The organism is Methylobacterium sp. D54C (genome assembly GCF_053345595.1).
Genome location: NZ_JBKFAK010000006.1, coordinates 55,741 through 110,939 on the forward strand (window position 1 = coordinate 55,741; position 55,199 = coordinate 110,939).

Consider the following 55,199-nt stretch of genomic DNA (forward strand, 5'->3'; position numbering starts at 1 on the left):
CCACGATCAGGAAGTTCGGTCCCATCCGCGTCGAGCGCGTCCGGCACTTCATCCTCGACGTGCTGGCGCGCTGGCTCCCGGGCGCGCGGGAGATGCACACACCCGAGGCCACGCGGGCGCGGCGGCTCGGCCGGCTGCGCGGGCTGCCGGCCGGATGCCTGCCCCTCGCGGCGGGTCAGATCGCGGCGCTCCGCTTCGCGGACGCATCCTGTGCGGACATCGCCACGTGTTCGCGTCTCGGGCTCCTCCGGACAGGCGCCGTGACATCCGGTGACGTGGACCACGTCGTCGCCGCACTCACCCGCCTCGCTCGCGCGTCCGATCCGGTTCCTCCGCGTCCCCTGGAGGAGGCCGGGGCGGCACCGTCATGCGACGCCGCGAGCGCGGCGGCCCGTCGCGCCGCCCTGCTGGCGGAGCAGGATCGCGAATGGGACGAGGCCGCACCGACCGCGCGCCGGCCTCAAAGCTGACGACCCGTCCGGATCCGGAATCGATCTCTCGTGGCGAGACCCAGCGGGGCCGCGCCCTGCCGCGGTTCGATCCGACGCGACGCTGGTCGTGTCCTCGAGGCAGTTCCGCGCATCCTCGAAGACGTCGCGATCGGCCCCTCGGATCGGAGTCGTCACCGGCAACCCTTGCGCCGCCGCATCTGCACACCATCTCTAGACCATCCAACCGGATGGCTTATGGATGGTTGACATGGCCGACAAGGTGCACGATCTGCGACCCAGGTTGCCGGACAGCGAGAAGATCACGCTCAACCTCGGTTTCGTCGACCTCGGCCACATCGACCTGATGGTGCGCGACGGCTTCTACGCCAACCGTGCCGATTTCATCCGCACCGCCGTGCGCAATCAGATCGAGCGCCAGGGCGAGGCCGTCAGGCAATCCGTCAGCCGGAAGCAGCTCAGCCTGGGCCTGTCGCACTACACGAAGCAGGCGCTCGAGGCGGCGCGCGACGCGGGCGCGCCGCTGCACATCCAGGTGCTCGGGCTGGCCAGCATCGCCCTCGACGTCACGCCCGAACTGGCGCGCGCCGCCATCGCCTCGGTCGAGGTGCTCGGCGCCTTCCAGGCCAGTCCCGCGGTCAAGGCGGCGCTCGCCGACCGGACGGCCTGACGGCGCCACCTCTCCCCGCCGACGCGGCCGGACCCCGCCGCGCCCGCTTCCCGCTCAGCCAGGACCCGTCCGATGGATCACGCCACGAAGACCGCCTTCACGCGCTTCGCGTTCCCGAAGGTCGACCCGGCCCGTGCCGCCCGCGCCGCGGAGGCGATGGCCAGGCTTCAGGAGCGCCAGGCCGCAGCCTTCAGGCTGTGGTCGGGGGCGGCCCGGAGCGCCGCCGAGACGGGTGCGCCGAGCGCGGACGCGGCCGACATCCTCGACATGGTCGCGCCCTCCGCTCCCGGCGAAGCCTGGGTCGCGCCGGAGACGGCCGGAGGACGTCCGGGCCGCCATCCCCACGCCGGATCCGCGGGCGACATCGCCGGCACCGTGATGCGCACCGTCCAGGAGGCGCTGGCGAAGGCCGGCATCGGCACGGATCGCGACGGGCCGGACGGCGCGACGCCGGCCGCGCCTCGGCTTCCGGAGGGGGCACGCTTCGAGGTCCGCACGTTCACCGGCGCGGCCGGGACCCGGACCTACAAGGTCTACGTACCGAGCGGCTACACCGGCCAGGCCCTGCCCGTCGTGGTGATGCTGCACGGCTGCACGCAGAACCCGGACGACTTCGCCGCAGGCACGCGGATGAACGCGGTCGCGGAGGCGCGCGGCGTCCTGGTGGTCTATCCGGAGCAGCCGCGCTCGGCCAACATGCAGTGGTGCTGGAACTGGTACGAGCCCGGCGACCAGCAGCGGGAGGGCGGCGAGCCCGCCCTGATCGCCGGCATCGTCCGGCAGGTGATCGCGGAGTTCTCGGCCGATGACAGGCGGGTCTACGCGGCGGGCCTGTCGGCGGGCGGGGCGGCCGCCGCGATCCTGGCGATGACCTACCCCGACCTGTTCGCGGCGATCGGCGTCCATTCCGGCCTGGCCTGTGGTTCGGCGCGGGACGTGCCCTCGGCCTTCGCGGCCATGAAGGGGGACGGCGCGCGCACGACGGGACAACGCCACGCCGTGCCGCTGATCGTGTTCCACGGCGACCGCGACCGCACGGTGCACGCGGCCAACGGCGATCGCGTGGCCGCGCAGGGGCCGTCGGACCCGGAGCTCCGCACAGCGGTGACCCGGGGCCGGACACCGGACGGGGTGGACTACACCCGCACCGTCCGTTCGGACGCGTCCGGCCGCGCCATGGTGGAGCAGTGGGTCCTGCACGGAGCCGGGCACGCGTGGTCGGGCGGCAGCCCGGCCGGCTCGTTCACCGACCCGCGCGGCCCGGACGCGAGCCGGGAGATGATCCGCTTCTTCCTGGAGCACGCGCGCGCGGCCGGTGCCCGATCCTGAGCGCTGACGGCCCGTCGACCCTGCCGGATCGCGCGCCCGGTCGCGGCCCTGTCCTCCGTCGCGGCGGGCTGGTCGGGACGAGGCCCTCGGCTTGTCCGTTCAGCCCGCGAGCCCGCACGGGTCACCAGGAGCGTCGACACGGGCGGATCGCCATGCGCGCGTCCCGTCATCCGGCCTGCCCGCACCCCGTCGATCAAGGGGGAGGGATCCGCGGACCCGGATGCACCAGGGTCGCGACGTTCTCGGACACCTGCCACACGGGCCAGGTGCCCTCGCGGATGAACATGGCGAAGGCCTCGGTCACGTCTGGCCGGTCGAAGGCGCCCATGCCCTCCGGTGCCCGCCCGACGATGCAGGCCGCTCCCGCCGTATCGGCCGCGGGGGGGCGATCGTCCAACGAGAACATCACGCCCGATCGATCGGGCCTGAGCGCGTCCGGCAGGGCGTCGATCTTGCGCCAGAGGCAGTCCCATCGGGCGCACGCCCCCGGCCGTTCGCTGTAGATCCCGCAGCCGGTTCCGGTGTTGTGCCGGCACAGGATCCCGGCCGGCTTGCCGAGGGCGGGCATCGCCAGAACGCGACAGCACATCGTGCAGGACCCGCAGGACCGGCCGGCGGCTTCGCGCTCGGCGGGTCGCGAGGCGCTCTGGCTCGGGCCGCTGCGGGATGGTGTTTCGCGTGCGATCGGTCTGTCCTCGGGAGGCGTGCCACGGCGTGGATGCGGTCGGCGAAGAGGCGAGGGGGATGCTGCACTCCCTTCGGCCGCTGTGCCGGCCACGGAGCCTGACGTCCCACGATACGGCCGCGAGAGCTGCCGGTCACGACTCCCGTTCCCGGTGGCGGCCTCGCCGGCGTCCCCGTGCCGATGCGGCGACGTGGACACCTGGCCGCGGGGCGTCCGGGCTCTCTCTACACGCGCACGCAATCCACGGTTCGCGCGCCGGCTCTGGGAGCCGGCGCGCCGTCAGATCCGGAAGCGCGCTACGATGACCCAGGATCTGCCGGACTTTCCCCCGGAGGCGTTCGCCAAGCACGACCGCGATCCCGATCCCGCCTTCTACGCGCAACCGCGCTTCGTGACCCATATCGATGCCGCCGCGGTCGCGGCGGTCACCGACCTCTACAGGGCGATCGTGCCGGCGGGCGGCGAAGTCCTCGACCTGATGTCGAGCTGGGTCAGCCACCTGCCGGACGAGGTCGCGTATGCCAGCGTCACCGGTCACGGCCTGAACGCCGCCGAACTCGCCGCCAACCCGCGCCTGACCCGGCATTTCGTGCAGGACCTCAACGCCGAGCCGCGCCTGCCGCTCGACACGGCCTGCGTCGACGCCGCGCTGATCTGCGTCTCGGTCCAGTATCTCCAGCGCCCCGTCTCCGTCCTGTCCGAGGTCGCGCGCGTGCTGCGCCCCGGTGCCCCGGCGGTGATCAGCTTCTCGAACCGCTGCTTCCCGACCAAGGCCGTGGCCATCTGGAGTGCCCTCGACGGTGGGGGACATGCCCAGCTCGTCGGCCTGTACCTCCAGCGCGCCGGCTTCGTCCGCGTCGAGCGGCGCGTCCTCAAGCCCGCGGGAGGTCCCGGCGACCCCGTGACGGCGGTGGTCGGCTGGACGGCCGCGGCCTGATCGGTCCGGATTCGGCCGTCACCGGGACCGCGCCCGGTCTCTCAGGCCGGCCCGCGCGCCGGGAACCAGTTGCCGTGGAAGCCCGGGGGGATCCGGTGCCCGAGGCGGATCCGGGCGAGGGGAGGGGCGTCGAACGCCCGCGCGTCGAGGACGGTGAAGTCGGTCACGTCGCCGGCGGTGTCGATCACGAGCCCGACGAGCCAGCCCTCGTCCTCATCGGCCCCGGTCCGCGCCGGCACGAAGACGAACTCCCCCGGGACGTGACCGGGACCGAAGTCGTGCACGTGGCGCGCGCCCGTCTCGAGGTCGTGCTTGTAGAGCTGCGTCGCGCCGGCGAGCTGCGTGTTGCCGTCGGCCGGCACGCTGACCGTGTAGACGTAGCGGTGGCGCTGCCCGAGGCGCCGCTCATCGATGCGGGGGAATTCCTGCGCCGCCGCGTCGATCACGCGCCGCTCGACCCGACCCGTCGACGGGTCGATGATCCAGCGCTCGAGCCGGCCCGGCGTATCGAGCCCGCCGGCGGCCGAGGCGAACACCGTCCCGTAGGCGACGACATCGAGGATCACCCGCCCGTCCGCGTCGTCGTAGGCGTTGGCGGTGTGGAACACGAAGCAGGGCTCGACGGCGCACCAGACGATGTCGGCGCCGTCGCCCTGACGCGGGAGGAGGCCGACACGGGCCCCGTGGCCGGGGTTCCAGCGGAACGGGAAGCGGTACCCGGCGAGCAGGGCCCGGAACGAGAACGTGACCGGCAGGTCCAGCACGATCACGAAGCGCGCCGTGATCGCGCAATCGTGGATGCAGGGGCCGTGCGCGACCGCGACCGGCACATCGCGCACGACCCGCCCGCTCGGGGCGAGGACGACGTGGCGCACGCTGTCCCAGACGCGGCCGTCATACGCGACGGCGTGCGTCTCGCCGGTCAGCGGGTCGCGGTGCGGGTGCCCGCTGAAGGAGCCGGCCAGCGTCCCGTCGAACGGGTTGTAGCGCTGCGCCTCCAGGGTGGGCGAGAGTTCGACCGGGAAGCTGCCGGCCTCCACCACCGCGAAGATCCGGTCGCCGATCGCGACGACGTTGGTGTTGACGGTGTCGTTGCCGCCCCGCCGCGGCCCAGGCGCCGCGGGCCGCTCGAGCGCCGCGGCGGCCGTGCGCGAGCCGATCCAGCGGTTGCGATACCACAGCGCCCTGCCGCCCTCGAGCGCGAGACCGTGCACCATGCCGTCGCCGAGGAACCAGTCGTGGCCCCGCGTCGCCGCGCGGACGGGGTTCGCCCCCATCTTGAGATAGAGGCCGTCGAGGCCGGGCGGGATCGTCCCGGTGACCGGCAGGTTCTCCAGCGTCAGCTCCGCGCGCATCGGCGCGTGGACACCGACGACGAAGGGATTCGCCGCCCTGGGCAGCCGCAGCCGGTTGCAGGCCGCCACCAGGCCGACGCCGAACTCGGCGGTCGCGCGGAAGGCCGACTGGACTCGATTCGGCATCGGCAGCGCTTCCAGGATGGGGCGGCGGGCAGGAGCGACATCGACGCGAGGCCGTCCGGGTCCTCTCGCCATGGGAGGCCGCCGCACGCGCTTCACGGCGCAGTATAGCCGAAAGCGGTGAGGCGGCGTGCCGCCGTATGCCGCTGCGACCGGAGGCGGCGCGCGTGACGCATGCGGGTGGTCTCGCGACGGTCCGCCTCCGCGCGGTGATCCAGGGTCGCGGACGTTGCCGCCGCGCCCGCTCCCGACCCGAGGCCGGCTCTCGCGACGTCCGCTCCGCGTCGTTCCGACCTGCCGGCCCGCGGGATCGGGCCGGTGGCCGTGCCTCGCCGCGACCCGCGATGAATCGGCATCGTCCGAGGGGCCGGGCTCGCGGCGCGCTGGATCGAACAGCGGCCGGGTGACGTTCCTCATGGCCTACATCGCCCAGACAGGAGGAACGCTCATGCGAATTCGCTATCTGCTGCCGCTCGTCGGCTTGCTCGCGCTCACGGCCTGCAAGGACGAGAAGAAGGCCGAGACCCCCCCGCCGCCTCCGCCTCCCGCCGGCACGGCGCCGGCGAACCCTGCGCCTCCGGCCACGACGACGAACCCGGCTCCCGCCAACAAGCCGTAGCCGAGGCGCCTCGAAGGTGGCGGGCCCTGTGACGCATCCGGGCTCACAGGGCCCGCCCGTCGCGGCCGGGGCCGCTGCCGGTCTGGCCGCGAAGCGCGCACCCGAAGCGATCTCCGCGACGGGGACGGGGTAGTTCCGTTCCGCACCGCGATCCGGCGCAGCGTCGGCACCGCCTGCCCGCGCTCGTCTTCCGACCGCGCCGCATGTCCGGCTCCCTCGGTCGAAGCTGGTCCTCTCGGTCGCACCGGCCAGGACGGGTCCAAGTCGGCCGGGTCCAGGTCGGCCGGGTCGAGCAGGCCGATCGGGGCAGGGCGGCGGGTCCGGTCAGAGCGAGGCGAGGGCGACGCCGCCCAGGGCCGTGAGCGCGACGACGATCCACGGCGCCACCCGACCGACCGTCAGCAGCACGAACGCCAGCACGGCCACGGCGAAATCGCGCGGGTTGCCGACTGCGCTGCTCCAGACGGGATCGTAGAGCGCGGAACCGAGGATTCCGACCACCGCCGCGTTGGTCCCGCGCATCGCGGCCTGGGCCAGCGGACGCGTCCGGAACGCGTCCCAGTAGGGCAGCGTGCCGTAGACCAGGAGCACGCCCGGCAGGAAGATCGCGACCAACGCGATGGCCGCGCCGACCACGCCGTGGGGCGACGGCCCCGCGACCGCGCCGAGGTAGGCCGCGAACGTGAACAGCGGGCCGGGCACGGCCTGGGCGGCGCCGTACCCGGCGAGGAAGGTGCCGGGGCCGACCCAGCCCGGCGCGACCACCTCGGCCTGCAGCAGCGGCAGCACCACGTGGCCGCCGCCGAACACCAGGGAGCCGGAGCGGTAGAAGGCGTCGAACAGCGCCAGGCCCTGGGATGGCAGGCCGGCGAGGAGCAGATGGGGCACGACGAGGAGCAGGGCGAAGGCGACCAGCGCCGCGGCGCCGGCCCGCCGGGACACCGGGACCGCGAGGTGCCCCGCCTGCGCCTGCGGTGCCGCCCGGCAGAGGACGAGCCCGGCGAGGGCACCGAGGGCGATGGCGCCGAGCTGCCCGACCGAGCCCGCGACGAACACCGTGAGGAACAGGGCCGCCACCGCGATGCCGGCGCGCGGCCGGTCCGGTGCCAGGGAGCGGGCCATCCCCCAGACCGCCTGCGCGACGACCGCCACGGCGACGAGCTTGAGACCGTGGATCACGCCGTCGGCGACCGGACCCGACAGGGCCGCGGCGCCGTAGGCGAAGGCCAGGAGCAGCAGGGCCGAGGGCAGCGTGAACCCCGCCCAGGCGGCGAGCCCGCCCAGGAGGCCGCCGCCGCGGAGCACGCCGAGCGAGAACCCGACCTGGCTGGAGGCGGGCCCGGGCAGGAACTGGCACAGCGCCACCAGGTCGGCATAGCCGCGCTCGTCCAGCCATCGGCGCCGGGTGACCAGCTCGTCGCGGAAGTAGCCCAGGTGCGCGATGGGGCCGCCGAACGCGGTCAATCCGAGCTTGAGGAAGGCGCGGAAGACCTCTCCCACGGAACCGGGCGCGCGTGCGGACGCGGACTCGGGCCGCCCGGGCTCAGCGGACGATGAGGCGTCGGTCATGGGCGGCCTGGGTCCGGGCGTGTCGCGAAGGGGCGGGCGTGGCTGGCGTCCAACGACCGGCACCGGGCACCTCGGGGTCGAGCAGCGTCCGGATGCCGTCCGGGAAGAACACCGCCGAGCCTAATACCAAGCTTACCACCCGGCCTACCAGCAGGCGCACCAGGATGACCCAACCGGTTTCCGCGGTTCGCAGGCGGGCGTGCCGGGAGCGCGTCCGTCACGTCCTCGCGAACAGGCGGAGCGGCCCTGGGGCGCTCGCGGGACTGATCCGCTCCGCTCGAGGCCGGCGAGGCCGGGCGCGGGACGACCGGCGCGGGATACCATCCCGGCCGGGCGGGATGGCACCGGACGAGTCTCGGCCTTCGATGGGCGCGAAGCTGGGCAGATCTCGGGCCTTGACCTTCCAACGGTGGGAAGCCCCATCTCGTCCGGACGCCGTCGGGAGGAGAGCCACATGGTCCGCTTCGAGGTCGGGAAGACGGGGCGCGGCGGCTGCGCCGGGTCCGTGACCCGCGCCGTGCAGGCCGTCGCGCCCGGCGCCGGGATCGAGGTCGACATAGAGGTCGACCTGGCGACGAAGCGCGTCACCGCGGCCGGCTTCCCGGCCGAGCCCCTGCTCGCGGCAGCCCGAGGTGGCGCCGCAGCGACCGGAATCGCACGTCGGCGTCCACGTCCCGGCCGCGGACATGGTCCCGCCGCCAGAACCGGTGTAATCCCGTACCCATGAGCCCGGACCGGCAGATCCTGCGCCTGATGGCGGCGATGATCCTCGCGATCGTCGCCTACGTCGCGCCGTCCGCCGCCCAGGCCCACGAGGGCCATGCCCACCACGGCCACCGCGCGGCCGCGGCGCAGCCGAGGGCGGTCGCCCCGGTCGCCGCGACCGCGTCCGTACCGGTGACGCCCGCCGCCCGGTCGGCGGCGCCGGCATGGTCCAAGGTCGCCCGCGCCACCGTCGCGGCGGCGCGCGTCGAGCCGGCCGAGGACGGGTGCTGTCGTCCGGGCCGCGAGACCCGCTGCTGCGGGACGATGGCCTGCTGCGCCACCGGCGTCCTCGGGGGGCCCCCTGGCCTGTCGCCGGACCTGTTCGGCGCCGTCACGCTGGTCCCGGGCGACGTCGCCGGCCGCACCGGCCTCGGCCCCGAGGCCCTGCCCGAGCCCCCACGAACCCGCGCGTGAGATGAGGCGCGCCCGAGGCGCGCGACGCCCGAGGTGCGCCCGCCCGTGGCCGCGCCCGGCATCCCCATCGCGAGGATACCGTTTCCATGTCGACCCGTCTTGCCGCCGCCCTCGGCGCGGTGGCGCTGCTCGCCGCCGTCCTGGCGGGGCCCGCCCGCGCCCACGAGGGCCACGATCACGGCGCCGCCCCGCCCCCCGTCTCGAAGACCATCGCCCCGCGCGGCGAGGCCTTCTCCGACGCCTTCGAGCTGGTCGCCATCCCGCGCGACGGCGCCCTGACCCTGTTCCTCGACCGCTTCCGGACGAACGAGCCGGTGACCGGCGCGACGATCGAGGTCGAGACCCCCGAGGGCCCGAGGACCGCCACCGTCACGCCCGGGGGCGGCTACACGCTGCCGGCCCCGTGGCTGTCGAGGCCCGGCCGGCACGACCTCGTCGCGACGGTCACCGCCGGCGGCGCGGTCGACGTGCTGCCGGTCACGGTGACCGTGCCGGCCGATGCCGGCGCCGCAATTCCCGCCGAGCCGGCCGCGGCACGGGCGGCGCTCGCGCGCGTCTCGGAGGTCGCCCGCGGCGTCCGCCAGCGCCTCGGCGCCGGGGACCCGATCCTGGTCGGCGCGGTCGCCGTCGCCTTCCTGCTCGGCGTCCTCGTCACCGCGCTCGCGCGGGGCCGCCGCGGCGTCCCGACGGCGGCGCTGATCGCCGTCGGCATCACCCTCGTTCTGGGCACCGCCGCCTTCGCGCACGGCGACGACGACCGCGAAGCCCCCGTGCAGGGGGCCGCGCTGACCGGGACGCGCCCGGCCGCGCCGTCCGCGTCGGACCTCGCGCAGCGCCTGCCCGACGGATCCGTCTTCGTGCCGAAGCCCACCCAGCGCCTGCTCGCCCTGCGCACGACGGTGACCGAGCGGGGCAGCTTCCACCGCTCGGTCGAGCTGCCCGGCCGCATCATCCCGGACCCGAACGCCAGCGGCGTCGTGCAGTCCTCGGTCGGCGGTCGCCTGTCGCCTCCGCCCTCGGGACTGTTCCCGCGCCTCGGCACGCGGGTGCGCAAGGGCGAGGTCCTGGCCACGGTCACACCGCCGATCCAGGCGGTCGACGTCTCCGACATGCGCCAGACGCAAGGGGATCTCGACCAGCAGATCTCCATCGTCGAGCGTCGGGTCGACCGCTACAGGCGGCTCGCCCTGACCGGCGCCGTGGCCCAGACCCAGCTCGACGACGCCCTGGCGGAGCTCAAGGGCCTGCAGGACCGACGGTCGGCCCTCGACAGGATCAGGCGTGAGCCGGAGCCGCTCGTCGCGCCGGTCGACGGCGTCGTCGCGCAGGCCGCGGCGGTGGCCGGTCAGATGGCCACCCCCGGGCAGATGGTCTTCCAGGTCGTCGACCCGGGCCGCCTCTGGGTCGAGGCTCTGAGCTTCGACGCCCTCGCGGCGGCGCAGGACGCCACGGCACGGCTCGCCGACGGCCGGACCCTCAAGCTCGCCTACCAGGGTTCGGGCCTCGCCGACCGCAACCAGGCCATCCCGGTGCAGTTCGCCGTCCAGGGCGACGCCTCGGGCCTGCGGGTCGGGCAGTTCGTCACCGTGCTCGCCGGGACCGACACCGAGCAGGCCGGGCTGGCGCTGCCGCGCGCGGCGGTCGTGCGCGCGGGGAACGGGCAGGACGTCGTCTACGAGCACACCACCGCCGAGCGCTTCGAGGCGCGGCCGGTCCGCGTCGAGCCCCTCGACGGCGGCCGGGTGCTGGTGGCGGAGGGGGTCGGGCCCGGCAAGCGGGTCGTGACGCAGGGCGCCGAACTCCTCGACCAGGTCCGCTGAGGAATCCGCCGATGTTCACCGTCCTCGTCGGACAATCGGTCCGCAACCGCCTGCTCGTCCTCGCGCTCGCCGCGGTGCTCGTGCTCTACGGCGCCTTCACCGCCACCAGGCTGCCCGTCGACGTCTTCCCCGACCTCAACAAGCCGACCGTCACCATCATGACGGAGGCCGAGGGCTACGCGCCCCAGGAGGTCGAGCAACTCGTCACCTACCCCATCGAGACCCGGATGAACGGGCTGCCGGGCGTCACCCGGGTGCGCTCGGTCTCGGGCGTGGGATTGTCCATCACCTACGTCGAGTTCGACTGGGGCACGGACATCTACCGGAACCGGCAGCAGGTCGCGGAGCGCCTCGCCCTGGTGCAGGACCAGCTGCCCCGGAGCGTGACCCCGGTCATGGGCCCGATCTCCTCGATCATGGGCCAGATCCTGCTGGTGGCGGTCACGGGCGACACCGCGACCCCCATGCAGGTGCGCGAGGTCGCCGACTTCACGATCCGGCCGCGGCTGCTGACCATCCCGGGCGTCGCGCAGGTCATCCCCATCGGCGGCGAGGTGCGCCAGTTCCGGGTCAGCCCGAACCCGGCCGCCATGCGCGCGCTCGCCGTCACGAACGCGCAGCTCGAGACGGCGCTCGCCCGGTTCGGCACCAATGCCGGCGGCGGCTTCACCGACCAGAACGCGCGCGAATACCTGATCCGGAACATCGGCCGGACCATGAGCCTCGACGACCTGCGCAGCCTGGTGGTCGCGACGATCAACGACGCGCCCGTCCACCTGAGGCAGGTCGCCGAGGTCTCCTTCGCCGCGAAGGTGAAGCGCGGCGACGCCGGCTACATGGCGAGGCCCGCGGTCATCGTCTCGGTCGAGAAGCAGCCGGACGTCGACACGGTGCGGCTCACCCGCAGCATCGAGACCGCCCTGAAGGAGATGGGCCCGACCCTGCCGTCCGGCATCAGGGCCGACCGAATCCTGTTCCGCCAGGCCGACTTCATCGAGACCTCGATCCGCAACGTCGCGCGTGTCCTCGTCGAGGCCGTGCTGGTGGTGGCGGTGGTGCTGTTCGCCTTCCTGCTGAACGTGCGGACGACGGCCATCTCGCTGCTGGCCATCCCGGTCTCGGTGCTGACGACCGCGGCGGTGTTCCACCTGTTCGGGCTGTCGATCAACACGATGACGCTCGGGGGGCTGGCCATCGCCATCGGCGAGCTCGTCGACGACGCGGTGGTGGACGTGGAGAACATCTACCGACGGCTCGGCGACAACCGGCGGGCGGGCAACCCGAGAGGCGTGCTCCAGGTGGTGGTGGAGGCCTCGAACGAGGTCCGCTCGGGCATCGTCTACGCGACGCTCATCATCATCCTGGTGTTCGTGCCGCTCTTCGCCCTGTCGGGCATCGAGGGACGCCTCTTCGCCCCGCTGGGCGAGGCCTACATCATCTCCATCCTGGCGAGCCTGCTCACCTCCATCACCCTGACCCCGGTGCTGGCGTCCCTGCTGCTGCCGGGCCTGAAGACGCTGGAGGAGCACGACAGCCGACTCCTGAAACGGCTCAAACGCGGCAACGCCGCGCTGCTGCGGGTCGCGTTCCGGCACCAGGGCCTGCTCGTCGGCACGGTCGCGGTCGCGGTGGTCGCCGCCGGCGTCGCGGCCTGGACCCTGCCGCGGGCCTTCCTGCCGCCGTTCAACGAGGGCTCGTTCACGGTCAACATGACCTTCAACCCGGGCATCTCGCTCGCCGAGAGCAACCGGGTCGGGCTGATCGCCGAGAAGCTGCTGCTCGACATCCCGGGCGTGAGGACGGTGGGCCGCCGGACCGGGCGGGCCGAACTCGACGAGCACGCCGAGGGCGTCCATGCCTCCGAGATCGAGGTGGCCCTCGACGCGGGTGCCGAGCGCCCGAAGGAGGCGCTGGTCGCCGACATCCGCGGGCGCCTCGCGGCCCTGCCGGTCGCCGTCAACGTCGGCCAGCCGATCTCGCACCGGCTCGACCACATGCTCTCGGGCGTGCGCGCCGAGATCGCGCTCAAGGTGTACGGGGAGGATCTCGACGCCCTGCGGCGGGTGGCGAACTCTCTGCGCGACCGGATGGCGGCGATCCCCGGCCTCGCCGACCTGCAGGTCGAGCGCCAGGTCCGCATCCCGCAGCTCGAGGTCCGCGTCGACTACACGCGGGCGGCCCTCTACGGGGTGCAGCCCGCGGCCGTGGTCGAGCAGATCAGCCGCCTCTCGAACGGGCGCGTGGTCTCGACGGTGGTCGACGGCGTGCGCCGCTTCGACGTGGTGCTGCGCCTGTCCGAGGACCGCCGGACCACCGCGGGCCTGGGCGACCTCCTTCTGGAGACCCCCTCGGGCTGGGTGCCGGCGCGCCAAGTGGCCGACATCCGCGAGACCGACGGCCCGAACCAGATCCTGCGCGAGAACGCCCGGCGCCGCATCGTGGTGCAGGCCAACACCGACGGCGGGCGCGACATGGCGAGCGTCGTGGCGGCCATCCGCGACGCGGTGGCGAAGGAGCCGCTGCCACCGGGCTTCTTCACCAGCCTGGAGGGAACCTTCCAGGCGCAGGAGGAGGCCAGCCGGACCATCGCGGTGCTCTCCGCGGTGTCCTTGGCGCTCGTCTTCGCCATCCTGTTCAGCCGCTACAGGTCGGCGGCGCTCGCCCTGATCATCATGGGCAACGTGCCCCTGGCGCTGATCGGCTCGGTGGTCGCCCTGTGGCTGGCCGGGCAGCCCCTGTCGGTGGCGTCGATGATCGGCTTCATCACGCTGACCGGCATCGCGGCGCGCAACGGCATCCTGAAGATCAGCCACTACCTGAACCTGTCGCTGCACGAGGGCGTGCCGTTCGGGCCCGACCTCGTGGTGCGCGGCAGCCTGGAGCGGCTCACCCCGGTGCTGATGACGGCGCTCGCCGCCGGCGTCGCGCTGGTGCCGCTGCTCTACGACCCGGCGAGCCCGGGCAAGGAGATCCTGCACCCGGTGGCGGTGACGATCTTCGGCGGCCTCGTCAGCGCGACGCTGCTCGACACCGTCCTGACCCCCGTCCTGTTCCTGCGCTTCGGCCGCGCGCCCCTGGAGCGGCTGCGCGCCCTCCACGCCGACACGCCGGCCCACCCATCCCCGGACGGCGCGCGCCCGCGCCCGGCCGAGGCCTACTGACCCCAGAGGAGACCAGAGCGTGACCCTATCGAGAGTGACCGTGGTCGCCGGCCTGCTCGCCGCGACCGCCGCCTACGCCCACGAGACCGCCGGCCAGCATGGCGGCCGTGTGACGGATGCCGGCAGGTTCCACGTCGAGCTCGTCGCCAAGGGCGAGGCCGTCGACGTGTTCCTGTCAGACGAGGGCCAGAAGCCGGTCCCGGCCGCCGGCTTCAAGGGCACCGCCATCCTCGTCGTCGGCGGCAAGCCGACCCGCGTGCCGCTCGAGCCCGCCGACGGCAACCGCATGACCGGCAAGGCCGCGACCGCGCTCGGCGCGAGCCCCAAGGGCGCGGTGCAGCTCACCGGCCCGGACGGTGCGACCGCCAGCGGCAAGTTCAACTGACCCCACCGGGAGAGAACGATCCATGACGCACCTCCGCACCCTTCTCGCCGCCGCCCTGCTGTCGACCGGGCTGGCCGGGGCGGCCCTGGCGCAGGGCATGCACGACCACGGCTCCATGTCCGGCAAGGACATGGGCTCGATGACGCCGAACCCGAAGGACGACGCCGCGACCGAGGCGTTCAAGGCCGCCGACACGGCGATGATGAAGGACATGGACGTCCCCTATACCGGCGATGCCGACGTCGACTTCCGCAGGCACATGATCCCGCACCACAGGGGCGCGGTCGCCATGGCCAAGGTCGCGCTGAAGCACGCCAAGGATCCGGCCACCAAGGCGATGGCGCAGAAGATCATCGACGATCAGGAGAAGGAGATCTCCGATATGGAGGCGTGGCTGAAGCGGCACGGCCAGTAGCCGCCCGCGCCGGGACCGGAGACCGGGGCGGTCCCGGCCCGCCCGCCACGATGGAGGTGCCTCACCCGCGCCGGAGCGTGGCGAGGCGCCCCCGCGCCTGACGCGGGCGCCGTTCCCGGTGAGGCGCGGGACGGGATGCCCGGTCCCGCCCTGGCGGCGCGACCGGGACCCGGCCGAGCGTCGACAGCCCGCGATCTCGGCCGCTTGACAGCGTGTTCGTTCTGGTCTGTTATTTCTGTCATGACAGAAATAACAAACATACCGAGTCCCCTGCCGGCCGCGGTCGAGCGCTTCGTGCTGCACTGGGGCGATCTGGGCGGCCAGTGGGGCGTCAACCGCTCGGTCGCGCAGATCCACGCGCTCCTCTACCTCTCCGAGCGCCCTCTCGCCGCCGAGGACATCGCCGGCATGCTCGGCATCGCGCGGTCGAACGTCTCGAATTCCCTGCGCGAGCTGCTCGGTTGGAACCTGATCCGCCGCGTGCCGGTGATGGGCGAGCGCCGCGACCACTTCGCCGCCGAGACCGACCTCTGGGAGATGGTCACGCGCATCGCCGCCGGCCGCAAGGAGCGCGAGATCGATCCCGCCATCGCGGCCCTGCGCGCCTGCGTCGCCGAAGCGGACGCGGACCCGGCGCTCGGGGCGGTCGCCAAGCGGCGCCTGCGCGCGATGCTCGACTTCACCGAGTCGATGGAGCGCTGGTACGGCCAGATGCTCAACGTGCCCCGGGGCACGCTGGCCAAGCTCATCCGGCTGGGCGGCCGGATCGTGAAGTTCCTGCCGGCCAAGGCTGAGTGACGATCCGAGGGTCGTTTTCAGGGAGCCGGACCGATCGAGGGGCCCAGGTGACCGCGATGGGACATGTCCGTCGAGCCGATGCGGGGCCGTCCCGCGCGTTCTCCCCCGCCCGGTCGCTCACCGAGCCGGGCGACCTGCTGGACCTGCGCTTCCGGGCCCTGATCCCGGAACGCGCGTGGGCGAGCCTGTCGCCGGCCGTGCGCCGCCGCTTCGGGAAGCGGCTCGCGCAGGGGGCGAGCGCGGTCTATGTCGGCCACGTCGTCGCGATGGAGGTCAGCCGCTTCGGCTGGCTCGTCGCGCAGGCGACGCGGCTGGTCGGCGGCCCGCTGCCTCTGGAACGCCAGACCGGCCGCGCCGGCGTCGTCACCGTCACCGAGGACCCGGATGGCGGCGGTCAGGTCTGGACGCGGCTGTACGCCCGCGCCTCCGGCTTCCCGCAGGTGATCCACTCGGCCAAGCGCTTCGCCGGTCCCACCGGCCTGGAGGAGCATGTCGGCGCCGGCGTCGGCATGAGCCTCACGGTGGCGGTCGAGGACGGGGCGCTGACGTTTCGCAGCCACCGCTACTTCATCGACTGCCTGGGGCGCCGCCTGCACCTGCCGGGCTGGCTCACCCCCGGTGCGCTCACTGTCACCCACGCCGATGCCGGCGGTGACGCGACGCCGGGCGCCTTCCGCTTCATCCTCGACATCGCCCACCCCTGGTTCGGGCGGCTGATCCACCAGGAAGCGGTCTTCCAGGACGCCGAGCCGGCGGGGCAGGGAGAGGCGGCGTGAGCACGATCCTGGTCTTCGGCGGGTACGGCGGCTTCGGGGCTCGCCTGTCGCGGCGGCTCGCGGAGGCCGGTCACGACGTGGTCGTCGCCGGCCGCCGCCTGGCGCGCGCCGAGGCGTTCTGCGCGGCCCATCCCCCGTGCCGTCCCCTTCAGGCCGACCGCAACGGTGCCGTCGCGCCCCTGCTGGAACGCGTCCGTCCCGACCTCGTGATCGATGCGGCCGGCCCCTTCCAGGGCAGCGGCTACGCTCTGCCCCGGGCCTGTATCGCCGCGGCGATCCCGTACCTCGATCTCGCGGACGGCCGGGCGTTCGTGACCGGCATCGGCCAGCTCGACGCCGCCGCACGCGCGGCCGGCGTCGCGATCCTCTCCGGTGCATCGAGCGTCCCCGCCCTGTCCGGTGCCGTCGCCCGTCGCCTGGCGCAGGGGATGGAGGCGGTCACCGCCGTGGAGATCGCGATCAGCGCCTCGAACCGCGCGACCGCCGGGACGTCGGTCGCCGCGGCCATCCTGAGCTACGTGGGCCGGCCGATCCGGCTCTGGCGCGGACAGCGCTGGTCGGCGGCTGTCGGCTGGCAGGCGTTGCGGCGCGAGCGCTTCGCCCTGTCCGACGGCGCGTCCCTCGGCCGCCGCTGGCTGGCCCTGGCGGACGTCCCGGACCTCGACCTCCTGCCCGGCCGGCTTCCGGGCCGGCCGGCGGTCAGCTTCAGGGCCGGGACCGAACTCGCGGTGCAGACGGTCGGCCTCTGGTGCGCGAGCTGGCCGGTGCGCTGGGGCTGGATCCCCTCCCTGCAGGGGCTCGCGCGCGGGCTTCTCCTGGCGCAGCGGCTGACCGCGCGCTGGGGCTCGGATCGGTCCGGCATGGTCGTCCGGATGTTCGGCACGGCCGCAGGGCGCCGCGTCGAACGGCGCTGGACCCTCCTGGCGGCCGACGGTCATGGCCCGGAGATCCCGGTGCTGCCGGCGGCGATCCTGGCCGAGCGGATCCTGGACGGTGCGATCGCGCCCGGGGCGCGCGACGCCGGGACCGCGCTCGACCTGTCCGATTTCGAGCCGAGCTTCGCGCGCCTGTCGATCCGCCACGACGTGCGGGAGTCGGGACAGGCCGATGCGCTCTACGCGCGCGTCCTGGGTCCGCGCTTCGCCGAACTCGCGCCGCGCGTCGCGGCTCTGCACGGCGTGCTGCGCGAGGCGGGGGCGCACGGCCGCGCCGTCGTGCGACGGGGCCGCCACCCCGTCGCGCGCGGCCTCGCGGCGCTCCTCGGATTGCCGGTCGCGGGCGCGCACGATCTCCACGTCGGCTTCAGCGAGACGCGCGGGGTGGAGCGCTGGACGCGCGCGTTCTCCGGTCGCCGGTTCACGAGCGCGTTCTCCGAAGAGCGCGGCTGCGTCGTGGAGCGGTTCGGCCCGCTCCGCTTCAGGTTCGACCTCGCGCCCGAGGGCGGCGGCCTGCGCATGGTGCTGCGCGGCTGGTCCGTCGCGCGGCTGCCCCTGCCGCTGGCGCTCGCACCCCGCACCGCCGCCCGCGAGTGGGAGGAGGCGGGGTTGTTCCGCTTCGACGTCTCGATCGCCCTGCCACGCGTCGGACTGGTGGTGCATTACCGCGGCTGGCTCGACACGGACGATCGCGCGGGCCGTCGATCCGGCTTGGTCCCGGGCGCGGAGCCGACCGTGCCGCCGCGGAGCGGACATCCGGCACAGGGCCCATCCCGGCCACCCGGCGGGGATCCCGGGCCGGTAACCGCCCTGCCGATCGCGTCATCGCGCGCCCGCGCCCCGTCCCGCAGCGGGCACGGTCCGGAGCCGCGTCACGGGCGGGTCTGAGCCGAGGCACCGCCATCGGCCGCGCGACCCTTCAGATTCGCGGCCGCCGCGGCATAGCCGCCACCGGCACCGTCGATGAAATGCATGTGCCCGCTGCCGGGGACCGGAGGGCTGATGCAGGTCAACTGCGCAGCCGACTGGCGCTGCAGGCCGAAATGGCAGATCCCCTGCGCCTCCGCGCCGGCGAGCTCCGCCTCGAGGCGATCGGCGAAGGCGCGGGTGCAATCCAGCGTCATCCGCAGCGCGTCATCGTACTTGCGGAAATCTGTGTTGCCCACGATCTCGCGCCGCAGAACGGCGGGATCGAACGCGCCGACCCGCGCGCCCGTGCGGTAGATCAGGTATTCCGGTATCGATCGCGCCGCGAGGCGGAGCTTGGCCCAGAAGCGGCGCTTGCGAGAGCCCGGCATCGCGCGCAGTTCGAGGTCCAGTCCCGCCCACGGTCCGCGCATCTCCGGTCCCGCGTCCTGCATCGGGCGCGCGACCTCGGCGCTGATCTCCAGCCTCTGCAGGAGCTCTTGCACGAGTTGCCGGAAGGCCGGCGCGTCGCCGCTGTGCTGGGGCACGAGCATGAGCGAGAGCATCAGCTCGTGCCGGGGACGGATCTCCTGCCAGCGGCAGGAGAGGCCGGTCAGGTCGGGCTGGGTGCCGGCCTCGGCCGGTGCGATAGCGTGGTCGCCGGCCTTCATGGCCGCCTCTGCCCAGGGCAGCCCACCTCCGCTGAACATGGCATAGGAAACGTGGGCGCTGGGCGCGTAGCGCGCCACGCGCACGTCGAGCGCGCGATCGCGCACGGCCGAGACCGGCACGAGAGCGGTGCGCAGCTCCAGTTGCAGCGCCTCGCGGACCCAGCTGGCCGTCGCCGCCAGCGCGTCTCTCGCGGCGTCCGCGTCGTCCGGGGCGACGGCGAAACTGGCCCCGTCGCCGCCGAAGACGAAGGGGAATTCGCGCCGGCCGAGTGCGTTGGAGACCGCCGTGATGATGGCTGCGCCGGCCGCATTCACCGCCTTGTAGCGGCCAAGCCCGATCTGCTGCCGGGAGCCGACGACATCGGCCACGCCGAGCCACCAATCCGCGGGCAGGGGCCGGTAGAGGCCTGGATCCATGAGGCTGGAGAAGGCGGTGAACCGGGGCAGACTGTCGTAGAAATCCGGGGCCGCGCGGCGTGTCGCCGGTTCGCGTTCCTGACCTGCACCCATCGATGTCCCCACCGCCATCGCCCTGCTCCTCGGCGCAGCGCCAGGGCGCCGTGACGCGCCCGGATCGCGTCACCGATACCATCCTCGGTGAGACAACCCTCACCACGCTCACGTGCCGCCCTCAAGCGAGGGCGGCACGTGAGGTCCGAATTCGCGGCCGCTACGAGCTGTCGCTCGATCCGCGGCCGATGCGGCTCGGATCACGAGAGTCGGGCGGCATCCCCGGGACGGATGGGGCTGGGGTCGCCGTCACGGATCCCGTCGTCGGAGCGAGGGGTTGCGGGATGGCGTCGGTCAGCCGGCCGCCGCCGCGTGCAGCGGCGGCCGATCGCGTGACGGAAACGCGCTCCGTCGAAGATGGTCGCTCAGCTAGCCGCACACGCGCTCATGGCCGAAGAAGACAGGATTGTAGATCGCGCGGCAGTCGCCGAAGTTCGGGCCGAGGAAGGAGCTGTTCGCGGGATAGCCCCAGCTGAACCCGCCGAAGCGCCGACGGAATCCACGGTGGTAGAAATGGCGATGGTGACCGAACCCGCCGTGCCTGAAGCCTCCGTGCCCGAACCCGCGATGGCCGAAGCCTCCGTGTCCGAAACCGCCACGGCCAAACCCGCGGGCGTCGGCACTGGCGGCACCACCGGCCAATGTCGCGGCCGCGAGACCCGCCACCATCAACATCTTCGTCGAGATCATCTTCATCGTGCGTCTCCCTGTTGGGGTGAAGGCACTCTGCCGCCGACCGATGGCCGGCCGCTGTGATCCCGGTCACAGAAGCCCGGACGCGGGGCTCGACGCGGGATCCCTCGCGGGGGCTCGGGTGCGCGCTTCGACCGAACCTCGACCGGTCGGGACGACCGCGAACTCCGACGCCGCGGCGGGCAGGCGGCCCGCGCCGTTGGCCGCGCGCGTGCGATCGCTCTACGCGCGCTGCCCCATCACGAGCGTGACCGGCTGGCCCGCGAAAGTCTCGACCGCGGTGAAGGCGCGTGCGCGGAGTTCGGCCTCCATGGCCGCGCCTTCCCACAGATGTCCGCCGCTGCGGGCCAGCCGCAGGGCAGCGAGCGCGGCGGCCGCGGGATCCGCCGGCGGAGCGTAGAGTCCGACCACCAGATACCCCCGCGGCTCGAGGGCCGCCGTGAGTCGATCGAGCGCTGTTCGGGCCGCGTCCCGGGAGAGGAAGGGTGCCGGAAGCCACATCAGCGAGTAGCTTGCCGAATCGTCGAACCGCGTCACATCCTGCAGACGGAGTTCGATACGGCCGTGAAAGGGGCTCGCCGCCACGTTCGCGCGCGCCAAGGCCAGGGCCGGCTCCCAGATGTCCAGGCCGACGACCCGCAGCGAGGGCCAGTGTGCCGCGGCCTCCAGCGCGATGCCGCCCACGCCGGTGCCGACATCCAGGAAGCGCCCGGTGAGTGCGGCCGCGAGCGACGGGCGCTCGGTCGACAAGGCCGCGAGGCGCCGCACGACGCTGCGCGACGCTTGGCCTTGAGCCTGCAACATCGCGGGACCGCGAACCTGCCAGACCGGCGGCCGCTCCGGGTGATCCAGCAGATCCCGCGCCTCCTCAAGCGCGTGAGTGACGGATGCCAGGAGCGCGGACACCTGCTCGGGTTCGAGCTCACCGAGGCCGCCCGGGATGACGGCGGCGACCACGTCGCGCAGTCGGCGCGCCACCTCGGGATCGACCGCCCTCGCGCCTTCGCGCGCGTATTCCCGCGCGTCTTGCCGCAATCGCAGGGCCGCACCGATCGCGGCCAGGCCTCGCGCCGCGTTTCCCATCGCGCGCAGCGTGTGTTCAATCGTGTCGATAGCCATCCGCGACCGCCGAAGTGATGATCGCCACGACGCGTCGTGGCACTCGAACAGGACGGCCCGGCATCCTCGGAAAGAGGCCGGGCAAGGATCCGCGGTGTCTTTCCCGGCCGTAAGACCGTGGATCATCCGCCCGGTCGCTCCTCGACAGCGGCTCAGGGGACCTCAGCGCTTCCGGCCGTCACACGCGGCCTGATCGGGCCGTCCGCGACGCGCTGTGCGTCGCGATTCCGGGGACGGGATCGACGCCCGGCTCGGCCGGTGCGATGTCCGCGCGACGGGGCGTCCTGAGCGAGCCCTCCGGTCCGCCGATCGTGCTCGCTGCGGCGACGGGCGTTACAGGCCGTGCGCCCGCTTCAGCATCTCGGCGGCCCGTTCGCCGATCACCGCGCACGGCGCCTGGGTGTTGCCGGTGGTCACGCGGGGCAGGATCGAGGCGTCGGCGACCCGCAGGCCGTCGATGCCGTAGACCCGGAGCGCCCCGTCCACGACCGCCAGCGCGTCGCGGCCCATCCGGGCGGTGCAGCTCTGGTGCCAGTAGGTGACGGCGGCATCGCGGATGTAGTCCGCCATCGCCGCGCCGGACAGCGGGCCCGGCATGGCCTCGACGCGCACGTACGGGCGGAACGCCGGCGCGTTGCCGAGGGCGCGGCAGAGATCGACGCAGGCCGCGGCCGCCGTCACGTCGGCCGGGTGGGACAGGAAGTTCGCCTCGATGACCGGCGGCGTCGCCATGTCGGCGCTCCGCAGCCGCAGGCGGCCGCGGCTGGCGGGCTGCGCGAGGCCGGCGAACATCGTCCAGCCGTGGGCCGGAACGCCGCGCGCCGCGGTCTGCTCGCTCGGAACCGGAAACTCGACCTGGCAGAACAGCAGGTCCGGCGCCGAGAGGCCGGGCCGGCTCGTCCAGTACAGGGTCGCCTCGCTGCCGCTGTTCCGCGGCGCGATCGGGTCGGCATACTCCCAGGTGCAGCCGAAGGACACGTGGTCCTGAAGGTTCTGTCCGACGCCGGGCAGGTGCTGCACCGACGGGATGCCGAGCGCCCCGAGCTCGTCCCGGTCGCCGATCCCCGAGAGCATCAGCACCTTGGGCGTGTGGATCGCCCCCATCGACAGGACCGTCTCGGCACGCGCGCCGACCGTCCGGACCGCGCCCGCGTGGACGAACTCGACCCCCGTGGCGCGGCGGCCGTCGAAGGTCACGCGGCGGACGAGCGCGTCCGTGAGGACGGTCAGGTTGGGGCGGTCGAGCCAGGGATGGACGTAGGCGCGGAACAGCGAGACGCGCCGGCCGTCGCGGACCAGCATGTCGGTGATCGCCGCGCCGCCGGGCCCCTCCATCATGCGCCCGTTGGGGTTGTCGAAGGTCGGGATGCCGAGGTCCCGCGCGGCGTCGAGCAGGGCGTGGGCCACGGGGCTGGGATCGGAGGCGGGCTGCACCCAGACCGGACCGCCGCTTCCGCGATGCGCCGGATCGGGGGCGCCGCGCCAGTTCTCGATGCGCCGGTAGATGTCGAGGACGCTGTCGTAGCCCCAGGCCGCGTCGCCGGCCTCGGCGGCGAAGGCGTCCCAGTCGCACCGGTGGCCGCGCGCCCAGACCATCACGTTGACGCTGGAGCCGCCGCCGAGGCCCTTGCCCATCGCCATGGAGAGCGTGCGTCCGTTCAGGTGGGCATTCGGCTCCGCGCGAAAGCCCCAGTCCCGCGCCCCGCCGAGGTTGGTCGGCCAGAGGGCGGGATCGAGCACGGCCTCGGCGTCGTCCGAGCCGCCCGCCTCGAGCAGGAGCACCTGCACCTCGGGGTTCTCCGCCAGCCGCCGCGCGACGACCGACCCGGAGGCGCCCGCGCCGCAGACGACGAAGTCGTAGGCCGGTTTCAGGTCGGCGGTCAGCCGGGCCTGGTTCTCCCCCGCCCGCCGCGCGAAATCGGCCCGGTCGAGGGCGTCTGAAGTGCTCATGATCTGGAAAGTCTCACCTGTAGCAGCGGATCGGAATGATCTCGGTCACTCGAGGATCGGGCGGAACATTCCGACGCTCACGTCTCCGCGCTCCAGCAATCGCCGCGTCGGGATTGCCGGAACATCAGTGGCGCCGCGATCGGGCTGCCGCGCGAAGCGGCGCGCGGCCCGCGTTCGACGCGCGGATCGATAACGCAATGCTTCTGTTACAGGTGGATTTCGGCGCGTGACCGCGCGCGTTACATGGGACACGGTTTCTCGTCCGCGCCACAAGCCGGCGAGCGGGCAGGTCGGATCGGCGGATCGAGCGGCAGGACACGCGAAAGCGGCGAGGCTCGCACCCCGCCGCTCGCGTCAGTCTCGTGGTCCGTTACCGGGTGGCCGCCGGCATCTTGCCGGGTTCACAGGCCCATCAGCACGCCGGCCGAGCCGACGACGGTCATCATGAGGCCGCCCAGGAAGGCGCCGATCATCGCGTAGGAGAAGGCCTTCAGCATCGTGTCCCCCGACCTCAGCAGCGGTTGCCACCGGCGGTCTGGCCGTACTGCTTGACCGGGAAGTTCTGCTGGTTGGCATTGCCCTCCGCGGCCGAGCTCTGCGGGCAGGTCCAGGGGTCGCGGTCGTAGCGGCCGCCGAACAGGGCGCCGAACGAGCCCGTGGTTTCGACATCGTAGGGCGTGGAGCCAGTCCAGGCAGGACGATCGTAGGCCATGGCGGACGAGATCGGAGCTACGGCGAGCATGAGAGCGGTGACGGTAGCGGCGATACGGGTCTTCATAGGCTAATTCTTGCTCCTTTACGCAGTACAGTCCGAGACTTACGGCCCATTTCATCTTGCGTGACACTGATATGGGGGCGATTGTCTCGGAGCGACGTGCCGCTGCGCACGCGGCGTCCGGGATTAATCGCGCCGGCGGCGCAGCTGTGACCGCGCGTGACCAGGCTGTCTCTGCCGCCGGCGTCGCGGCCGCCCGGCAGACTGCGCTCACGAAGGCACGCTCATTGAACCAGTCGCGCGCTTCAGGTCTTCCCTCCATGCCGAGGCGATCCATCTCCGCCGAGGCATGGAGGAGTTCTATGCGCATTCTCGTTCTCGCCGCGCTCGCAGGTGTCGGCCTCGGCGTCCTGGCCGTCCCCGCCTCGGCCGTTCCCGCGGGCCCCGCGACCGGCCTCTCGTCGCCGTCCGACATGCTCACCGACGTCCGGATGAGGCGCCATCACGTGCGGCGACACTCGATGTCGCGGGTCCAGCGGCGCTATCCGGGTGCGAGCTTCGTCCGGAACAAGACCCCCGGCTCTGCGGGCGGCAGCAGCCGGGGTAACGGCGTTACCGGCAGCTACGCCGCGCCCAGCGGACGGTAGGCCCCCACGCTCGCGCAACGCGGCCCGCCCGGCCGCGGCGGGCTCCGCGCGCGCCATCGCCGTCACCGGATTCCCGCGCGTGGGACCGGGGCGGCAGACTGCGCAGGCGGGATGAACCCCCACGGCCGGCGATCCCGCCGGCTTCCGGTTCGAGCCGGCGCCCTGCGCCCGCGCGGGCGAATGGTGGCGGATGCGTCGGGCTCTCAGCGCGCCAGTCTCGCGGGGAGCACCGTCGGCGCCGGGCTCGACGCGTTCGACGCCGCGAACGACGCGACGAATCCGGCGAGGGAGCGCACATTGTCCGGCTGCCGCGGATCCCGAGCAACCGCGGCTGCCTCGCGTTCCAGTCGAAGGTTACAGGCCTTTGTCGGAAGTCCGATATCCGGCGTGCAGGCGTCGTGGCGGGCGCAGGCTGCGTCGAGGGCGTCGATAGGCGGCAGAGGCGCGTTGTTGCCGGGGCCGCAATAGTTGCCGTGGATGAGGAACTTCGGCCCGCCATTGGCGGCCGGCTGTGCCAGGGACGGCGTGGCCCACGCGGCGGCGAGGCAGACGGGGGCGACGAGGCCTATGACGGTGCGAGTCAACATGGTGGAGACCCTCCAGCACCTGCGCCGCACAAATCCCATCGGCGATGACGGTGCGAGACACGATTAAGCACCACACATCACGGCGCGACGTGCTCCGGAGCACCACCCCTATTTGGATGACGTCCTACCCGCATCGCGGACATCGCGGTCGCTGCGTCACCGCAGCGTCCGCGACATCGCGCGGCATCACGGAGGTCGGGCCCCGCCGCACTCTCCCCCTCTGCCTCCTCTGCCGATCGCGTGTCGGCACCTCTGTCGTGCAGACACGCCTCGCTCGGCGCGAAGAGGCGGGGCATCGGGCTGCCGACTGTGGTAGACATCACCGCATGCTCGCTGGCGATCCAGCGTCTCACGGCCTTCAGGGAGAGTCTCAGTGGCGCGTCCGGACCTCGGCACGAAGCGTATCTGCCCGACGACGGGGAAGAAGTTCTACGATCTCGGCAAGAATCCCGTGATCTCGCCCTACTCGGGCGAGGTCGTGCCGATCGCTGCCGCGACATCGTATTCCAGGGGGAGCGCTCCCGTCGTCGCGCGCAAAGAGGCGCCGAGCGACGAAGAGGACGAGACGGAGGGCCCGGAACTCGTCTCGCTGGACGAGGTCGAGGCCGAGGAGGCCGAGAAGGACACGGACAGCAACGCTGAGGATGACGACGCGCTCGACATCGAGGACGATGGGGAGCAGGTCGACGACGACAACCTCGTCGTCGATGAGGACGATGACGACACCAGCGATCTCGTCGAGGTCAACGACGACGATGACGACCAGTAAACCCGTACGACGCCGCCGGTCGTCCGGCGGACGGGCGCGGGTGGCCGCAATCTCAGTCGCTGTTTGATCGGGTGGTGGGGCGGCTCATGAGCAGGGCCGCCCGCACCGCCATGCGGCGCGACGGCTCGTCGGACTCGGTGTCGACCACGATCGCGGGCGCGGAGGGATGGGCCGCGACGGCCGCCGCGAGATCGAGCACGTGGTCCGGACCGATGGCGTGATCCTGGGTGGTCGGTTCTGCCAAGTAGGCGTCGACGGCGGCGCCGACATCTTCGATGGCGATACGCTCGGCGGTCACCAGATCCCAGAGCGTGGCCTCAACTGACATCCGCGGCGTATCGCACCTCGCGCGAGAGCATGCAACAATGTAACAACGGCTGGCTCGCGGCGCCGGCAGGCCAGCGCGTCCGCGGGATCAGGGCCCGTCGCGCAGGGGACCGATGCAGGCCGCAACCGGGTGACCGGCCGGCGCGAAGTGATCCAGGAGCCGGTCCCCGGACCACAGCTCGGCCAACAATCCCTCGGCCAGCCTGTCGGCCTGATGCCTGGCCTCCGCGTCGTCGCGGGCTCGGATGAGGACCGTGCCGCGGTCGCTGCCGTCCGCGCCGAACCGGTGCAACCGGTAGGCCGAGCCGGAGCCTCGGCGTTTCCCGGGGAAATCGATGAGGTCGGCCATCGCGGGCTCACGGCTCCGTAGGAGGGGGCACGCGTCCCCCAAGCCGCCGGAACCTGAAGTCTGGCCGATCTGGCGACGGATCGAGTGTAAGAGGGCCGGGACGCGAAGGATAGAGTGCGAAGGACGCCCGCTCGCTGCCGAGGCAAGGCCGTCAGGGCTGGAACGCGGCCCAATCAACGTTCAGGAAGGGTCAGACCGTCGGGCCGGCGGAGGTCGCGATCCACACCACGTGCCGCGGGCCGCTGCGTCCGTTCGCGTGGGGGCGAACCTCTTCGACGGCGAAACCCGAGCGCTGGAGGCGCGCCTTGAACTTGCGGTCGGGATTGGCCGACCAGACGCCGAGCACGCCGCCCGGCCGCAGCGCCCGCCGCGCCGATTCCAACCCGTGCTTGCCGTAGAGGCGATCGTTCTCCGGGCGCACGAACCCTTCCGGTCCGTTGTCGACATCGAGCAGGATCGCGTCCCAGGCGGCCGGGCCGCACCGGATCAGGTGCTCGACATCGGCTTCGCGCAGATCGACGCGGGCGTCGTCGAGGCAGCCGGCGAAGACGCCCGCGAGCGGTCCGCGCGCCCAAGCCGCGACCGTCGGTACCAGTTCGGCGACCGTGACGCGCGCCTCGGGCTCGAGGTTGCGCAGGGCCGCGCGCAGGGTGAACCCCATTCCGAGGCCGCCGACGAGCACCCGCGCCGCGCCCCGCCCGCGCACCCGGCCGCAAGCGAGGATCGCCAGCGCCTCCTCGGAGGCCCCGCGGGTGCTGTTCATCAGCTCGATCGTGTCGGCGACGATCGAGAACTCGTGGCCCCGCTGCATCAGGTGCAACGGGGTCCCGCCGGGAACGAGGCCGGTGTCGATGTGCGTCCAAGATGTCACAGGCGTCCCTCTGTGGGCCGGCGCCATGGATATTCCGGCAAACGGGAAGGATGGGTTATGAGACGCGCTCCTGACCGCGCGTCGCGCCTGCAAGACGCAGGGGCCGCGACGGCGTTCGCCTCGTCCGAGAAGCCGGCATACCCCTCATGGCCAAGCGTACCAAGTCTCTGCCGAAGGTGCAGGGGTTCGTGCTGTTCGACGTCACCTACGCCGACGGCAGCCGCGCCTCGAATCGGCGCGTGCCGGCCGAGATCCTGGGCGGCCTCGACGGCGACGAGCCGGCACGCACTCTCATCACCGAGCAGGAAGAGGAGATCGCCCGCAAGTCGGGGAGGCCGATGCGGGAGATCGAGAGCCTGACGCGGTCTCCTGCCCCGAGTTCGAAGCCCGATCTGTGACGAGCGGCCCCGATCCAGGCCACTCGTCGCGCGGTGCTCAGCCAGCCTTCAGGTTGGCGGCGCTCTCCTTGCCGCTGCGGCGGTCCGCCTCGACGTCATAGGAGATCTTCTGACCCTCGTTGAGGGAGCGAAGGCCCGCACGCTCGACGGCCGAGATGTGAACGAACACGTCCTTGCCGCCATCGTCGGGCTGGATGAAACCGTAGCCCTTGGTCTCGTTGAACCACTTCACGGTGCCTGTAGCCATGGCTGTATCCTGGTCGTCACCGGCTCGCCAACGTGGCGGGCCGTGACGCCTGAACGAGCCGCCGCGGCCGCCTGTTCCAAGGGCCCCCCGATCAGGAGCCTCGGTTGAGACCCCCGCGCCCTCATCCGCCGACCTCAGGCCGAACGGTCCTGGGCCAGGCTCTGCCGAGCCGGCCAGCGCGGGCACCGGCCCGCTCCGCGGCGCGATCAGGGTCGCTCCGTGCGGGGCGAGACGCCGCCTTCCGTCACGATGATGTCCATGGCGACGTCGTGCGCCTGCGGGTGGATCGTCGCGAGCCGCGCGAGCTCGAAGCCGACGCCGATGACCCGCGGCTTCGTCGACCTGGACGCGATGGTCCGGTCATAGAAGCCGCCGCCGTATCCCAGGCGGTACCCTGCCCGATCGAAGCCGACGAGCGGCGCGATCAGGACGTCCGGGTCGACAATCTCGCCCTCTGCGGGAACGGGTATGTTCCAGACGCCGCGGATCATGCGCTCGCCCGGCGACCAGACCCGGAACTGGAGCGGGCGCGCCTTCTCGACGACGACCGGAAGCGCCAGTCGCGCCCCGCTTCCGCGCAGCTCCGTCAGGAGGGATCTGGCGTCGAACTCGCCCCTGAAGGGCCAGTAGAGACCGATCGATAGGCCCGATGCCGAAGGTAGAGCGGCTCGGAGACCCTGCTCGATCCGCTCGCTCCGGGCGGCGCGGTCCTGGGCGGAGATGCCGACCCGCCGCGCGATGAGCGCGGCGCGGGTCTCCTTTCGCCATTGCCGCACGCTCGGCCAGTCGGATGCGGCGCTCTCAGGACCGCAGGGTTCGGAAGGCCGAGGCTCCGCCGCCGGGCTGACGAAGTCGGGGCCGAGCTCGTGCATGAAGCAGGGGGGAGAGCTGTACGCGCCGAACGCGGAGTGTTCGGGCGCCGCGGGTTCCGGGGGCGTCTCAGGCCGCTCGGTTGAATGCCCGACCACGATGATCTCCCTCGCGACGGTGGACCCGCACAGTCCTGGGTGACCTCGGCCAAACGCGCGCTCGGCACCTCCGGTTCGGTGAAGCGGATCGCGACGTCCCGCGCCGTTCCGACCCGGCCGGCCATCGTCCCTGGCCGGTCTCCGAGCGGCACGATGGCGAATGCCGGCGAGATCCGCCGCCCACCCTCGCGGGTGCCCGAGACGGGCAGGCGCGCGCGTCGACGGCGGTCCGGCGCTTCGACCCGGGGATCCCCGGTCAGCGCGTCACGGGCGCGCCGGCGCTCGGGAAGAACAGCTGCTCGCCGCCGACCTTGTAGCCCGCGATCGCCTGCTGCCCCTCCGGTGAGACGAGCCAGTCGATGAAGGCCTGTCCCTGCTTCGCCTTCACGCCGGGGTGCCTGTCGGGATCCACCTGCATCGCGCCGTAGGGGTTGAACAGGCTCCGGTCCCCCTGAACCAGGATGACCAGGTCGGCGCGGTTCTTGAACGCGAGCCACGTCCCCCGGTCGGCGAGGATGTAGGCGCCGAGGGCCGAGGCCGTGTTGAGCGCGGGCCCCATGCCCTGGCCGACATCCCGGTACCAGGGGCCGCGCACGGCCGCGAGATCGACGCCCGCCTCCTTCCAGCTGCGCAACTCGGCGCTGTGAGTGCCCGAGCGGTCCCCGCGCGACACGAACGCCGCCTTGCTGGCCGCGAGCTTGGCGAAGGCCTCGCGCACGCCCAGGCCGCGCACGCCGGCCGGATCGGAGGCCGGGCCGATCAGCACGAAATCGTTGTACATCACGTCGTACCGCCGCTTCGCGAAGCCCTCGGCGAGGAACTTGTCCTCGGCCGGACGGTCGTGGACCAGGACCACGTCGGCATCGCCGCGGCGCGCCGCGTCGAGCGCCTGTCCCGTGCCCAGGGCGACGACCTTCACGTCGATCCCGGACGTGTCCCGGAAGAGCGGGAGGATGTGCTTGAACAGGCCGGATTGCTCGGTCGAGGTCGTCGAGGCGACGACGATCGAGGTCGGTTCGGCCTCGGCCGGCGACAGGAGAGCAGCCGCGCTCAGGAGCGCGGCCAGTCCCAGGGTCAGGAGGCGGCGACGAAAGGCGTCCACGGCAATTCCCCAGCGAGGTAGGCCCGCGCCTCGGACGTCCGGGGCGAGAACAGGATCTGTCGGGCGGGACCATGCTCGACGGCGCGGCCCGAGGCCAGCACGATCACCGCGTCGGCGAGGCGCGCCACCTGCCCGAGATTGTGTGAGACGAGCACGACCGTGGTGCCCGCCCGCGCCATCGCGGACACCAATCCCTCGACGATCTCGGTCGAGGCCGGGTCGAGGTTCGCGGTCGGCTCGTCGAGGAGGAGCAGGCCGGGGCCGACCGCCCAGGCACGGGCCAGCGCCAGCCGCTGCTGCTCGCCGCCCGAGAGCCGCGTCGCGGGATCGCGGGCGCGCTCGGAGAGGCGGACGCGGGCGAGCGCTTCCTCCACTCGCGCGGCCCGCGCAGGACGGGACAGGTCTCCGAGAGCCAGCGCGACGTTCGCGGCCGCGGTCGCGCGGATCAGCGCCGGCCGCTGGAACACGAAGGCCCGCCGGTGCGGGCCGACCTGCACCGTACCGCCGACGGGCCGCAGGAGCCCGTCGACGACCCTCAGGGTGACGCTCTTGCCCGCCCCGTTCGGGCCGATGACGGCCGTGACGCTGCCCGCAGCGACCTCCAGGCAGAGACGGTCGAGCACCGTCCGACCGTCGAGGACCAGGGTCACGTCCTCGAGGCGGATGGCCGGCGTCGCGCTCATCCGTACACCCGCGCGGCGTGCCGGCGGAGCAGGGCCACGGCGACGTTCACCACCAGAACGAGGCCGATCAGCACGAGGCCGAGCGCCAGGGCGAGGCTGAGATCGCCCTTCTGGGTCTCCAGCGAGATCGCCGTCGTCATCGTGCGGGTATACCCGTCGATGTTCCCGCCGACGACGAGGACCGCGCCGATCTCCGAGATCGCCCGGCCGAACGCGGCGAGCGCGGCGGTCACGAGGGAGAAGCGCACGTCGTAGATCATCGCCGCGGCCTGACGCGGTGCGGAGAGCCCGAGGGAGCGCAGCTGCTCCCCGAGTTGCACCCGGGCGTCGGCGACGACCTGCTGCGTCAGGGCGGCGACGAGCGGGGTCGCGAGCGTCGCCTGCGCGGCGATCATCGCGGCGGGGGTGAACAGCAGGCCGAGCGGTCCGAGCGGACCGGAGCGGGACAGGACGAGGTAGAGCGCGAGGCCGACGAGCACCGGCGGCAGCCCCATGAAGGCGTTGAGCAGGCCGACCGCGGCGCCGCGTCCGGGGAAGCGGGCGACGGCCAGGAACGCACCCAGGGGTATACCGAGCACGAGACCGATGCCGACGGCGGTGAGGCTGACACGCAGCGACAGCCACGCGATCGCCAGCACGTCCCGATCCAGGCTGAACAGGCGGGAGAGGATGTCCTGGAGCGTCTGCATCATGCCCCCGGGCCGGTCCTCGGGAATCGGACGAGGCGGATGGCGAGATCAGCCGTCGAGGCCGACCTCGTGACGCAGGTTCGGCGGAATGGACCTGTCATGCCTGTCAGGGGAGCGCGTACGGGTAGGCGGTGAGCATATCGCCCGGGGCGACCGTTGTCGTGTCGGCGGGTCGGCCGCCGCGCCGGCCCTTGATCATCGAACCCGGATGGCGCATCGCCGCCACGATGATCCGGAATGCGTCCTCGGCGCTGATCCCGCTTCGGGAGGCGGCGATCCTGCTCAGCGGCGCGGCGGCTCCCGTCGAACCCGCGACCGTCCCGCTCGCAGCGGCGCTCGGACGCGTCGCCGCGCGAGCGGTCGTCGCGCACGCCGCCGTGCCCGCGGGCCCGACGGCGATGCACGACGGCTTCGCGGTCGCGGCCGCCGCGGTGGGCGGCGCGTCGGCCTACGCGCCGATCTTCCCGGCGCGACCGCCGCCCTGGGTTGAGGCGGGACAGCCGCTGCCGTCGGGCACCGATGCCGTCCTACCCCCGGAGGGATTCGCGGACGGCATGGTCGTCGCGGACATCGCCCCGCGGGAGGGCGTGCGCGGAGCGGGAGACGACGTCGCCGCCAACGCGCGGCTGATCGAGGCCGGCACCCGGATCGAGCCCCTTCACCTGCTCGTCCTGGAGGCGGCCGGCCTGGAGGCGGTCGACGTCCGTCAGCCGCGCTTGCGCGTCGTCACCGCCGGGACGTCCAGCCTCGATACCGTGTCGCCCCTGCTCGGGCGTCTGATCGCGCGGGCGGGCGGGGCGACCGAGGCGGTTCGCGCCCGGGGGGTCGAGGAGATCGCCGAGGCCATCCGCGGCGGCACGGCGGACGCGGTGCTGGTGGTCGGGGGCAGCGGTTTCGGCCGCTCGGACCACAGCGCGGCGGCCCTCGCCCGCGCCGGAGACGTCCGCGCGCACGGCATCGCCCTGCGGCCCGGGGAGACCACCGCGGTCGGCTCCGCGGCCGGCAGGCCGGTCCTCCTGGTGCCCGGGCCTCCCGAGGCGGCGCTCGCCGCGTTCCTGGCCCTCGGCCGTCCGCTCATCGCGCGGCTCGCCGGCGCGCGGGAGCGCTCGCCGCGGCGGCACGTCCTCCTCCGGAAGATCGTCTCGTCGATCGGTCTGTCCGAGGTCGTCTTCGTCCGGAGCGGGTCGGACGGCGTGGAGCCGCTGGGCGGAGCCGGCCTTCCGCTCGGTCGGTTGGTGCAGGCGGACGGCATCGTCGTGGTCGAGCCGGAGAGCGAAGGCTTCCGGGCCGGCGAGGAGGTAGAGGTTTGGGCCCTGTGAGCGCCGACGCGGACCGTGACGGGGCGGCGGATTTCGTCGCGCGCCTCGCCGCGGCCTCGAGCCAGGAGCAGTTCCTCCGGGTGATGAGCCGGGACGACGCGCTCGCGCGGTTCCGGGCGGCGGTCCCGCACGCGCGCCTGCCGTCCGAGACGGTGTCGTTGGACGACGCGCTCGGGCGCGTTCTGGCCCGCGACGTCGCCTCGCCGATGGACGTCCCGCCCTTCGACCGGTCCCTGGTCGACGGTTTCGCCCTGCGCGCGACCGACACGGAAGGCGCCGGGCCGGCGAGCCCGCGGCGTCTCACGCTGAACCGCGAGATCCTCGCCTGCGGCGTCGCGCCGACCGTCGTCGTCCAGCCGGGTACGGCGACGCCGATCGCCACCGGCGGCGTGATCCCCCGCGGCGCCGACGCCGTGGTGATGGTCGAGCACACGGAGTTCGACGCCCGGAGCCTTACCGTCGATGTCCTGACCGCGGTGCGGCCGGCGCAGTTCGTGGGCTATGCCGGGGCCGACATGGCCCGCGGCGAGACGGTGCTGCGCGCGGGAACGCGGATCACCGCCCGCGAGATCGGCATGCTGGCGGCGTGCGGCCTGGCGGCCGTCGACGTCACAGGACGCCCGCGGGTCGCAATCCTGTCCACGGGGGACGAGCTGGTCGCACCGGGCGAGCCCCTGCCCGAGGGCGCGATCTACGATTCGAACGGCGCGATCATCGCGGCCGCGGTGACCGAGAACGGCGGGGAGCCGGTCCGGCTCGGGATCGTGCGCGACGAGGCTTCCGTCCTCGAGGCCGCCCTCCGGTCCGCCCTCCGGGACAGCGACCTCGTCGTGCTCTCGGGCGGCACGTCCAAAGGCGCCGGCGACGTGTCGCACCGGGTGCTGTCCCGCCTCGGCGAGCCGGGAATCCTGTTCCACGGCGTGGCCCTGAAGCCCGGGAAGCCGCTCTGCGTGGCGGTGGCGCAGGGAAAGCCGGTCATCGTCCTGCCGGGGTTCCCCACCTCCGCGATGTTCACCTTCCACGACTTCGTCGTGCCGTACGTGCGGGCGCTCGCCGGGTTGCCGCCGCGCGAGGACGAGACGATCGCGGCGCAAGTGTCCCAGCGGGTGCCCTCCGAACTCGGCCGCACCGAGTTCGTGATGACCTCCCTCGCCCACGGTCGCGAGGGGACGATCGCCCTGCCGCTGCCGAAGGGCTCGGGTTCGGTCACCGCCTTCTCGCAGGCGGACGGCTTCTTCGCGGTTCCGGCCGCGCGCGCCGGCGTCGAGGCGGGGGAGGGCGTCGCCGTGGTCCGCCTGGGCGCCGGCGTGCGGGCGCCGGACCTGACGATCGTCGGCAGCCACTGCATCGGCCTCGACCGGGTGGTCGGCCTGCTCGGCGAGCGAGGGTACCGCGCCCGCACCATCTGGGTTGGGTCGGCCGGCGGCCTCGCCGCCCTGCGGCGCGGCGAGTGCGATGTCGCCGCCATGCACCTCTTCGATCCCGAGACGGGCCGGTACAATGCCCCGTTCCTCACCGAGGGCCTGTCCCTCGCGCCCGGGTGGCGCCGCCTCCAGGGCGTCGTGTTCCGCCGCGGCGACGCCCGGTTCGAAGGGCGCGATGCCGCGGACGCGGTCGCCGCGGCGCTCGCCGACCCCGACGCCGTGATGGTCAACCGCAACGCCGGATCGGGCACGCGCCTGCTCGTGGACGGGCTGCTGAACGGTGCCCGGCCGGCGGGGTTCTGGAACCAGCCGCGCTCGCACAACGCCGTCGCCGCGGCGGTCTCGCAGGGCAGGGCGGACTGGGGCGTGGCCATCGCGAGCGTCGCGGATGCCTACGGGCTGGGCTTCCGCCCGCTGACGGAGGAGGCCTACGACCTCGCGTATCGCGCGGACGCGCGGGAGATGCCGGCGCTCGCGGCCTTCCTGAGCCTGCTGGGCGAGCCCAAGACGGCCGCCGCGCTGCGCGCTCTGGGCTTCACGCCCGCCGCGTGAGCCGCGTGACGCGCGCACCGTTGGCGGGCCTCGACGGAACGGGACGGACGATCCTGTCGCCCGCCGGGATGATCGACACGGCCGTTTCGCGTAGGGACGCCTGCGAGGCGCTGGGGCCTCCAGCGAAGCGGCGGTGTGCGTTGGGCGAGGACACGAGCATCAGTTTGCGGATCGAGCTCGGCTCGGACACCCTGCTGGGACCGGGCAAGGCCGCCCTCCTGAGCGGCATCCGCGACACCGGCTCCATCGCCGCCGCGGGGCGCCGGATGGGCATGAGCTACAAGCGAGCCTGGTACCTCATCGACACGTTGAACAAGGCGTTCCAGGAGCCGCTCGTCTCCGCGAGCAAGGGCGGCCGCCGGGGCGGCGGGGCGGTCCTGACCAGCACGGGCGACGCCATCCTCGACAGCTACCTGCGCATGGAGCGGCTCGCCTCGGAGGCCGTGGCGGGCGAGCTCGACCTTCTCGCCTCGCTGATGAAGGTCGATTCGTAGGAGCGACGCGCGGAGGCGCGCGTCCGTCGGGAGCGGTCTCTCGAGGTCGGGCCTCGGCTTCGGTCTGTGCAACCCGCTCCGTCATCGCGAGCGCAGCGAAGCGACCCAGGGCCGCGCGACATCGGTCAGCGGGGCGCCGACTGGATTGCTTCGCTGCGCTCGCAAGGACGGCACTGGGCCGATCAACCGGAAACGGTATCAGCCCGCTGCGTCATCGCGAGCGCGGCGAAGCGACCCAGGGCTGCGCGACATCGGTCAGCGGGGCGCCGACTGGATTGCTTCGCTGCGCTCGCAAAGACGGCACCGGGCTGATCAATTGGAAACAGTATCAGCCCGCGAGCCCGATGTCCGCCGCCAGGGGCCGGCGGCACGCCTGGGCGCGCCGCCGGAGGTCACGCCGCCTACTCGGCGGCCATCGCCGTGTGGACGGCGGAGGCCCGGGCCGCGCAGAACTTGAACTCCGGGATCTTGCCCATCGGGTCGAGCGCCGGGTTCGTCAGCAGGTTGGCCGCGGCCTCGGCGTAGCAGAACGGCATGAAGATCATGCCGACCGGCACGTCGCGGTCGGAGCGCACCTTCAGGTGGACCGCGCCGCGGCGCGTCTCCAGCTTCATCGTGTCGCCGGGCTCCAGCCCGAGCCGGTAGAGCTCCTTCGGGGCCATGAAGGCGACCGCCTCGGGCTCCAGCGCGTCGAGGACGCCGGCGCGCCGGGTCATCGATCCGGTGTGCCAGTGTTCCAGCACGCGGCCGGTCGACAGGACCATCGGGTAGTCCTCGTCCGGCAGCTCGTCCGGGGGCACCACGGCGGCCGGGACGATCTTCGCGCGCCCGCTCTCGGTGGGGAAGCCGGCGTAGAAGATGATCTCGTTGCCGGGCTGGTCCGGCGCGTCGACCGGGTAGGTCACGGCGCCCTCGCGCTCCAGGCGCTCCCAGGTGATGTTGTTGAACGACGGCATCACCATGGCCATCTCGCGGAAGATGTCGGCCGGGCCGCCGTAGTTCCAGGGCAGGCCGAGGCGCTTCCCCAGTTCCTGGATGATCCACCAATCCTGCCGCGCGTCGCCCGGCGGGGACACCACCGGCTGCGAGATCTGCACGCGACGGTCGGTGTTGGTGAAGGTGCCGGCCTTCTCGGCGAAGGCGGAGGCCGGCAGCACCACGTCGGCGTGGAAGGCGGTCTCCGTCAGGAACAGGTCCTGCACGACGAGGTGGTCGAGCATCGCCAGGGCGTGCCGGGCGTGGTTCAGGTCCGGGTCGGACATCGCGGGGTTCTCGCCCTCGACGAACATGCCCTTGATCTCGCCGGCGTGGATCGCCCGCATGATCTCGACGACGGTGAGGCCCTTCTGCGGGTCGAGCTTCTGACCCCAGAACTCCTCGAACATCTCCCGCACCGCGGCCTTCTCGACCGACTGGTAGTCCGGGTAGACCATCGGGATCAGGCCGGCGTCGGACGCGCCCTGGACGTTGTTCTGGCCGCGCAGCGGATGCAGGCCGGTGCCGGGGCGCCCGATCTGCCCCGTGACGAGGGCGAGCGCGATCAGGCAGCGCGAGTTGTCCGTACCGTGGACGTGCTGGCTGATGCCCATGCCCCAGAAGATGATCGAGGACTTGGCGCGGGCGTAGAGCCGGGCGACCTCGCGCAGGGTCTCCGCGTCGATGCCGCAGACCGAGGCCATCTTCTCCGGCGTGAACTCGACGATCTTCTCTTTGAGCGCCTCGAAGTTCTCGGTGTAGCCGGCGATGTACTGCTCGTCGTAGAGCCGCTCCTCGATGATCACGTTGAGCATCGCGTTGAGCATCGCGACGTCCGAGCCGGGCTTGAACGCGAGGTGCCTGTAGGCGTGCCGCGACAGCACCTGCCGGCGCGGATCCATGACGATCAGCTTGGCGCCGCGCTGCTTCACGGCGTTCTTGAGGAAGGTCGCCGCCACCGGGTGGTTCACGGTCGGGTTGGCGCCGATCACGATGATGACCTCGGCGTCGAGCGCCGCCGAGAACGGCGCCGACACGGCGCCCGAGTTCAGCCCCTCCATGAGGGCGGCCACCGACGAGGCGTGGCACAGCCGGGTGCAGTGGTCGACGTTGTTCGAGCCGAACCCGAGCCGCACCAGCTTCTGGAAGAGGTAGGCCTCCTCGTTCGAGCCCTTCGCGGAGCCGAACCCGGCGAGCGCCTTGCGGCCATGGGTGTCGCGGACCGTCTTGAGGCCGCCGGCGGCGCGGTCGAGCGCCTCCTCCCAGGTCGCCTCGCGGAAATGCGTCCACGGGTTGGCCGGGTCGACCTGGTCGTTGGCGTCCTTCGGGACGTTGTCCAGGCGGATCAGCGGCGCCGTCAGGCGATGGGGGTGGTGGACGTAGTCGAAGCCGAAGCGGCCCTTCACGCAGAGCCGGTTGTGGTTGGCCGGGCCGTTCACGCCCTCGGCGTAGACGATCCTCTCGTCCTTCACCTTGTAGGAGACCTGGCAGCCGACGCCGCAATAGGGGCACAGCGAGGTCACCTCGCGGTCGGGATAGACCGTCCGGGTGTTGTGCTCGGCGTCGAGGTAGGCGGACGGCATCAGCGCGCCGGTCGGGCAGGCCTGGACGCACTCGCCGCAGGCCACGCAGGTCGAGCCGCCCATCGGGTCGTCGAAGTCGAACACCACCTTCGCGTCGGCCGAGCGGTAGGCCATGCCGATCACGTCGTTGACCTGGACCTCGCGGCAGGCGCGGACGCAGAGGTTGCACTGGATGCAGGCGTCGAGATTGACGCTCATGGCCGGGTGGCTGAAGTCGCCGGTCCAGCGCTCGGCCGCGGGGAAGCGGCTCTCGGACACGTCGAGGAAGTCGGCCTGTACCCAGAAGTGCGAGGTCGGGTCGTGCGAGGTCGCGCGCTCGGGCTGGTCGGCCACGAGCAGCTCGAGCACCATGGCGCGGGCCTTGGTGGCGCGCTCGGTCGCGGACTTGACCTTCATGCCCACGGCCGGCGTGCGCTTGCACGAGGCGGCCAGCACGCGCTCGCCCTCGATCTCGACCATGCAGGCGCGGCAATTGCCGTCCGGGCGGTAGCCCGGCTCGGGCTTGTGGCAGAGGTGCGGGATGTGGGTGCCGAGGCGCTTGGCGACGGCCCAGATCGTCTCGCCGGGGGCGGCCTCGACCTGCTGGCCGTCGAATTCGAACGCGATGGTCGGGGGGGCGGTCGGCCGCTCCTTCAGATCGTGCAGGCCCGACGGCTCCGGGGCCGCCTGGCCGCCCGCCTTCGCCCCTTCCGAGTAGGAGCCGCCGGCCCCCGGCTTCGGGCCCGGCGCGGGGCCGCCCGCATCCTGCAGCCCGTCGGCCCGGATCTCGGCCTTCTCGGTCTTGTCGCCGCGCTGTTCGGGGGCGTTGCTCATGCGGCCGCTCCTGGCTCGGACATCGGGATAGGGTTCGCCGGTACCATCGGTTGCCTCACTCGGCAGCCGCGGCGCGCGGGGCGGGGAACAGGTCCGGGAAGTACTTGATGACGCTGCTGAGCGGGTTCGAGGCGGCTTGGCCGAGGCCGCAGATCGAGGCGTCCCGCATGCATTGGGACAATTCGCCCAGGAGCTCGGTGTCCCAGACGCCCTGCTCCATCAGGATGCGGGCCTTCTGGGTCCCCGAACGGCAGGGGGTGCACTGCCCGCAGCTCTCGTCCTCGAAGAACTTCATCAGGTTCAACGCGGCGCCGCGCACATCGTCCCGGTCCGACAGGATCACGACCGCGGCGGAGCCGATGAAGCAGCCGTACTTCTCCAGCGTCCCGAAATCGAGCGGGATGTCGTTCATCGACGCCGGCAGGATGCCGCCCGACGCGCCGCCCGGCAGGTAGGCCGCGAAGGTGTGGCCCTCCGCCATGCCGCCGCAATACTCGTCGATCAGTTCCTGGATGGTGAGGCCGGACGGGGCGAGCTTCACCCCCGGCTCCTTCACGCGCCCCGAGACCGAGTAGGAGCGCAGGCCGACGCGGTCGTTGCGGCCGTGGCTCTTCCACCAGTCGCCGCCCCGCTCGATCAGGTCGCGGACCCAGAACAGCGTCTCGATGTTGTTGATCAGCGTCGGACGGTTGAACAGGCCGACCTGGAACGGGAACGGCGGCTTGTGCCGCGGCAGCCCGCGCTTGCCTTCGAGGGACTCGATCAGCGAGGATTCCTCGCCGCAGATATAGGCGCCGGCGCCGCGGCGCAGGTGGATGCGCGGGCCGCCCGCGGGGAGCTTCGCGATCTCGCGCGTCAGGATCTCGCGGGAGATGGGATACTCGTCGCGCAGGTAGATGTAGACCTCCGGCGCCTCGACGACGTGGGCGCCGATCAGCATGCCCTCGAGGAAGCGGTGCGGGTCGGTGTTGAGGTAGAGCTGGTCCTTGAAGGTGCCGGGCTCGCCCTCGTCCCCGTTGACCGCCATCAGCCGGGGCCCGGGCTCGCCGCGCACCGAGCGCCACTTGCGCCCCGTCGGGAAGCCCGCGCCGCCGAGGCCGCGCAGGCCGCCGTCGTCGAGCACCTTCAGGACGTCGTCGACCGGAAGGTCGCCGCTGCGGAGCCGGTCGAGGGTCGCGTACCCGCCGGCGGCCCGATAGGCCTCGTAGTCGACGTAGTCCGGGATATGGGCGTGCGTGTCGCCGGCCTCGACCGCGGCCCGCACGGAGGCGAGGTCGGCCTTGTGCAGGAAGTTGTGCCCGACCTCGACGGCGGGCGCGTGGTCGCACAGGCCGACGCAGGGCGCGCGCACGACGCGGACGGCGTCGGAGGCGAGTTCCCGCTGGAGCTTCTCCAGCAGCTCGTCGGCGCCGAACATCGCGCAGGTGATGCTGTCGCAGACCCGGACGGTCAGCCGCGGGATGGAGGCCTCACCCTCCTTCACGACGTCGAAATGCGCGTAGAAGGTCGCGGTCTCGAACACCTCGGCGAAGGCCAGGGCCATCTCGTCGGCGAGCGCCGCCAGGTGCTCGGCGCTGATCTGGCCGTAGGTGTCCTGGATCAGGTGCAGGTGCTCGATGAGCAGGTCGCGCTGGCGCGAGCGGGAGCCGAGAAGCGCCTCGATCTCGACCTTTGCCCGCGGCTCGACCTGGCGCCCCTTGGGGACGCTGCGCGCCTTGTTCCGCCCCCGGCCGGGATGCGAGAAAGTCCTGACTGTCCCCGGTGCCTCACTCATGCGCTATCTGATTTCCAACTGCTGGGACGGGTGGTCGCGGTGCCCTGAGGTCCGGTCGGGGGCTACTGGCCGCCGAAGGCCCGGAGCGGCTGGCCGGCCTCGGACCGCGGCTTCATCGTGGCCGCGCCCGTCGCCTCGTCCAGGGACGTGACCCTGGGTCCGACGACGGAGCGCAGCTCGGTCTCGAACGCGTCGAGGGCGTCGTTCAGGCGGTCCATCAGGGAGCCCGGCGCGTCTCCGGCCGGCGACGCGGCCGCCTGGGCGAGCGCGTCGCGGACCCGGCCGGCGAGCTCCTGCGTGAGCGGCGGCTTCGCGTCGGCGCAGTAGGCGTCCGTCACGATGGCGGCCCAGTCCGCCGTGGAGGATGCGTCGCCCATGCTCAGGCCTGCGCGATCGAGGGACGGTTGAAGTCGTGCATGGCGTGCCCGTTCGGGTCCGTTGGCGTGGCGCTCGCTCGTGGCATACCAAATGGCAGCCGTTATAGCGGAGGTGTTATATCGTTTTTGAAGTCGTTTCAATTTGCGTGACGCCGGGGTCACGCGTCCCGGCGGCGCGGCCGACGCTTGCCCTGAGCCCTCGCGCGGGGCAGTGGGAACGGCACGAGAGGGGCTGTCAGCGGTGTCCGGCATGCGCGTAATCGGACTCGCCGGGTGGAGCGGGGCCGGCAAGACCAGCCTGCTGGTCCGGGCCATCCCCCTGCTCGTCGCCCGCGGGGTGCGGGTGGCGACCATCAAGCACGCCCATCACGACTTCGACACGGACTGGCCCGGGAAGGATTCCTACGAGCACCGCAGGGCGGGCGCGAGCGAGGTTCTGATCTCGTCGGGCCGCCGCTGGGCCCAGGTCCACGAGCTGCGCGACGAGCAGGAGGCGAGCCTCGGCCAGCTCCTGCGGCGGATCAGCCCGTGCGACCTCGTCGTCGTGGAAGGGTACAAGCGGGAGCCCGTCCCCAAGATCGAGGTCCATCGCGCCGAGAACGGCCGCCCGCCCCTCCATCCGCTGGACACCACCATCGCGGGCATCGCGAGCGACGTCGCGTTTCCGGCCTCGGGCATTCCCGTCGTAGATCTGAACGACGCGGCGGCGGTGACGGGGCTGATGCTCGACGTGGCCGTTCCCTTCGAAGACGTCCTCGGGAGGCTCTAGCCGGATGGCCCAGCTCAGCGACGACTGCTTCGCGTTCGGCGGCCCTCTGATGACCATCGAGGACGCGCACGCGCTGTTCGGCGAGCGGCTCGCAGCGATCGTCGGCACCGAGGACGTTCCCGTCCCGGACGCCGACGGGCGCGTCCTGGCCGAGGATTGCGTCGCGCCCATCGACGTCCCGCCGTTCCCCAACTCGGCCGTCGACGGCTACGCGGTCCGTTTCGCGGACCTGCGCACCTCCGATGCGACGATCCTGCCGGTCGGCGCGGTCGTCGCGGCCGGCGCCTCCCCCGAAGGCGTGTCGGTGGCGGGCTCGGCCGCCCGGATCTTCACCGGGGCCCCGATGCCGGCGGGGGCCGACACCGTCTTCATGCAGGAGGACGTCCAGGTCCTGCCCGACGGCCGGGTGTCCCTGCCGCTCGGGCTGAAGCGGGGCGCCAACAGCCGCGACGCCGGCGAGGACGCGGCGAAGGGCTCGACGATCATCGCGGCCGGCCGGCGTCTCCGGCCGCAGGACCTGGCCCTGGCGACCGCGGTCGGCCTGCGCACGCTGAAGGTCCGCCGCACCCTGCGGGTCGGCGTGTTCTCGACGGGCAACGAACTCGTCGAGCCCGGGTCGCCCCTGGGGCCGGGCGCGATCTACGACTCGAACCGCGTCCTGCTGCTCGCTCTTCTCCGGCGGATGGGCGTCGCGGCGCGCGACCTCGGCGTCATCCGCGACGACCCGGCGGCCCTCGCGGCCAGGCTCTCGGCGGCGGCCGCCGAGCACGACGTGATCCTGACTTCGGGCGGCGTGTCGACCGGCGACGAGGATCACGTGAAGACCGCCGTCGAGAGCATCGGGCGCCTCGTGTTCTGGCGGCTGGGGATCAAGCCGGGACGGCCGGTCGCGATGGGCATGATCGACGGCAAGCCGTTCCTGGGCCTGCCGGGCAACCCGGTGGCTGCCTACGTCACCCTGCTGTTCGTGGTGCGGCCGCTCCTCGCCCGGCTCGCCGGCGAGGCCTACGCGCCGTCGGGCGGATTCACCGTCAAAGCGGCCTTCCCCTATCGGAAGCGCGCGGGCCGCAGGGAGTTCGTCCGGGTCAGCCTCGCCCGGGACGCCGACGGCGCCTGGGAGGTCCGGAAGTTCCAGCGCGACGGCGCGGGCATGCTGTCATCGCTCACCGAATCCGACGGCCTCGTGGAGCTGGAGGATGACCGGACCGAGGTCGTGCCGGGCGACGCCGTGCGGTTCCACCCGCACGGGGCCCTCTGGTAGCGGGGCCGCACTCAGGGCCTCACGAGACGCGGACCGCGCCCCAGCATTGCCGGGCTCGCGCATCCGTTATATCAAATCTGCTATATCGCTTGTGATGGGCCGTGCGAGCGGCCGCTCGATCGGCGGGCTTGAGCAACGATGTTCGATGGTGTCTGGCGGAGCCAAGCCGGCGCGGAACTCCGCCTCCTCCAGATGGGCGAGGCGGTCTCCGGGACCTACACCGCCGCCGATCCCGGCTTCGCGCAGACGCATCGAAGCCGCATCCTCGTCGGCACGGCCGAGGGCGACATCATCGGCTTCGTGACCAGCACGTCGTCGCCCCAGGAGATCACGGCCTGGACCGGGCGCCTCGTCCGGACCGACGAGAAGACGGCCGAGGCGATCCACGCGGTCTTCCACGCCGTCGAACGGTCCTCGCAGCCGAAGGCCGTGGCCGATCACGTCGCGCTCGAGACGACCATCTTCTCGAAGGTCGAGAACGCCTGTTCGTGAAGCCAGGGCCGCGTCCCTCCTCGATGGGGTCCCGAGGAACGGGGGCGACCGTGGCGCGAGGAGCGGTCGGCGCATGCGTGATCGGCGACGGCTCTAGATGAACGGCGCGTCGGCTTCGAGGCCCAGAAGGATGCGGCCGGTCGGCACGAGCAGCCGGTCCTGATAATGCATGTGCTGGCAGGCCGCGTAGACATCGCGGAGCTGGCGCGCGAACGGCAGGTCTTCGAGGACGGCGGAACTGCCGGCCGCCTCGTACATGCTCGTGACCACCTGCTTCCCGACATGGCCCGCGTACCAGCAGGCCCGCCGAAGCTTGGCCTGCCACGCGAGCGTTATCGGACGGCCGTTCTCGGCTTCCCACCAGAATTCGGAGACCGTGTCCCGGGCGAAGGCGCGCGCGGCACCGAGGCTCGTCTCGGCACGCGCGATCGCGACTTGGACATCCTCGCGAAGTCTCAGGGGCACCTTGCCGCCATGCGGCGTCTTCGTCTGCGCGAGATCGATGAACGCGTCGATCGAGGCCCGGGCGATCCCGAGCGGAACACCGATGGCGGCGATCGCGGCCGCCGATGCCATGGGCAGCATGTAGAGGGGCTTTCTGTCGCGAGGCATCATGAGGCTCGCGCCGTCGATGGTCTGCTCGTTCGGCACCCAGATGTCGGTGCACGCGACGTCGTGACTCCCGCTGGCCCGGAGCCCCCCGGCATTCCAGTTGCCGACGACCGCGACATCCTTCGAGGCGATGAAGACGCCGCGCAGCGACGGCCGCCCGTTCTCGTCGAGCTTCGGCCGCTCGCCGTCGATCTCCACACACATCAGTGCGGACACGGAACTGTAGCGGCAGAAGCTCGCCCAGGACCAGCGTCCGTTGATCCGCCAGCCGGATCCATGGCGAACCGCTGTTCCCGTCGGCTGGCCGCTCCCGCTGCCCGCGAACTTCCTGCCGGCAGGGATGAGCGAACGCATCACGTCGGCGTCGATCAGGTCGGCGAAGCGTGACGCGCCCCCGGACGAGATCGCGGCGCACCAGGCGACCGAACCGTCGAGTTCCGCCAGAGCTTCGATCGCCGCCAGGACGCTCAGCGGATGCGCTTCAGGACCGCCCAGGCCCCGCGGAAGCCAGAGCTGCGCGAGACCGGCGTCGATGAGCGCCTCTGCGACCGGCTCCGGCAGGTCCGGGCCGACAGCGAGGGCCGACCGGTGCTCCGCGATGAGGGGCCGAAGCGTCGCGACGGTCGCGAGAAACGCCGCGTCCGGATCTCCGGCTCGCGCGGCAGAGCGGATCGAGGGGGCGAAACCGTTCATTCTCAGACCTCATGACTGTCCGAGATGCATAGTAAGTTCGGTGGTCGGCCGCTTCGTGTCTGTCGGAAGAGTTTTTGGTTACGATCGTAACTGGGGCCGCCGTCGGACGATAATATCTGCCGGTCGGGACGCGGTAGATCGCGCTGTAACGGTTGTCGTTGGATTTTTCCGCGCTGGATCCGCGATGATGATGCTTGAATGCTTCGGGTGGACGGTCTCGTGATCGCGGAAGCCGCTGACCAACGTTGACGGATCGCGCGCGCATCGCGGCCTTCGCGCGACCTAGGACACCGGCATCTCGATGCGGCAGCGCACGCCGTCGCGGTCCAGCGCGTACTCGACCGTGGCGCCCAGGGCATATGCCAGCGCCTCCTGGATCAGCTCGGTCCCGTAGCCGCGGCGGGTGACGCGCGCCGCCTGCGCGGGCAGGCCGCTCTCGATCCAGCACAGGGCCAGTCGGCGGCGCTCGCGCCGGTCGCGCACGATCTCCCAGGTGACGCTGAGATGGCCGGTCCCGGTCTTGAGCACCCCGTGCTTGACCGCGTTGGTCGTCAGCTCGTGGACGGCGAGGGCGAAGTTCTGCACCTGTCGCGCGGTCAGGTGCACCTCGGGGCCGGCGACGGTCATGCGGTCGGTCGCGCCGTCGACGTAGGCGGCCAGCTCGGCGCGCACCAGCGCGCCCACCTCGACCGAGTCGCTGCCGTACTGGCTGAGCAGGCCCTGCGCGCGGCTGAGCGCCTGCAGCCGCGCCTCGAACGCCTCGACCGAGCTGCCCTGCCGCAGTGTCTTGCCCGCCACGGCGCTGACGACGCCGAGGAGGTTGCGCGTGCGGTGCTGCAGCTCGTTGATCAGCACTTCCTGGCGCGCCAGCAGCCTGTGGTGGTCCGTGACGTCGATGTTCACCCCCGACCACTTGCGGATCGACCCGTCGGGGTTCGTGATCGGCACCGCGCGGACGTTCGACCACCGCCAGGACGCGCTCGGGGCGTGCCACAGGCGATACTCGTGATCGACCGCCGTCCGCGTCGCGACGGCCTGCCGCCACTTCGCTTCCGTGAGCGCCCGGTCGTCCGCGTGGATCGCGTGGATCCAGCCGCGCCCGAGCCACTCGTCCGGGCGCTGCCCGGTGAACGCGCGCCAGCCCGGGCTGTCGACCTCGATAAGGCCCTCGGCCGAGGCCTCCCAGCTGAACTGACCGAACCCCTCGACCAGCCCGCGGAACCGCTCCTCGCTCGCGCGCAGATCGTCCTCCACCCGCTTGCGCGCGGTCACGTCGCTGGCGGCGCCGAACCATTCGCGGATCTCGCCGTCATCGTCGAGCAGCGGCACGGCCCGGGACAGCGCCCAGCCCAGGCTCCCGTCCGCCTGCCGGACGGGGTGCTCCAGCTCGAACATCGTCTTGGATCGGATCGCCCGCTGGATGGCCTCGCGCAGGCGCGGCTGGTCGGCCGGATCGATGTAGGCGCTCAGCCAGTCGTCGTTCGGGGTGACGGTGTCGGCCAGGAAGCCGCGGCCCTCCAGAACCCGCAGCTCGCTCCAGTCCGGGCTCATGCGGTAGATGACGTCCGAGCTGGCCGTGACGAGGGCGCGGAACCGCTCCTCGCTCGCGCGCAGCCGATCCTCGGCGCGCTTGCGCTGGAGGATGTCCTTAAACAGGACCGCCACCTGCCGCCGTTCCGGCGCCCCGATCGGGAAGGCGTAGACCTCGTACCAGCGCCCGAGCGCGTCGGCGCGGTCCTCGAAGCGTTCCGCCTTGCCGGTTCGGACGATCCGGCCGTAGGTCTCGAACCAGTGCGGCTCGAGGTCGGGCGCCAGCGCCCGGACCGTCCGGCCCACCGCGTCGCGGAGCCCGGTCTGCTGCTCGAAGGCCGCGTTCACGGACAGGAAGCGGTAGTCGACCGCCCGCCCGGCCGCGTCGAGCAGGACCTCGATGGTGCAGAAGCCCTCGTCGATGGCGTCGAAGAGGTTGCGGTACCGGGCCTCGCTCGTGCGCAGCTTGGCCTCGGCGCGCAGGCGCTCACCGATCTCGAAGCCGGTCATGTGGACGGCCATGACCTTCCCGTCGGCGTCGCGCACGGGCACGAGGAGCGCGTCGAAGACGTCCTCCGCGGCGCCCTCGCCGCGGGTGTCCAGCGGCTGCCCGGCCACCTGCACGGCCTCGCCCGCGAAGGCGCGCGCGTAGAAGTCCGCGACCGTCGCCCACCCCTCCGGGAACGTGCGCGCGAGCGGCCGGCCGAGACCCTCGGGGTGCCGGGCGCCGTAGAGCCGGGCGGCGGCGTCGTTGTAGATCAGGAGGCGCTCGGGCCCGCAGACGAGGGACGCGACCAGCGGGCTGGCGAGCACCTGCTCGACCATCACCTTGAGGCGCTCCGGCCAGCGGGCGGCCGGCCCCAGCGGCGTCCGCTCCCAGCCGAAGTCGCGGATGCGCGCGGCCATCTCGCCGTCGCCCTGTGGCCATGCCGACACTGATACGCCGCCTCGGTGATGTCGCGCGCCAGCATGTCCGCTCGCGGCGCGCGCAGCAACGTTCAAGCCCGATCGGACGACGAAATCTTCGTTCCGCCGGGCGATGACAGCATTCGCGGAGACCGGCTCAGGCCGTCTCGGATCGCGCGAGGCCCAGTTGCTCCTCCACGCACCGACGCATCACGAATTTCTGGATCTTTCCGGAGACCGTCATCGGGAAGGCGTCGACGAACTGGATGTATTTCGGGATCTTCTGATGCGCGATCTGCCCCGCGCAGAACGCGCGCACCGCCGGCTCCGACAGGGTCTCGCCGTCGCGCAGCCTGATCCAGGCGCACAGCTCCTCCCCGTATTTCGGGTCGGAGACCCCGAAGACCTGGACATCCTGGATCTGCGGATGCCGGAAGAGGAACTCCTCGATCTCGCGCGGATAGATGTTCTCGCCGCCGCGTATGACCATGTCTTTGATCCGGCCGACGATGTTGCAGTAGCCCTCCGCATCCAGCGTCGCGAGGTCGCCGGTGTGCATCCATCCGGCGTCGTCGAGGACCTCCGCGGTCCGCGCGGCATCGCCCCAGTAGCCGAGCATGACCGAGTAGCCGCGCGTGCACAGCTCGCCGCGGGCGCCCCGCGGCGTCACGCGTCCCTCGGGATCCACGATCTTGACCTCGAGATGCGGGTGGATCCGGCCGACGGTCGTGACGCGCCGCTCCAGCGGGTCGTCGCTCGAGCTCTGGAAGCTCACCGGGCTGGTCTCGGTCATGCCGTACGCGATGGTGACGTCGCGCATGTGCATCTGCTCCACGACCCGGCGCATCACCGCGATCGGGCACGGTGCGCCCGCCATGATCCCGGTCCGCAGGGAGCGGAGATCGAAGCGCGCGAATTCGGGATGGTCGAGCTCGGCGATGAACATGGTCGGCACGCCGTAGAGCGCGGTGCAGCGCTCGGCCTGCACGGTCTCCAGCGTCGCGCGCGGGTCGAAGCCCTCGCCCGGAAACACCATGGCGCAACCGTGGGTCAGGGCCGCGAGATTGCCCATCACCATGCCGAAGCAATGGTAGAGCGGCACCGGGATGCAGATCCGATCCTCGGCGGTCAGCCGCATCGCGCGGCCGACGAAGTGGCCGTTGTTGAGGATGTTGTGGTGGGTCAGCGTGACGCCCTTCGGGGCGCCCGTCGTGCCGCTGGTGAACTGGATGTTGGCCGCGTCGTCGAACTGCATCGCGTCGGCGAGGTCGCGCAGGGCGCCGGTGCCGGCCGCATCGCCCCGGGCCGCGACCGCGTCGAACGGGACCGTCCCCGGGGCCGGCGGTCCGCCGATCTGGATCACCGTGCGCAGGTGCGGCAGGCGGGCGGCGGACAGCCGGCCCGGCCCGGAGGCGGCGAGTTCGGGGGCCAGGGTGCCGAGCATCCCGAGATAGTCGCTGGTCTTGAACGCCGTCGCCGTCACCAGGGCGGTGCAGCCGACATTGTTGAGCGCGAATTTTAGCTCCGACAGCCGGTAGGCCGGGTTGATCGTCACCAGGATCAGCCCCGCCCGGGCGGCGGCGAACTGGGTCAGCACCCACTCGGCGCGGTTGAGCGACCAGATCCCGATGCGGTCGCCGGGCCGGAGGCCGAGGGCGAGCAGGCCGGCCGCGAAGGCGTCGGCTTGGTCCCTCAGCTCGCGCCAGGTCCATCGGACGCCCTGGGCGTGCGCGACCAGCGCCAGGTGATCCGGCCACGCCGCGGCGGCGCGATCCAGGGCCTGGCCGATGGTCAGGCCGAGCAGGGGCTCGCCGATCGCCCCGTGGACATAGCTCACCGCCCGGTCGCTCATGTCGTCCTCCCTCGTTCCTCCGAACGCGCGCGCCGCCGCAGCGCTGTCCGAGGCCGCCCTTCGATCAGGGTGTCGGCGGCGGCGCGGCGGCCAGCGCGCGGGCGACCTTCGAGGCCGGCTCCCGGCCGAGCTGGGACGCGATCGACCGCCCGGCCGCGGCGAGGGCATCGAGATCGATCCCGGTCTCGATGCCCATGCCGCGCAGCATGTAAACGACGTCCTCGGTGGCGACGTTGCCGGCGGCCCCCGGCGCGTAGGGGCAGCCCCCGAGTCCCGCCACCGCGGCGTCCACGGCCGACACGCCGAGTTCGAGGCAGGCGAGGATGTTGGCCAGGGCCTGCCCGTAGGTGTCGTGGAAGTGCAGGGCGATCGCCTGCAGCGGCACGTCGGCGGCCACCCGCTCGACCAGCCGCCGGGCCGCGCGCGGCGTCCCGGTCCCGATCGTGTCGCCGAGGGCGATCTCGTGGCAGCCCATCGCGTGGAGGGACGCGGCGACGCGGGCGACCGCCGCCGGCGCGACGTCGCCCTCGTAGGGGCAGCCCAGGACGCAGGAGACGTAGCCCCGCACCCGCAGGGCTCGCGCGCGCGCGGCCTCCAGCACCGGGGCGAAGCGGTCGAGGGTCTCGGCGATCGAGCCGTTGACGTTGCGCCGGGAGAAGCTCTCGGAGGCGGCGGCGAACACCGCGACCTCCCGGACGCCGGAGGCGAGGGCCCGCTCCAGGCCCTGCAGGTTCGGGACCAGCACGGAATAGCCGACCTCGGGCCGGGGGCGCAGCCGCGCCAGAACCTCCGCGGTGTCGGCCATCTGCGGCACCCATCGGGGCGACACGAAGCTGCCGGCCTCGATGCGGGTCAGCCCGGCCTCGGCCAGGGCCTCGATCAGCGCCACCCTGGCGGCGATCGGCACCGGCGCGGGCTCGTTCTGGAGCCCGTCGCGCGGCCCGACCTCGACCACCTGCACCCGGGCCGGATAGCTCATGCGGGCCGCTCCTCCGCCGCGAAGGTGACGATCTCGGTGCCCTCCTCGACCATGTCGTCGACGGCGTGGCGGGTCTCGGCGACGGTGCCGGCCTGCGGCGCGCGGAGGGTGATCTCCATCTTCATCGCCTCGATCACCGCGAGCGGCGCGCCCTTCTCCACGGCATCGCCGGGCCGCACCCAGAGCTGGGTCAGGCGGCCCGGCACGGGCGCCGTCACCCGGTCGCTGCCGGACGCCTCGGTCCGGGGCGGGGCGAGGGGATCGACGTGGACCAGCGTCGCGTTCCGGCCGCCGACGATCACCGTCAGCTCCGCGCCGCGGCGGACCGCGCGCAGCCGGCGCCAGACGCCGTCGAGCATCAGCTGCTCGCCCTCGGCGTCCTCGGCGAGCGCCGCCAGGACGGTGCCGCCCGGCAGGTCGAGGCGGGCGCTGCCGTCGGGGAGGGGGCATGCCCGCAGGGTGACGGGCGGCGCGTCGCCGTGGCGGAACTGCAGGTCCTGGTAGCCCGCCCCGTTCATCCGCCACGCATCCGGATCGGCCCAGGGCGACCACGGGTCGCCGCTCGCCCGCGCCTGCGCCGCGACGGCCGCGCGCCGGTCGCGCAGGACGGTCAGGGCGGCGGCGGCCCAGAGCGTGGGATCGACCGCACCGGTCGCGAGCAACGCCAGCAGGTCGTCGGCGTGGCGGGCGATGAAGCCGGTGTCGAGGTCGGCCGCGCGGTAGGCGGGGTGGCCGGCGACGGCGCGCAGGAGATCCAGATTGGTCGTCACGCCGACCACCTCGTAGGCGGCGAGCGCGGCCGCGAGCTGCCGGATCGCGGCCGCCCGGTCCTCGCCCCAGACGACCAGCTTGGCGATCATCGGGTCGTAATCCGGGGTGATCCGGTCGCCCTGAACGATGCCGGTCTCGACCCGCACCCGCCCCGGCACCTCCGGCGGCTGGCGCAGGTGGGCGAGGGTGCCGACCGCCGGCAGGAAATCGCGCGCCGGATCCTCGGCGTAGACCCGCGCCTCGATCGCGTGGCCGCGCAGGGCCAGATCCGGGGCGCCGAGCGGCAGCCGCTCGCCCGCGGCCACGCGCAGCTGCCACTCCACCAGGTCGAGGCCGGTGACCATCTCGGTCACCGGATGCTCGACCTGGAGCCGGGTGTTCATCTCCATGAAGTAGAAGGTCTCGCCCTCGGCGATGAACTCCACCGTGCCGGCGCCGACATAGCCGACCGCCCGCGCCGCCGCGACCGCGGCCTCGCCCATCCGCGCGCGCCGGACCGGATCCATCCCCGGGGCCGGCGCCTCCTCGATCACCTTCTGGTGGCGGCGCTGGATCGAGCAGTCGCGCTCGAACAGCGAGACGGTGTTGCCGTGGCTGTCGGCGAAGACCTGGATCTCGATGTGCCGGGGGCGGGTCAGGTACGCCTCGATCAGCACCCGGTCGTCGCCGAAGGACGCCCGCGCCTCGCGCTGCGCGCCGGTCAGCGCGGCCTCGAACGCCGCGGCGGCCTCGACGACGCGCATGCCCTTGCCGCCGCCGCCGGCCGAGGCCTTGATCAAGACCGGGTAGCCGATCCGGGCGGCCGCCTCCTTCAGCACCGGGACATCCTGCGCGGCGCCGTGATAGCCCGGCACCAGCGGGACCCCGGCGCGCTCCATCAGCGCCTTGGCCTCGGCCTTGGAGCCCATGGCGCGGATCGCCGCGGGTGGCGGGCCGACGAACACGAGGCCGGCCCCGGCGCAGGCGCCGGCGAAGTCCGCGTTCTCCGACAGGAAGCCGTAGCCCGGATGGATCGCCTCCGCCCCGGCGCGCCGGGCGACGTCGAGGATCCGCTCGGCCACGAGGTAGCTCTCGCGCGCCGGGGCGGGCCCGATCGGCCACGCCTCGTCGGCCATCCGGGTGTGGCGGGCGCCGGCATCCGCCTCCGAATAGACCGCGACCGTGCCGATGCCGAGGCGCCGGGCGGTAGCGATCACCCGGCAGGCGATCTCCCCGCGGTTGGCGATGAGGATCTTGCCGAACATGGCCGCCCCCTCAGTCCCGCCGCCACGGGGCTAAGCGCTTGTCGAGGAAGGCGGCGATGCCCGCCTGCCCCTCGTCCGAGGCCCGGCGCCGGGCGATGCGCCGGCCCGTCTCGCGCCCCAGGTCGGCGTCCACCGGCCGCCCCTCGCACAGGAAGACGAGGTCCTTGGCCTCGGCCTGCGCGCCCGGGGCGCCCCGGAGGATGTCGCGCAGCACCTCCGCGCCGGCCGCCTCCAGCCGGTCGTCGGGCACCACCTCGTGCACGAGGCCGATCGCCCGGGCGCGCTCGGCGGAGAAGACCTCCGCGGTCTGGAACAGGCGCCGGGCCCAGCGCGCGCCGATCGCGTTGACCACGTAGGGGCCGATCGTCGCCGGGATCAGGCCGAGCCGCACCTCGCTCAGGCAGAACCGCGCGCTCTCGGCCGCGATGGCGATATCGCAGCAGGCGGCGAGCCCGACGCCGCCGCCGTAGGCCGCCCCGTGCACGAGGGCGAGCGTCGGCTTCGGCAGCCGGTCGAGACTGTGCATCAGCCCCGCGAGCCCGGCGGCGTCGGCGAGGTTGCTGTCGAAGGACTGGCCGGCGATCCGGCGCATCCAGGCGAGGTCGGCGCCCGCCGAGAAGCTCTGGCCGGCGCCCGCCAGGACGACCGCCCGGATCCCGGGAGCGGCGCCCAGCCGGTGCAGGGACGCGGTGAGGGCGGCGATCAGGCCGTCGTCGAAGGCATTGTGCTGCTCCGGACGGTTGAGCGTCAGGGTGGCGACCCCGCGCTCGTCGACCGCCTCCAGCAAGGTGCCGCTCATCCCGCGCCTCCTACATCCGGAACAGGCCGAAGCGGGTCTCGGGAATCGGCGCGTTGAGGCTCGCCGAGAGACCGAGCGCCAGGACGCGGCGCGTGTCGGCCGGGTCGATCACCCCGTCGTCCCAGAGCCGTGCGCTGGAATAGTAGGGGTGGCCCTGCTCCTCGTACTGCGCCCGAATCGGCGCCTTGAACGCCGCCTCGTCCTCCGCCGACCACGTGCCGCCGCGGCCCTCGACACCGTCGCGCCGGACCGTGGCCAGGACCGAGGCGGCCTGCTCGCCGCCCATCACGCCGATCCTCGCGTTCGGCCACATCCAGAGGAAGCGCGGCCCGTAGGCCCGCCCGCACATGCCGTAATTGCCGGCCCCGAAGCTGCCGCCGATCAGGACGGTGAACTTCGGCACCGCCGCGGTCGCGACGGCGGTGACCATCTTGGCCCCATCCTTGGCGATGCCGCCGGCCTCGTAGCGCCGGCCGACCATGAAGCCGGTGATGTTCTGGAGGAACACCAGGGGCACGCCGCGCTGGGCGCAGAGCTCGACGAAGTGGGCGCCCTTCAGAGCACTCTCCGAGAACAGGATGCCGTTGTTGGCGACGATCCCCACCGGGTAGCCCCAGATATGGGCGAAGCCGCAGACCAGGGTCTGGCCGTAGAGGCGCTTGAACTCGTCGAAGTCGCTGCCGTCCACCAGCCGGGCGATGACCTCGCGCACGTCGTAGGGCGTCCGGCGGTCGGCCGGCACCACCGCGTAGATCTCCTCGGCGGCGTAGCGCGGCGGCTCGGGCTGCCGCGGCGCGAGCGCGGGGCGCTTCACCGCGTTCAGGTTGGCCACGATGCGGCGGGCGATGCCGAGGGCGTGCGCGTCGGTCTCCGCCATGTGGTCGGTCACGCCCGAGATCCGGGCGTGCACGTCGGCGCCCCCGAGCTCCTCGGCGCTGACCACCTCGCCCGTCGCGGCCTTCACCAGCGGCGGCCCGCCGAGGAAGATCGTGCCCTGGCCGCGGACGATGATCGACTCGTCGCAAAGCGCCGGCACGTAGGCGCCGCCGGCGGTGCAGGAGCCCATCACCACGGCGATCTGGGCGATGCCCTGCGCCGACATCGTCGCCTGGTTGTAGAAGATGCGGCCGAAATGGTCCCGGCCCGGGAAGACCTCGTCCTGGCTGGGCAGATGCGCGCCGCCGCTGTCGACGAGGTAGAGGCAGGGCAGCCGGTTCTGCTGCGCGATCTCCTGCGCCCGGAGGTGCTTCTGCACCGTCATCGGGAAGTAGGTGCCGCCCTTCACGGTCGCGTCGTTGGCGACGATCACGCACTCGCGCCCCGCGACGCGGCCGATGCCGGTGACGATCCCGGCCGAGGGGACCTCGCCGCCGTAGAGGCCGTGCCCGGCGAGCTGGCCGATTTCCAGGAACGGCGAGAACGGGTCGATCAGCGCACGGATCCGGTCCCGGGGCAGGAGCTTGCCGCGGGCGCGATGGCGCTCCCGCGCGGCCTCCCCGCCGCCGAGCCGGACGCGGTCGGCGGTCGCGCGCAGGTCCGCCACCAGGGCGCGCATGGCCTCGGCATTGGCGCGGGCCTCGGGCGCGCGCGGATCCAGAGCGGATTCGATCACCGGCATGGCGCCCGCTCCCCGCTCATGCCGTCTCGGCGAACAATTCGCGGCCGATCAGCATCCGCCGGATCTCGCTCGTGCCGGCGCCGATCTCGTAGAGCTTGGCGTCGCGCAGCAGGCGGCCGGTCGGATAGTCGTTGATGTAGCCGTTGCCGCCGAGCGCCTGGATCGCGTCGAGGGCCACCGCGGTCGCGCGCTCGGCCGCGAACAGGATCGCGCCCGCGGCGTCCCGGCGCGTCGCCCGCCCGCGGTCGCAGGCCCGCGCCACCGCGTAGACGTAGGCCCGGGCGGCGTTCGTCGCCGTGTACATGTCGGCGATCTTGCCCTGCATGAGCTGGAACTCGCCGATCGGCCGACCGAACTGCCGGCGCTCGTGGAGGTAGGGCAGCACGACATCGAGGCAGGCGCGCATGATGCCGAGCGGCCCGGCGGCCAGCACGGCGCGCTCGTAGTCGAGGCCCGACATCAGCACGCCGACGCCGCGCCCGACCGCGCCCAGGACGTTCTCCTCCGGTACCGCGCAGTCCCGGAACAGCAGCTCGCAGGTGTTCGAGCCGCGCATGCCGAGCTTGTCGAGCTTCTGCGCGGTGGAGAAGCCGGGAAAATCCTTCTCGACCAGGAACGCCGTGATCCCCCGCGGGCCGGCCTCGGGATCCGTCTTGGCGTAGACCACCAGGACGTCGGCGTCGGGACCGTTGGTGATCCACATCTTGGTGCCGTTCAGGACGTAGCGGTCGTCGCGCCTGTCGGCCCGCAGCCGCATGGAGACGACGTCGCTCCCGGAGCCCGGCTCGGACATCGCGAGCGCGCCGACATGCTCGCCCGCGATCAGCTTCGGCAGGTAGCGGCGCTTCTGCGCCTCGGTGCCGTTGCGGCGGATCTGGTTCACGCAGAGGTTGGAATGCGCGCCGTAGGACAGCCCGACCGAGGCCGAGGCCCGGCTGATCTCCTCCATGGCCACG

The 55,199-nt window shown here is 72.6% G+C and carries 51 protein-coding genes (2 of these 51 only partly in view); 23 read left to right on the top strand and 28 right to left on the bottom strand.

The window, feature by feature from the left end:
- The 3 genes from ACLBYB_RS15030 to ACLBYB_RS15040 all read left to right on the top strand — a co-directional run.
- On the top strand, positions 1-470 hold the 3' portion of the coding sequence (locus ACLBYB_RS15030; protein ID WP_447699240.1) for a hypothetical protein. It extends 220 nt beyond the left edge of the window; 470 of the gene's 690 nt are visible here — the last part of the coding sequence; its start codon lies beyond the left edge, outside the window; it ends in the stop codon at positions 468-470.
- Between the two features lie 229 nt (positions 471-699).
- Positions 700-1,119, top strand: a complete 420-nt coding sequence (locus ACLBYB_RS15035; protein WP_020094887.1) for a CopG family transcriptional regulator — start codon at positions 700-702, stop codon at positions 1,117-1,119.
- Positions 1,120-1,191: 72 nt separating this feature from the next.
- Positions 1,192-2,448 (top strand): extracellular catalytic domain type 1 short-chain-length polyhydroxyalkanoate depolymerase, encoded by a 1,257-nt coding sequence (locus ACLBYB_RS15040; RefSeq protein ID WP_447699241.1) that lies wholly within the window; start codon positions 1,192-1,194, stop codon positions 2,446-2,448.
- 193 nt (positions 2,449-2,641) lie between these two features.
- On the opposite strand, the gene ACLBYB_RS15045 is transcribed toward ACLBYB_RS15040, so the two are convergent.
- On the bottom strand, positions 2,642-3,016 hold the full coding sequence (locus ACLBYB_RS15045; RefSeq protein WP_447699242.1) for a hypothetical protein: 375 nt from the start codon (positions 3,014-3,016) through the stop codon (positions 2,642-2,644).
- Between the two features lie 418 nt (positions 3,017-3,434).
- Between ACLBYB_RS15045 and ACLBYB_RS15050 the strand changes: the two genes are divergently transcribed.
- Positions 3,435-4,070, top strand: coding sequence for a class I SAM-dependent methyltransferase (locus tag ACLBYB_RS15050; protein ID WP_447699243.1), 636 nt, complete (start codon positions 3,435-3,437; stop codon positions 4,068-4,070).
- A gap of 41 nt (positions 4,071-4,111) precedes the next feature.
- On the opposite strand, the gene ACLBYB_RS15055 is transcribed toward ACLBYB_RS15050, so the two are convergent.
- Complete coding sequence (locus ACLBYB_RS15055) at positions 4,112-5,551, bottom strand: 8'-apo-carotenoid 13,14-cleaving dioxygenase (RefSeq protein WP_447699244.1); 1,440 nt, start codon at positions 5,549-5,551, stop codon at positions 4,112-4,114.
- A 412-nt stretch (positions 5,552-5,963) separates the two neighbouring features.
- Between ACLBYB_RS15055 and ACLBYB_RS15060 the strand changes: the two genes are divergently transcribed.
- The gene (locus ACLBYB_RS15060; RefSeq protein ID WP_128083351.1) at positions 5,964-6,167 is read left to right on the top strand and encodes a hypothetical protein; all 204 of its coding nucleotides are present in this window, start codon (positions 5,964-5,966) and stop codon (positions 6,165-6,167) included.
- A 324-nt stretch (positions 6,168-6,491) separates the two neighbouring features.
- Here the strand turns inward: ACLBYB_RS15060 and chrA are convergent, their stop codons facing one another.
- Positions 6,492-7,736, bottom strand: coding sequence for a chromate efflux transporter (gene chrA, locus ACLBYB_RS15065; RefSeq protein WP_447699245.1), 1,245 nt, complete (start codon positions 7,734-7,736; stop codon positions 6,492-6,494).
- Between the two features lie 454 nt (positions 7,737-8,190).
- Here chrA and ACLBYB_RS15070 point away from each other — a divergent pair, with 454 nt between their 5' ends.
- The 9 genes from ACLBYB_RS15070 (at position 8,191) to ACLBYB_RS15110 (ending at position 18,093) form a co-directional block, all read left to right on the top strand.
- On the top strand, positions 8,191-8,463 hold the full coding sequence (locus ACLBYB_RS15070; RefSeq protein WP_447699246.1) for a hypothetical protein: 273 nt from the start codon (positions 8,191-8,193) through the stop codon (positions 8,461-8,463).
- Positions 8,460-8,915, top strand: a complete 456-nt coding sequence (locus ACLBYB_RS15075) for a hypothetical protein (RefSeq protein WP_447699247.1) — start codon at positions 8,460-8,462, stop codon at positions 8,913-8,915. The genes ACLBYB_RS15070 and ACLBYB_RS15075 overlap by 4 nt, the downstream gene beginning before the upstream one ends.
- A gap of 86 nt (positions 8,916-9,001) precedes the next feature.
- Positions 9,002-10,735 carry an efflux RND transporter periplasmic adaptor subunit gene (locus ACLBYB_RS15080; protein ID WP_447699248.1) on the top strand — a complete coding sequence of 578 codons (1,734 nt, stop codon included), beginning with the start codon at positions 9,002-9,004 and terminating at the stop codon, positions 10,733-10,735.
- Positions 10,736-10,746: 11 nt separating this feature from the next.
- On the top strand, positions 10,747-13,896 hold the full coding sequence (locus tag ACLBYB_RS15085) for an efflux RND transporter permease subunit (protein ID WP_447699249.1): 3,150 nt from the start codon (positions 10,747-10,749) through the stop codon (positions 13,894-13,896).
- A 19-nt stretch (positions 13,897-13,915) separates the two neighbouring features.
- Positions 13,916-14,281, top strand: coding sequence for a hypothetical protein (locus ACLBYB_RS15090; protein WP_447699250.1), 366 nt, complete (start codon positions 13,916-13,918; stop codon positions 14,279-14,281).
- Positions 14,282-14,303: 22 nt separating this feature from the next.
- On the top strand, positions 14,304-14,696 hold the full coding sequence (gene copM, locus ACLBYB_RS15095) for a CopM family metallochaperone (protein ID WP_447699251.1): 393 nt from the start codon (positions 14,304-14,306) through the stop codon (positions 14,694-14,696).
- A 240-nt stretch (positions 14,697-14,936) separates the two neighbouring features.
- A complete protein-coding gene (locus ACLBYB_RS15100; RefSeq protein ID WP_447699252.1) occupies positions 14,937-15,494 on the top strand; it encodes a GbsR/MarR family transcriptional regulator in 558 nt (185 codons plus the stop codon).
- 56 nt (positions 15,495-15,550) lie between these two features.
- The gene (locus ACLBYB_RS15105; protein WP_447699253.1) at positions 15,551-16,270 is read left to right on the top strand and encodes a DUF4166 domain-containing protein; all 720 of its coding nucleotides are present in this window, start codon (positions 15,551-15,553) and stop codon (positions 16,268-16,270) included.
- Positions 16,267-18,093, top strand: coding sequence for a DUF4166 domain-containing protein (locus ACLBYB_RS15110; RefSeq protein WP_447699254.1), 1,827 nt, complete (start codon positions 16,267-16,269; stop codon positions 18,091-18,093). Before ACLBYB_RS15105 ends, ACLBYB_RS15110 begins: the two co-directional genes overlap by 4 nt.
- Here the strand turns inward: ACLBYB_RS15110 and ACLBYB_RS15115 are convergent.
- The 5 genes from ACLBYB_RS15115 to ACLBYB_RS15135 form a co-directional block, all read right to left on the bottom strand.
- Entirely contained in the window at positions 18,078-19,310 is a 1,233-nt protein-coding gene (locus ACLBYB_RS15115) for a DUF3095 domain-containing protein (RefSeq protein ID WP_447699255.1), read from the bottom strand. The genes ACLBYB_RS15110 and ACLBYB_RS15115 overlap by 16 nt on opposite strands.
- A gap of 351 nt (positions 19,311-19,661) precedes the next feature.
- Entirely contained in the window at positions 19,662-19,988 is a 327-nt protein-coding gene (locus ACLBYB_RS15120) for a hypothetical protein (RefSeq protein WP_056530492.1), read from the bottom strand.
- A gap of 219 nt (positions 19,989-20,207) precedes the next feature.
- Positions 20,208-21,104 carry an SAM-dependent methyltransferase gene (locus tag ACLBYB_RS15125; RefSeq protein ID WP_447699256.1) on the bottom strand — a complete coding sequence of 299 codons (897 nt, stop codon included), beginning with the start codon at positions 21,102-21,104 and terminating at the stop codon, positions 20,208-20,210.
- A gap of 333 nt (positions 21,105-21,437) precedes the next feature.
- Complete coding sequence (locus ACLBYB_RS15130) at positions 21,438-23,054, bottom strand: GMC family oxidoreductase (protein ID WP_447699257.1); 1,617 nt, start codon at positions 23,052-23,054, stop codon at positions 21,438-21,440.
- Positions 23,055-23,565: 511 nt separating this feature from the next.
- Positions 23,566-23,832 carry a hypothetical protein gene (locus ACLBYB_RS15135; RefSeq protein WP_447699258.1) on the bottom strand — a complete coding sequence of 89 codons (267 nt, stop codon included), beginning with the start codon at positions 23,830-23,832 and terminating at the stop codon, positions 23,566-23,568.
- A 299-nt stretch (positions 23,833-24,131) separates the two neighbouring features.
- On the opposite strand from ACLBYB_RS15135, the gene ACLBYB_RS15140 reads away from it, so the two are divergent.
- A complete protein-coding gene (locus ACLBYB_RS15140; protein WP_020094858.1) occupies positions 24,132-24,416 on the top strand; it encodes a hypothetical protein in 285 nt (94 codons plus the stop codon).
- A 203-nt stretch (positions 24,417-24,619) separates the two neighbouring features.
- Here the strand turns inward: ACLBYB_RS15140 and ACLBYB_RS15145 are convergent, their stop codons facing one another.
- The gene (locus tag ACLBYB_RS15145; protein ID WP_042672250.1) at positions 24,620-25,003 is read right to left on the bottom strand and encodes a hypothetical protein; all 384 of its coding nucleotides are present in this window, start codon (positions 25,001-25,003) and stop codon (positions 24,620-24,622) included.
- 373 nt (positions 25,004-25,376) lie between these two features.
- Here ACLBYB_RS15145 and ACLBYB_RS15150 point away from each other — a divergent pair, with 373 nt between their 5' ends.
- On the top strand, positions 25,377-25,772 hold the full coding sequence (locus tag ACLBYB_RS15150; protein WP_020094856.1) for a TIGR02300 family protein: 396 nt from the start codon (positions 25,377-25,379) through the stop codon (positions 25,770-25,772).
- Positions 25,773-25,824: 52 nt separating this feature from the next.
- Here the strand turns inward: ACLBYB_RS15150 and ACLBYB_RS15155 are convergent, their stop codons facing one another.
- The 3 genes from ACLBYB_RS15155 to ACLBYB_RS15165 all read right to left on the bottom strand — a co-directional run bounded on the left by ACLBYB_RS15155 (position 25,825) and on the right by ACLBYB_RS15165 (position 27,259).
- Positions 25,825-26,100 (bottom strand): hypothetical protein, encoded by a 276-nt coding sequence (locus ACLBYB_RS15155; protein ID WP_447699259.1) that lies wholly within the window; start codon positions 26,098-26,100, stop codon positions 25,825-25,827.
- Positions 26,101-26,187: 87 nt separating this feature from the next.
- A complete protein-coding gene (locus ACLBYB_RS15160; RefSeq protein ID WP_020094854.1) occupies positions 26,188-26,448 on the bottom strand; it encodes a hypothetical protein in 261 nt (86 codons plus the stop codon).
- A gap of 190 nt (positions 26,449-26,638) precedes the next feature.
- On the bottom strand, positions 26,639-27,259 hold the full coding sequence (locus tag ACLBYB_RS15165; protein WP_447699374.1) for a spermidine synthase: 621 nt from the start codon (positions 27,257-27,259) through the stop codon (positions 26,639-26,641).
- A gap of 206 nt (positions 27,260-27,465) precedes the next feature.
- Between ACLBYB_RS15165 and ACLBYB_RS15170 the strand changes: the two genes are divergently transcribed.
- Positions 27,466-27,717: a hypothetical protein gene (locus ACLBYB_RS15170; RefSeq protein ID WP_020094852.1), complete on the top strand. Its 252-nt coding sequence runs from the start codon at positions 27,466-27,468 to the stop codon at positions 27,715-27,717.
- 37 nt (positions 27,718-27,754) lie between these two features.
- Here the strand turns inward: ACLBYB_RS15170 and ACLBYB_RS15175 are convergent, their stop codons facing one another.
- From ACLBYB_RS15175 to ACLBYB_RS15195, 5 genes are all read right to left on the bottom strand, one after another.
- Positions 27,755-27,964, bottom strand: a complete 210-nt coding sequence (locus ACLBYB_RS15175; RefSeq protein ID WP_020094851.1) for a cold-shock protein — start codon at positions 27,962-27,964, stop codon at positions 27,755-27,757.
- A 206-nt stretch (positions 27,965-28,170) separates the two neighbouring features.
- A complete protein-coding gene (locus tag ACLBYB_RS15180) occupies positions 28,171-28,836 on the bottom strand; it encodes a 5-formyltetrahydrofolate cyclo-ligase (RefSeq protein ID WP_447699375.1) in 666 nt (221 codons plus the stop codon).
- A gap of 352 nt (positions 28,837-29,188) precedes the next feature.
- Complete coding sequence (locus ACLBYB_RS15185) at positions 29,189-30,034, bottom strand: substrate-binding domain-containing protein (protein WP_447699260.1); 846 nt, start codon at positions 30,032-30,034, stop codon at positions 29,189-29,191.
- Complete coding sequence (locus tag ACLBYB_RS15190; protein ID WP_447699261.1) at positions 30,007-30,717, bottom strand: ATP-binding cassette domain-containing protein; 711 nt, start codon at positions 30,715-30,717, stop codon at positions 30,007-30,009. Before ACLBYB_RS15190 ends, ACLBYB_RS15185 begins: the two co-directional genes overlap by 28 nt.
- Positions 30,714-31,409 carry an ABC transporter permease gene (locus ACLBYB_RS15195; RefSeq protein WP_091927623.1) on the bottom strand — a complete coding sequence of 232 codons (696 nt, stop codon included), beginning with the start codon at positions 31,407-31,409 and terminating at the stop codon, positions 30,714-30,716. Before ACLBYB_RS15195 ends, ACLBYB_RS15190 begins: the two co-directional genes overlap by 4 nt.
- A gap of 224 nt (positions 31,410-31,633) precedes the next feature.
- On the opposite strand from ACLBYB_RS15195, the gene ACLBYB_RS15200 reads away from it, so the two are divergent.
- The 3 genes from ACLBYB_RS15200 (at position 31,634) to ACLBYB_RS15210 (ending at position 35,195) form a co-directional block, all read left to right on the top strand.
- Entirely contained in the window at positions 31,634-32,725 is a 1,092-nt protein-coding gene (locus tag ACLBYB_RS15200; RefSeq protein WP_447699376.1) for a molybdopterin-binding protein, read from the top strand.
- A complete protein-coding gene (locus ACLBYB_RS15205; protein WP_447699262.1) occupies positions 32,722-34,701 on the top strand; it encodes a molybdopterin biosynthesis protein in 1,980 nt (659 codons plus the stop codon). Before ACLBYB_RS15200 ends, ACLBYB_RS15205 begins: the two co-directional genes overlap by 4 nt.
- 164 nt (positions 34,702-34,865) lie before the next feature.
- Entirely contained in the window at positions 34,866-35,195 is a 330-nt protein-coding gene (locus tag ACLBYB_RS15210) for a winged helix-turn-helix domain-containing protein (RefSeq protein WP_091681636.1), read from the top strand.
- 401 nt (positions 35,196-35,596) lie between these two features.
- Here ACLBYB_RS15210 and fdhF read toward each other — a convergent pair whose 3' ends face one another.
- From fdhF to ACLBYB_RS15225, 3 genes are all read right to left on the bottom strand, one after another.
- A complete protein-coding gene (gene fdhF / locus ACLBYB_RS15215; protein ID WP_447699263.1) occupies positions 35,597-38,566 on the bottom strand; it encodes a formate dehydrogenase subunit alpha in 2,970 nt (989 codons plus the stop codon).
- Positions 38,567-38,621: 55 nt separating this feature from the next.
- Positions 38,622-40,340 carry an NAD(P)H-dependent oxidoreductase subunit E gene (locus ACLBYB_RS15220; protein ID WP_447699264.1) on the bottom strand — a complete coding sequence of 573 codons (1,719 nt, stop codon included), beginning with the start codon at positions 40,338-40,340 and terminating at the stop codon, positions 38,622-38,624.
- 62 nt (positions 40,341-40,402) lie between these two features.
- The gene (locus tag ACLBYB_RS15225) at positions 40,403-40,717 is read right to left on the bottom strand and encodes a hypothetical protein (RefSeq protein ID WP_447699265.1); all 315 of its coding nucleotides are present in this window, start codon (positions 40,715-40,717) and stop codon (positions 40,403-40,405) included.
- A gap of 250 nt (positions 40,718-40,967) precedes the next feature.
- Between ACLBYB_RS15225 and mobB the strand changes: the two genes are divergently transcribed.
- From mobB to ACLBYB_RS15240, 3 genes are all read left to right on the top strand, one after another.
- On the top strand, positions 40,968-41,486 hold the full coding sequence (gene mobB / locus ACLBYB_RS15230) for a molybdopterin-guanine dinucleotide biosynthesis protein B (RefSeq protein WP_447699266.1): 519 nt from the start codon (positions 40,968-40,970) through the stop codon (positions 41,484-41,486).
- Between the two features lie 4 nt (positions 41,487-41,490).
- Positions 41,491-42,747 carry a molybdopterin molybdotransferase MoeA gene (locus tag ACLBYB_RS15235; protein ID WP_447699267.1) on the top strand — a complete coding sequence of 419 codons (1,257 nt, stop codon included), beginning with the start codon at positions 41,491-41,493 and terminating at the stop codon, positions 42,745-42,747.
- A gap of 138 nt (positions 42,748-42,885) precedes the next feature.
- Complete coding sequence (locus ACLBYB_RS15240; protein WP_020094837.1) at positions 42,886-43,239, top strand: avidin/streptavidin family protein; 354 nt, start codon at positions 42,886-42,888, stop codon at positions 43,237-43,239.
- 93 nt (positions 43,240-43,332) lie between these two features.
- Here ACLBYB_RS15240 and ACLBYB_RS15245 read toward each other — a convergent pair whose 3' ends face one another.
- The 8 genes from ACLBYB_RS15245 to ACLBYB_RS15280 form a co-directional block, all read right to left on the bottom strand.
- A complete protein-coding gene (locus ACLBYB_RS15245) occupies positions 43,333-44,544 on the bottom strand; it encodes an acyl-CoA dehydrogenase family protein (protein ID WP_447699268.1) in 1,212 nt (403 codons plus the stop codon).
- Between the two features lie 282 nt (positions 44,545-44,826).
- The gene (locus ACLBYB_RS15250; protein ID WP_447699269.1) at positions 44,827-46,980 is read right to left on the bottom strand and encodes a PAS domain-containing sensor histidine kinase; all 2,154 of its coding nucleotides are present in this window, start codon (positions 46,978-46,980) and stop codon (positions 44,827-44,829) included.
- Positions 46,981-47,137: 157 nt separating this feature from the next.
- Complete coding sequence (locus tag ACLBYB_RS15255; RefSeq protein WP_447699270.1) at positions 47,138-48,832, bottom strand: AMP-binding protein; 1,695 nt, start codon at positions 48,830-48,832, stop codon at positions 47,138-47,140.
- 64 nt (positions 48,833-48,896) lie between these two features.
- Positions 48,897-49,811 (bottom strand): hydroxymethylglutaryl-CoA lyase, encoded by a 915-nt coding sequence (locus ACLBYB_RS15260; RefSeq protein ID WP_447699271.1) that lies wholly within the window; start codon positions 49,809-49,811, stop codon positions 48,897-48,899.
- Positions 49,808-51,826: an acetyl/propionyl/methylcrotonyl-CoA carboxylase subunit alpha gene (locus tag ACLBYB_RS15265; RefSeq protein WP_447699272.1), complete on the bottom strand. Its 2,019-nt coding sequence runs from the start codon at positions 51,824-51,826 to the stop codon at positions 49,808-49,810. The genes ACLBYB_RS15260 and ACLBYB_RS15265 overlap by 4 nt, the downstream gene beginning before the upstream one ends.
- A 10-nt stretch (positions 51,827-51,836) precedes the next feature.
- Positions 51,837-52,625, bottom strand: a complete 789-nt coding sequence (locus tag ACLBYB_RS15270) for an enoyl-CoA hydratase-related protein (RefSeq protein WP_447699273.1) — start codon at positions 52,623-52,625, stop codon at positions 51,837-51,839.
- A gap of 10 nt (positions 52,626-52,635) precedes the next feature.
- Positions 52,636-54,243 carry a carboxyl transferase domain-containing protein gene (locus tag ACLBYB_RS15275; RefSeq protein ID WP_447699274.1) on the bottom strand — a complete coding sequence of 536 codons (1,608 nt, stop codon included), beginning with the start codon at positions 54,241-54,243 and terminating at the stop codon, positions 52,636-52,638.
- Positions 54,244-54,259: 16 nt separating this feature from the next.
- Positions 54,260-55,199, bottom strand: the 3' portion of a protein-coding gene (locus ACLBYB_RS15280; RefSeq protein WP_447699275.1) for an isovaleryl-CoA dehydrogenase. The gene runs 230 nt beyond the window's last position; the window shows 940 of its 1,170 coding nt (coding positions 231-1,170); its start codon lies beyond the right edge, outside the window; the stop codon is at positions 54,260-54,262.

What these genes read in the sequence shown, in the direction of transcription:
- ACLBYB_RS15035 (WP_020094887.1), top strand. Translation starts at nt 700, where the DNA reads ATGGCCGACAAGGTGCACGATCTGCGACCCAGGTTGCCGGACAGCGAG.
- ACLBYB_RS15040 (WP_447699241.1), top strand. Translation starts at nt 1,192, where the DNA reads ATGGATCACGCCACGAAGACCGCCTTCACGCGCTTCGCGTTCCCGAAG.
- ACLBYB_RS15045 (WP_447699242.1), bottom strand. Translation starts at nt 3,016, where the DNA reads ATGCCCGCCCTCGGCAAGCCGGCCGGGATCCTGTGCCGGCACAACACC.
- ACLBYB_RS15050 (WP_447699243.1), top strand. Translation starts at nt 3,435, where the DNA reads ATGACCCAGGATCTGCCGGACTTTCCCCCGGAGGCGTTCGCCAAGCAC.
- ACLBYB_RS15055 (WP_447699244.1), bottom strand. Translation starts at nt 5,551, where the DNA reads ATGCCGAATCGAGTCCAGTCGGCCTTCCGCGCGACCGCCGAGTTCGGC.
- ACLBYB_RS15060 (WP_128083351.1), top strand. Translation starts at nt 5,964, where the DNA reads ATGGCCTACATCGCCCAGACAGGAGGAACGCTCATGCGAATTCGCTAT.
- chrA (WP_447699245.1), bottom strand. Translation starts at nt 7,736, where the DNA reads ATGACCGACGCCTCATCGTCCGCTGAGCCCGGGCGGCCCGAGTCCGCG.
- ACLBYB_RS15070 (WP_447699246.1), top strand. Translation starts at nt 8,191, where the DNA reads ATGGTCCGCTTCGAGGTCGGGAAGACGGGGCGCGGCGGCTGCGCCGGG.
- ACLBYB_RS15075 (WP_447699247.1), top strand. Translation starts at nt 8,460, where the DNA reads ATGAGCCCGGACCGGCAGATCCTGCGCCTGATGGCGGCGATGATCCTC.
- ACLBYB_RS15080 (WP_447699248.1), top strand. Translation starts at nt 9,002, where the DNA reads ATGTCGACCCGTCTTGCCGCCGCCCTCGGCGCGGTGGCGCTGCTCGCC.
- ACLBYB_RS15085 (WP_447699249.1), top strand. Translation starts at nt 10,747, where the DNA reads ATGTTCACCGTCCTCGTCGGACAATCGGTCCGCAACCGCCTGCTCGTC.
- copM (WP_447699251.1), top strand. Translation starts at nt 14,304, where the DNA reads ATGACGCACCTCCGCACCCTTCTCGCCGCCGCCCTGCTGTCGACCGGG.
- ACLBYB_RS15100 (WP_447699252.1), top strand. Translation starts at nt 14,937, where the DNA reads ATGACAGAAATAACAAACATACCGAGTCCCCTGCCGGCCGCGGTCGAG.
- ACLBYB_RS15105 (WP_447699253.1), top strand. Translation starts at nt 15,551, where the DNA reads ATGGGACATGTCCGTCGAGCCGATGCGGGGCCGTCCCGCGCGTTCTCC.
- ACLBYB_RS15115 (WP_447699255.1), bottom strand. Translation starts at nt 19,310, where the DNA reads ATGGCGGTGGGGACATCGATGGGTGCAGGTCAGGAACGCGAACCGGCG.
- ACLBYB_RS15120 (WP_056530492.1), bottom strand. Translation starts at nt 19,988, where the DNA reads ATGAAGATGATCTCGACGAAGATGTTGATGGTGGCGGGTCTCGCGGCC.
- ACLBYB_RS15125 (WP_447699256.1), bottom strand. Translation starts at nt 21,104, where the DNA reads ATGGCTATCGACACGATTGAACACACGCTGCGCGCGATGGGAAACGCG.
- ACLBYB_RS15130 (WP_447699257.1), bottom strand. Translation starts at nt 23,054, where the DNA reads ATGAGCACTTCAGACGCCCTCGACCGGGCCGATTTCGCGCGGCGGGCG.
- ACLBYB_RS15135 (WP_447699258.1), bottom strand. Translation starts at nt 23,832, where the DNA reads ATGAAGACCCGTATCGCCGCTACCGTCACCGCTCTCATGCTCGCCGTA.
- ACLBYB_RS15140 (WP_020094858.1), top strand. Translation starts at nt 24,132, where the DNA reads ATGCGCATTCTCGTTCTCGCCGCGCTCGCAGGTGTCGGCCTCGGCGTC.
- ACLBYB_RS15145 (WP_042672250.1), bottom strand. Translation starts at nt 25,003, where the DNA reads ATGTTGACTCGCACCGTCATAGGCCTCGTCGCCCCCGTCTGCCTCGCC.
- ACLBYB_RS15155 (WP_447699259.1), bottom strand. Translation starts at nt 26,100, where the DNA reads ATGTCAGTTGAGGCCACGCTCTGGGATCTGGTGACCGCCGAGCGTATC.
- ACLBYB_RS15160 (WP_020094854.1), bottom strand. Translation starts at nt 26,448, where the DNA reads ATGGCCGACCTCATCGATTTCCCCGGGAAACGCCGAGGCTCCGGCTCG.
- ACLBYB_RS15165 (WP_447699374.1), bottom strand. Translation starts at nt 27,259, where the DNA reads ATGCAGCGGGGCCACGAGTTCTCGATCGTCGCCGACACGATCGAGCTG.
- ACLBYB_RS15170 (WP_020094852.1), top strand. Translation starts at nt 27,466, where the DNA reads ATGGCCAAGCGTACCAAGTCTCTGCCGAAGGTGCAGGGGTTCGTGCTG.
- ACLBYB_RS15175 (WP_020094851.1), bottom strand. Translation starts at nt 27,964, where the DNA reads ATGGCTACAGGCACCGTGAAGTGGTTCAACGAGACCAAGGGCTACGGT.
- ACLBYB_RS15180 (WP_447699375.1), bottom strand. Translation starts at nt 28,836, where the DNA reads ATGCACGAGCTCGGCCCCGACTTCGTCAGCCCGGCGGCGGAGCCTCGG.
- ACLBYB_RS15190 (WP_447699261.1), bottom strand. Translation starts at nt 30,717, where the DNA reads ATGAGCGCGACGCCGGCCATCCGCCTCGAGGACGTGACCCTGGTCCTC.
- ACLBYB_RS15195 (WP_091927623.1), bottom strand. Translation starts at nt 31,409, where the DNA reads ATGATGCAGACGCTCCAGGACATCCTCTCCCGCCTGTTCAGCCTGGAT.
- ACLBYB_RS15200 (WP_447699376.1), top strand. Translation starts at nt 31,634, where the DNA reads ATGATCCGGAATGCGTCCTCGGCGCTGATCCCGCTTCGGGAGGCGGCG.
- fdhF (WP_447699263.1), bottom strand. Translation starts at nt 38,566, where the DNA reads ATGAGCAACGCCCCCGAACAGCGCGGCGACAAGACCGAGAAGGCCGAG.
- ACLBYB_RS15220 (WP_447699264.1), bottom strand. Translation starts at nt 40,340, where the DNA reads ATGAGTGAGGCACCGGGGACAGTCAGGACTTTCTCGCATCCCGGCCGG.
- ACLBYB_RS15225 (WP_447699265.1), bottom strand. Translation starts at nt 40,717, where the DNA reads ATGGGCGACGCATCCTCCACGGCGGACTGGGCCGCCATCGTGACGGAC.
- mobB (WP_447699266.1), top strand. Translation starts at nt 40,968, where the DNA reads ATGCGCGTAATCGGACTCGCCGGGTGGAGCGGGGCCGGCAAGACCAGC.
- ACLBYB_RS15235 (WP_447699267.1), top strand. Translation starts at nt 41,491, where the DNA reads ATGGCCCAGCTCAGCGACGACTGCTTCGCGTTCGGCGGCCCTCTGATG.
- ACLBYB_RS15240 (WP_020094837.1), top strand. Translation starts at nt 42,886, where the DNA reads ATGTTCGATGGTGTCTGGCGGAGCCAAGCCGGCGCGGAACTCCGCCTC.
- ACLBYB_RS15245 (WP_447699268.1), bottom strand. Translation starts at nt 44,544, where the DNA reads ATGAACGGTTTCGCCCCCTCGATCCGCTCTGCCGCGCGAGCCGGAGAT.
- ACLBYB_RS15250 (WP_447699269.1), bottom strand. Translation starts at nt 46,980, where the DNA reads ATGGCCGCGCGCATCCGCGACTTCGGCTGGGAGCGGACGCCGCTGGGG.
- ACLBYB_RS15255 (WP_447699270.1), bottom strand. Translation starts at nt 48,832, where the DNA reads ATGAGCGACCGGGCGGTGAGCTATGTCCACGGGGCGATCGGCGAGCCC.
- ACLBYB_RS15260 (WP_447699271.1), bottom strand. Translation starts at nt 49,811, where the DNA reads ATGAGCTATCCGGCCCGGGTGCAGGTGGTCGAGGTCGGGCCGCGCGAC.
- ACLBYB_RS15265 (WP_447699272.1), bottom strand. Translation starts at nt 51,826, where the DNA reads ATGTTCGGCAAGATCCTCATCGCCAACCGCGGGGAGATCGCCTGCCGG.
- ACLBYB_RS15270 (WP_447699273.1), bottom strand. Translation starts at nt 52,625, where the DNA reads ATGAGCGGCACCTTGCTGGAGGCGGTCGACGAGCGCGGGGTCGCCACC.
- ACLBYB_RS15275 (WP_447699274.1), bottom strand. Translation starts at nt 54,243, where the DNA reads ATGCCGGTGATCGAATCCGCTCTGGATCCGCGCGCGCCCGAGGCCCGC.